This window comes from Oleiagrimonas sp. (assembly GCF_027858935.1).
In the GTDB taxonomy this organism is placed as follows: domain Bacteria; phylum Pseudomonadota; class Gammaproteobacteria; order Xanthomonadales; family Rhodanobacteraceae; genus Oleiagrimonas.
In genome coordinates, this window is record NZ_JAQIBU010000046.1 from 1 (window position 1) to 41458 (window position 41458).

Here is a 41458-nt window from a genome sequence, read left to right on the forward strand (position 1 = left end):
GCGCGAGCACGGCAGCGTGCTGACGCTGATGTTCAAGCACAGCTTCACCAACGGCATGACATGGAACGTGGACACGCGCGATGTCTGGCACACCGATTCGGCGCGCGGTTACGACGTCATATCGATCAGGCCTGACCTGATGCACGTCGGGCGTCGCGCCCGCGGCCAGATCAACAAGCGCCGTTACGACTATCTGGACACCAACTTGCAGATGCCGTTCAAGCTGTTCGGTTTTGGCCACAAGATGGTCGTGGGCATGACCGAAGGACGCGTCGACAACACCTTCGATCGCCTGCAGTTTTTCAATGCTCCCGCGACCGGTCCGACCTCGCTGGACATTGCCATCTACAACCCGGTCTACCACCAGGTGCCACCGCTCTGGCAGCTGCCGCTGGCCAACAGCCCGAAGTCACTGAATGACCGCAACACCCAGATCCACAGTTTCGGCGCCTATTTCGACGACATGATTACCTTCACACAGCAGTGGAAGGCGGCCGTCGGCTTGCGCTACTCGAGGCTGAGCCAGACTTACGACGAGACCTTCCCTGAAGTGCCCGGCCTGACCGCTAACAGCAGCAAGACCAACACCAAGTTCCTGCCGATGGCCGGCCTGGTCTACCAACCGGACCTGCATTGGAGCTATTACCTCAGCTACAGCACCTCGTTTGTCCCGCCACCGCCGCAGGCCATCAACGCGCAAGGCGTGAATGACTTCATCCCGACGTCGGCCAAGCAGTTTGAAATCGGCACCAAGACCAACTGGTTCGACAACCGGCTACGCACGACCTTGGCGTTCTATCAGATCAACGAAAAGGATACGCTGAGCCATTCGCATTGCGCGATCGGCACCTGCTATCAACAGGTCGGCAAGGCTCGATCGAAGGGCGCCGAACTGGAGGTCAACGCACAACCCATGCCGAACTGGCAGATCACCGCCGGCTATTCGTACACGGACGCGCGCATCACCAGTTCGACCAACCCGGCGGAGATCAACACCCGCCTTCCCGACGTGCCGGTGAACAGCGAGCATCTGTGGTCGCGTTACGATTTCGAATCCAGTGTCCTGCAGGGCGTCGGATTCGGCGTGGGCATCATCCACAACGGCCAGCGCGAGGGTGTCACTCCGAAAAAATTCAACGAGGTCATCCTCAAGCTGCCTGCCTATACTCGCGTGGATGCGGCGCTGTACTACGAAAAGGCGAGCTACAGCCTGACCTTCAAGGTGGAGAACATATTCGACACCACCTACTACCAGAGCGCGGGCTTCAACGGGGACATCAACCTGCTTCCGGGCAACCCCCGCTTGATCACGCTCTCGGCGCGGTTCTTCTTCGAATGATGACGTACCTCGCATCCAGGCGACCTGCCCGCGCGCGGGCAGGTCGGTCCCTCGCGCTTCTCGCCGCGCTTTTGGTCTCGGCAGGAGGGTTTATTCCATGGGCCTGGTCGGCTCCGCCGCCCACCGTCCTGTGGCAGTTGCCCGTCGCACACCGTCATCCAGCGCAAACGCCGGCGCAGAAACTCAGCGGTAAGCAGGAGGGGCGGGACCTGCCCACGCCGGACATCCTGCAACCGACGCTGGATCCGAGGTTGACGGTCTACCAGCCCCGCTACAGCGAGGCGCTGTCGGGCACGATCCGCATCGAGTCCTCTGACATCCTGCCCCGGTTGGTGCACTCGTGGATTCGAGCGTTCGCGCGTTTTTACCCGCACGTGCGGATCCAGTTCGGTCCACCGTACGAAGGTAGCCACGCCGCCCAGGACCTGATCGCGGGGAAGATCACCATCGCCATGGTTTCGCGCGAGCTCAAGCCCACCGATGTCAGCCAGTTCACCGCGCGCTATGGCTATGCGCCGACCAGCGTCCCGGTTTCGGGTGGCTCCTACCGTCAGTTCGGTTTTCTCGACGCGGTGACGGTGATCGTGAACCAGGCCAATCCCGTCAAGCAGTTGAGCAAACGCCAGCTTGACGCGATTTTTTCCTCGTCTCACCTGCGCGGCGATGTTCCGGTACGGCGATGGGGCCAACTCGGCGCCACCGGGGCCTGGAAGGACCGGCCCGTGCATGTCTATGCGATCAAGCCCTGGAATGGTTTCGAGGAGTTCTTTCGCCAGCGGGTGCTGGACGCCAGGGGCAAGCGTGGCCACTGGCGCCATGATATTCATCTAGCGCCGACGGTATTCCCGATCGCCGGCCAGGTCGCCGCCGATCCGGACGCCATCGCCTACACTGGGCTGGCTTTCGTCGATGCCCCGGTCAAGGTGATCGCCGTCGGCAACGGCGATACGGCCGTGTCCCCGACCTACGCTAACGTGGCGTCGGCGCGCTATCCGTTGAGCCGCCTGATCTACGCCAACGTCAACCGCAAGCCGGGCAGGCCGCTGCCGACTGACGTGGCCGAATTCCTGCGTTTCATCCTCAGCCGCCAGGGCCAGGCCGCGGTGCGCCATGAAGGCATCTTCCTGCCGCTGCGCGCCGGACAGGTGCAGGCAGCGAGACAGGTCGAGGGTCCGCCGGACAGGAGTAAGTCCTCATGATGCTCGCGAAGCTTGCACCGGGCTGCTGGCGGCGGATGTCGCGCGTGCTCGTGGTCCTCGCCGGACTCATGCTGGTGGCGCCGGTCATGGCCGACCCGTCGTTCCCATTCCACATGCTGCGCACGCTGACTGTTCCGGGCAACGGTCCCGCGCAGGCGGTGGCCTTTCTGCCCGGCGGGAACGTCGCATTCGTGGCCGCTGGCCATGAGGTATCGGCGTATGCCTCGGACAATCCAAGCCCTGAGGCATCCCAGGTCGTCGCGGGTACCGTCACCGGTTTAGCGGTTGCGCCGGGCGGCAGGTTCCTCTACGCCGTGACCCGGGCCCCCGCGAAAGTCCTGGTCATGGACCCGAGCACGCTCAAAGTCATCCATCGCCGTGCCCTGCATGGTGGTTCGCCCGATGCCGTCTTTGAGGATGCGGCCACGCATGCCCTGTATGTCGTCGACGGCGCCGCGCGCGAGATCATGCGCATATCGCCGAGCACGCTCGAGATCGAATCCAGGGTCCGTTTGCCGCGCACACTCGGGCAGGTCGTGCCCAACGCGCGCGGGCGCCTGTATGCAGTAGCGCCCGGACATGGCGGCGTCTATGCCATCGATGCACGCACCATGCGGCGACTCCCCAGCTACGCCACGCCGCACTGCACGCCCAGCGGCGCGCTGGCACTGGACACAGTGGGTCGCCGGTTGTTCGTCGGCTGCCGCTCCGGCACGGTGGCGATCCTGGACACCGACATGGGCTTCGTGTTCCGGCGCATCCAGGCGGGTTCCGCGCCAGGCACGCGCGCGGTGTTCGCCTTCCACCCCGCGTCCGGTTCGGGCTGGAAGGGCGGAATGTTCATGGTCGCGGCACGCCATCTCCAGGCGGTGAGAATGAACGCATTCGTGCGCTATGCCTACGGCGGGATGATGGCTCTGCCGGGCGTTGCGCGCTCCATCGCACTGTCGCCCGCCGACGGGCAGATATGGGTCGGCGTCGCCGCATCTGCCGCGCCGGATGCCGGTCCGGCACGCGTAGTGGTGTTTGGCAGCAACGGAGGTCGTCCATGAAGCGCAGTGGATTGTGGGTCCTCATCCTTGGGCTTGCGGGCGTGTGGACTTGCGCCGCCGCGCATGCCCCGGCTCGCATGTTGCCGCGCTCGGCCCTACACGGCATGAAGGTGACCCTGGTCGAGGGAAGCGCTGCGCGTGAAAAGGGCAGCGACGATGCTCTGGTCGCGCGGCACCTCGAGTCGATGGGATTTCGCGTCAAGCAGGTGCCGGATACCGCGCCGGTATCCGTGGCGGCGGGCAGCAACCTGGTGGTGATTTCGTCCACCGCGGATGTGTCCGTGCTGGGCGACAAGTACAGCCACCTTGGGGTCCCCGTGTTCACCTGGAATACCTGGGACTATCCGCACCTGGGACTGACCGGACCGGTCCTGCACAACGACTTCGAGATCATCGATCCGGTGCAGCATTATGCGCAGAGTTTCGCCATCCTGTATGCCTATGGCGCCAACCTGACGTCGTCGATCAGCCGGGCGGTAGGACTAAAGCCTCAGCTGTTCGGTACCCTTTACCTGGAGCCCGGCAGCGCAGGGTGGGGGCGGCCCGGGCCCGGCGGGACGGTGATCGCCGATTACGACGGCACGCCGCACAAGGCCGCGATCTTTACTTATGAACGCGACTCCACCTTGGCCAACGGCAAGCCGGCGCCCGCGCGGCGCGTGGCCTTCTACCTGCGCAGCGACAATTTCCATTTGCTGACCTCGACCTCCGGTCCGCCCAGCCACGATACGCACATGCGCCAGTGGGCGATCGGGCTGAAGCTATTCGACGCCTCGATTCGCTGGGCAGTTTCGCCACCGGCCCGGCCGACGGGCGTGACCCCGGGCTCGATCGAGGCCGCGCTTCGCCGTCAGGCAGCCGCACACAAGACGATCGTGTTCGTCGAGCGCGTACACGGCGGCGAGGGCCGGCCTTCGGATGAACACATGGTCGCGCACCTGCGCAGCCTTGGCTTCAACGTGCGCGTCACCGACCAGACCGAGCCGCAATCGGTTGCGCATGGCGCCGGACTGGTGATGATTTCGTCCACCTGCTCGAAGTACAAACTGGCCAACAAGTACGCCAATATCGACGTGCCGGTGCTCTCGTTGGAGGGCCTGCTTTCCGACGCGCTGCACTTCAGCGGGCGCAACCGCTACATCGACTACGGTGAACACGGCGAGGAGAAGGAAAGCGACGATCCCCCCGAAAGCTGGCTGAACATTGTCGGCGCCTGGAGCCCAATGGCCGCCGGCCTGGCAGACGGTCCGGTTCGCTTCACCCGCCATTCGGGCGTGCTGAAATGGGCCACGCCGTTCCCGGATGCGCAGGTCATCGCGACCATGACCGGCGAGCCCTGGGAGGCGGCGATCTTCGGTTATCCCAAGGGGTCGCTGATGGCCGACGGTTTCATTGCCCCGGCACGACGCGCGTTGCTGCCCATGGACAATCCAACCTATAACGACCTCACGCCGCAGGGCAAGGCGCTTTTCGATGCAGTGGTGTTATGGACGCTGGGCGGCTCGGCCAGGTAGCCGGGTCGCTCCTCCCGTGAAGCGCGCAGCGTTGAGCCATCGGCTGGCCCTACTTGCCATGTTCGGCTGCGGCCTGGCGACGCCTGTCGCGGCACGACCACATCCGTCGGCGTTGCGCTGCATGGGTGCCTCGACCATGCAGCATCTGGTCGCGGCATGGATGCAGGCTGCCCAGGCAGGATGGCCAGCCAACCACAGCAAGGTTCTGGGTGGATCGCGCTTTTCCGCCACGGGCGTACAAGCGGCGCTGCGCGGAAAGGTCAATTGCGTGACCTTCGCGCGCGAGCCGTTCCCAGCCGAGGTGCGCGGATATCAGCATCGCTTCGGCGCCGCACCGATCCTCATCCCGGTGGCTCAGGGCAGCGAAAGGACCCCGCACGGCACGTTCGCCCTGGCGGTGTTTGTGAACCGGTCCAACCCCCTGCGGCGTCTCACGATGCGGCAGTTGCGCCGGGTACTCGGTGCCGATCCCGTCTCTGGGTCGGCAGTGCGCACCTGGGGCGAGCTGGGTGGCAGTGGTGCGTGGCGTCAACGTCCTGTGCACGTCTATGGCATGCAGCCGATGCGCGCCACGGGCAACCCGCCGGGAATTGTGAATTTCCTGCAGATCAGGGTTTTACGCGGATGGCCTTGGCGCAAGGACCTGCGGGTGCGCACCGATACCCCCCGTGCAAGCGCGCTGACCCGGATCGTACGCGCGGTGGGGTCTGACCCGGATGGCATCGGCTACAGCGGCATCGGTTATGCCGATCCGAGCGTGGCAAAGCTGGCGATCGCCAAGCACGCGGACGGGCCATATTTTCTGCCCGCCCCAGGCAACGTGAAAACCGCGCGTTATCCGCTGGCGCGTCTCATCTACCTCGGTTTCACGCCAGACATCGATGGCCAAGCCAAGCGAGCCGCCTGTCGCTTGGTGTCGTTGGCCCTGGGTCCCACCGGCCGCAGGCTGGATGCGAGCGATGCCATGCGCTTTCTGCCGCTCACTGCCACCCAGACCCGGGTATCCAGGGGGCTGGCGCACCGCACCCTGGGTTGTGCACTGCATGTGCCGCCCGCCGGTCCCGCAGTCCGGCGGCCGCCGGGTACGACGAACTTGGACGCGTCCACCCTGACGATCATCGGCTACAACGACATGGCCGGCATGGTCCGGCTCTGGAATCGCGCCTTCGCGCGGCATCATGCTGGCGTGCGCTTCATCGTCCGGCTGCAAGGCACGCGGACTGCGCCCGGGGCACTGGCCGACGGGACCAGCCAGCTGGCGCCGATGGGCGCGCCGTTCTCCGCGCGCGAGCGGCGCGCATACCTTGCTCAGCAGCCGTCCGGACCGGTGGGCTTGCGAGTTGCACATGCCAGCAACGACCCGCGTGCGCGATCCTCCCCGATCGCCCTGTACGTGCATCCCGGCAATCCACTGCGACAGGTGACCCTGGACCAGCTCAGGCGGGTGTTCACCCGCGCCTCGGCGTCGAAAGGCCGCACCTGGTCCATGCTGGGCCTGGATGGACACTGGGCCACGCGCACGATCGACGTGTGCGGGCTGGCGCCGAACACCGCGCTGGGCCGCTACATGATCCGCCGTCTGCTGCATGGCGGCCGCTTCGCGCATGGCTACCTGGCGTTTTCCGAATCCGCCGGAGCCGTGCGCCAGGCGGCCACGGATCGCGACGCGCTGTGTTTCGGCGACCTCAACGACACGCGGACCACGGCAAGACGCCTTGCCATCGTCGCGGGGCCGGGCCGCACGGTCTACACCGGGACCCGCGCGCAGATTCGCTCTGGGGACTATCCGCTGGATCGCTTCCTGTATCTCTATGTTCGCAATGACGTGGCGGCCAGTCCCCGGGGCGGCCTGGTCTGCGCCTACCTGGATATGGTGCTCTCGGCCCGTGGGCAAGCGCTGCTGGCGACCGCTCCGCCCGGTTACATCCCCCTGGATCGACGCGAGTTGCGCCATCAGCGCACCCGGCTGCGTGGCCTCGGTTGCACCCGGATTCACGGAATGGTGTCCCCAACGGGTCGTTGACACACGGCGTGGAAGCATGACGGCGGCTTATGCCCGGCAGCGGCAATACCTAAGGAATGTCTGATCAAACGGCCGAAGTGTCTACGGTACCGAGGCAAGTCCAAAGCGTGGTGGTTTAAGTCCGCGATAGCGCTGCGCCAGAGGTGCCAACTGCGGATCCAAGGACGCGAAGGCATAAAATGCGTCGAGATCCACATCCAGACCCAGAATGTGTCGCAGTACGGTGGTTGCGTAGGCACGTGCGCGGGGTTGTTCACTGGCTGCACCTTGCAGGCTCACAATCAAGTGGGGTTTGGCGGGACTGCCGCGCTGAGAAACTTCGGCCAGCAACGCCGTCTTGCCCATGGCGAAGCAGCGGCGATAGGTCACGCCGTCCCAGGTGTCGATCCGATTGCCTGCTTGACGGGGTAGCGCCCAGACAGTCAGATCCAGGCGGAAAGGCGCACGCGTCTCAAGCTTCATGTTGATGTCGGTGCAGGAAGGACCGCAACGCCACGGCGTTGTTGTGTACCTCGTCCCTGGCGGCATACAACAAGGTGATGTGCTGGTGAAGGACGAGTTGCGCGCGCAACTCGCCGACCGCTTCAGGCGCTGCATCGAGCTCAGCAAAATAGCGTTTTTGAAACGCCTCCCATTGGGCTGGATCGTGATCGAACCAGTGACGCAGGGCATCGCTCGGCGCCACGTTTTTCAACCACAGATGGACTGCAGCTTCATCTTTGCTCAGACCACGCGGCCACAATCGATCCACCAGGATGCGCATGCCGTCTGCCTGAGCCGCCTTTGTGTAAATCCGCTTGAGCGTGATGTTGGACACGACTGCTTTACCCTTCCCGTTGCTCTGACGGGCTGCTGTAAGGTCACGCTTCGCAGACTCCGCCTCGGATCCTATGTACCGCATCGGGGGGTCTACCTCGTTCACTCGAGTTTTTCCAGGAAGCCCCACCTGGGGGAAGAAAAATGTCATGAAACAACGACGTCACGTGTTTTGATGACGTCCACAAGCGGTTTCGAGCATCAATGTCAGAACACGTGCGGCGCAAGAAAACCCATAGGCTGCTTGGTAATGGCGACACTGACAATGTAGGCGAATACCAGCATGGCGACGACCCAGGCGGCGCGCGCGACAAGACGCGAGCGCCGGTAGTGCAGCGCCACCATGCCGAACGCGACATAGGCCACCAGGCCAAGTACTTTGGCGGTCAACCAGCCGCTGTTGACGAACGGGTATTGGTGAATAAAGACGGCCAGGGTCAATCCACTTGCCAGCAGCAGCGTGTCCACGATATGCGGCATGATGCGCAGCCAACCCCACAGCGCTCGGCGCGTTCCGGTGAACAACCACAGTCCGCGACCGAAGAACAGGCTGAAACTCAGCGCGACGCAGGTGACGTGCAGCAGTTTGATCCAGCTATACACAGCATCTCCCGGTTTGTTCAGGCTCTTTCCGCGCGACAAATGTCGGTGTGCGGGGCGTCGCATGCCTTGATATGAGTCAAGGATACAAGCCGGTGTACTGCATAATCTGGAGTTCCGTTCATCCGAACCTATTTGGTTCTGCGATCATGCCTGTCGAACCCACCTCCCATCGGCAACGTCAACGTTGGATCATAACGGTTGCGCCGCACCGGCTGTTTTTCCTGGGGGGTGCGCTGCAGTTGGTCTGTGTGCTCGTATTCTGGCTGGATGTGTTGATCGGCTGGTATCTGCCTGTATGGGCGCCTCCGTCGCTCACGGTCGCGGCGCCGTTGGCTCACGTGTTCCTGATGTTGTACGGGCTATTCACGTTTTTCGTGTTCGGTTTTCTGTTCACGGTGTACCCGCGCTGGCTGCAGACTGCCATCGTGCCGAGATGGCGATACACGACCATAGCCATCATGCTGAGCAGTGCCATGGCTTGCTTCTACGTTGGTGTGTTCACCTCACGGCTGTTGGCGACCCTTGGTGTGGTGTTGTACGCGCTAGGCTGGGCCGGCGCCGTGCTGACGTTGCTGCAGGTGTGGCTCAGTTCGAGCAAGACCGACAAGCGGTTCGCGTTGTTCCCATTGACCTTTGTCATGTTCGGTCTGGTGGGTAACTGCGTCTATGCGGGCTGGTTGATCAGACCCGCGTCGACCCTGTTTGACCTCACCCTTGCAGTCGGACTGTGGCTGTATCTGGTGCCGCTGATTGTCGCGGTAAGTCATCGCATGATTCCATTTTTCAGCAGTTCTGTATTGAAGCCATACACCATCGTCAAACCGAGCTGGACGGTTCCCGCGATGCTGGTTTGTGTGCTTCTGCACGGGGCACTGGATGTGACCGGAAATGCACAATGGACCGTACTCGCAGATTCTCCGCTGGCCGGAATGGCCATATGGCACAGCTGGCGCTGGGGCCTGATGCGCAGCTTGCGGATCCCATTGCTGGGAATGCTTCACGTAAGTTTCTTCTGGCTGGGAATTTCCATGCTGCTGTATGCAGCGCAGAGCCTGCTCCGGCTGTCTGGAGCAGGCTTCGACCTTGGGCTGGCTCCGCTGCACGCCCTGGGTATCGGGTTTATTTCCGGCATGGTGATCGCGATGGCGTCGCGGGTAAGCCTTGGGCACTCCGGGCGTGCCCTGGTGGCTGATCGCGTGACGCTGTGGGCCTTTGCCATCCTGCAATTCGTTGCGGTTCTTCGGATATTGGCCGAAGTGCCGCCATTTGTGCACCATCGGGCGAGCATGTGGCTGATCTTGACGGCAGGCGCGGTGTGGCTGATCGCACTGGTGCCGTGGAGCATGCGGTTTGCTGGCGTCTATTTCGCGCCACGCGTGGATGGTGTCCCGGGCTGAACAAAAATTCTCAAGTCAGCTGCTGCTGCAGCTTTGCGCTGTCCAGCACATGGATGACGTCGCCACGCACGCGTATGAGGCCGCTGTTTTCCAGCTCTCGGAACAGTCGTGACAATGTTTCCGGCTGCATGGCCAGTTGCGAGGCGATCACCGCTTTCCGCGCCGGCAACTTGATGACGTGTACGTTGGCACCGGGCGTGATCTGGTGCAGAAGATAATGCACGAGGCGATAACGGGTGTTCTGGATGGTCAGCGACTCAATCTCGTCCAGATGGCGCTGGGTCCGCAGCACCATCTGCTGAAACAGCTTGCGGCAGGTGACGAACGATGTTTTCAGAATATCGAGATAAACCCTGCGATCCACACCCAAGATCGTACTTTCGACTACCGCCTCGGCGTTGACCGGGTAACGCGGTGGCTCCATGAACAGGATGCCCTCGGCAAAGCTTTGCTTCGGCATCACCAGCCCCATCACTTTCTGGTGTCCGTCACGGGACAGTCGATACAGTTTGATCTGGCCGCTCTCGAGCCACCAGAACTGATCCGCGCGATCCCCCTGCATGAAGAACGCTTCACCGGCAGCCAGCTTGCGTGTACGGCTGTGTTCTAGCAGCCGTCGACGTTGCTCGTCATCCAGCCCGTCAAACAGGTAATGGCCTTGCAGGTCGTGAGGACTTGTGTTCATTGATACATCCGCAATCGTACGGTCGTGAAGCGGCTGTCTGTCTAGTTCGCAAGTTGGAAGAACTGGTTTTTTCTTCATTGCGGCATGCTCCAGCAGACGCATGCCGCAAATACGCAAGGCGCCATGTCGCCGTTTCGGACCACGGTTGAGCAACAACTTAGCACGCCAACTGCTACGCACCGATTTACCGTCCAAAGTCTCCGCGCTGCTTGTACTTGCATCCATAAAAACCGAAAGCTACAGCTACGGTTGCGGTGTATTGATGTGTGTCCAGGGCCCGTGTCTCATGCGTAATCAGCAAGCAAACCAGCGATGAAAAATCGTTTCGCCGTGCCCCAAGTCCATTTCGAGGTCATCAGTTGGCAAGGGCGCCGCATTGTCTGTTGCCATGCGATGGACTGGATGCCGATATTCGCGCATGAAAATCACGATCCTCGCGTCCGCAGTGGCACACATCGGCCACATGGTCAGCGCGAGCTGTAAATTTCCGCCCGAGGTTTCAGCGGGGTCGCCGTCCAGGAGACCTCTCGATTTGCGATGAAAGACGAGCAACACCACCGCCTTGCAGACCCACATGGTCCGATGGGAAATGCGTATGCGTGAAGGCGTGCAATACCCTGCGACAACTTGTCAATGCCTGTTTCAACTATCCCTGATCCAGATCAGCCGGATTGCGCGGGTAGCACCTAGGATTTGCCGAGTTCCACTTTGGCAAACAGGAATGTCATGAGCCCAACTATCCTCACCTCAGGCCGTGCCGGCCCCCAGGATCGCATCAGCAAAGTTCTGATCTGGATTTTGCTGTTCGTCGTCGTAGCTTGCTGGCTCGGCATGGCAGCAGCCACCCGCAGCACGTACCAGCAGGCTGCTCCGCTACCTCAACAGATGGTCACCAACAGTGGCACCTCAGTGATGAGCTATGCCGATATTGTGGCTGGCAAGTCGGGCTTCCAGAAAGCAGATCTGATGGACTATGGAAGTCTTTACGGCATGGGATCCGCCTTTGGCGAGGACTACACAGCCGAGTACCTCGTGCAGCTGGCCAAGGAAGTCCGAAACAACCTGGCGCTTGCACGATACGGCAAGTCTTTCGATGCACTTAATGCTGATCAGCAGCCAAGTGTCACGAACGGTATGCGCGATGAGCTGCATGGTATCGACCTGAGCAAGGCGCAGGTGGTACTGCCCGACGCAGTGGCCAAGGCCATCGAATCGCTGCGCCCGCGCATAGCAACTTCGCTGCTCACCAATGACTTCAGCAAAGGCTATACGGGTGCGCGTGCACTGGACCCGACCAGCGCCGGTCAAACGGCAAACTTCCTGCTCTATTCGTCGTTGACAACGGTGGCGCGTCGTCCCGGAAAGGACTACTCGTGGACCAGCAATTGGCCGTCCGAACCGCTTGTCGGAAATGCCCCCACCAAGGCAACTTTCGTATGGACATGGGCTTCGTTCACCATGGTGTTTTTTGCCATCGGCGCGGTGCTGGTAATTTTCAGACTGTGGATCGAGCCGAAGGCGGACAACGAAACCTTCGAGCCAGTGCTGAACAAGTTCATGACGCCTACACCCAGCCAGAAGGCGCTATGGAAATACTTCCTGGTGGTCGCTGGTGTGCTGCTGGTGCAAATTCTTGCCGGCTCGATCATGGCGCACTACTACACTGATCGGGTCAGCTTTTACGGCATCGATGTGGGCAAGTGGCTACCGTTCGCGTTCCTGCGCAGTGTGCATTTGCAGGCACCGATCGTATGGATTGGCGTGAGTTGGATCGGTGCGGGCCTGTTCCTGGCGCCGATGATCGGTAAACGCGAGCCCAGCGGGCAGAAGCTGCTGGTCAACCTGATCTTCTGGGTTCTGGTGACAATCGTGGCCGGTGCGCTGATCGGCGATTACTTGGGCATCATGGGACTGGTCCACACAAACTGGTTCTGGTTTGGCAACCAGGGACTTTCGTACCTGGAGCTGGGGCGCTTCTGGCAGATCCTGTTCTTTGTGGGTCTGGCCGTGTGGTGCCTGGTGCTGCTGCGTGCGTTCCTGCCTACCCTCAAGACGCTGTTCAGGCAGAACGGCGGCTCGCTTTACGGGTTGTTCCGGATTGAGCACCTGTTGTGGATAAGCACGTTGACGGTCGCCTTGTTCTACGTGTTCGGCATGATCCCGCTGACCTCGCCCAACCCTTCGTTTTCTATCACCGACTTCTGGCGTTGGTGGGTGGTACACCTGTGGGTAGAGCTGGCGTTCGAGCTGTTCACCGCGGCTGTTACCGGCTACTTCCTGATGGCGCTTGGACTGGTGTCGCGGCAGATGGTCGAGCGTGCGGTACTGTTTGAATGGGTGCTGATTTTCATCGGCGGCGTGCTCGGCACAGGTCATCACCTGTATTGGGCCGGCGAGCCAGGGCTGTGGGTCGGCGTGGGCAGCATGTTCTCCTTCGTCGAGGTGCTGCCGCTGGTGCTACTGGTGCTCGAAGCGATCGACCAGCATCGTCATATCCGGCAGAAAAGGGACTTCCCGTACAAGCTCGCCTATCTGTACATCCTCGGTGCGGCGTTCTGGAACTTTGTCGGTGCCGGCGTGTTTGGCGGCGGCACGCTGAATGCACCGCTGGTCAATTATTACGAGCACGGTACCTTCCTTACCCTCAACCATGCGCACACTTCGATGTTTGGTGCCTTCGGTCTGCTGGCCATCGGTTTGCTCTACATGGTTTTACGCTATCTCAACGGCGATCGTCCGTGGAATGATCGAGCGGGTGTTTGGGCGTTTTGGCTGTACAACAGCGGTGTGGTGATGTGGATCGTGCTGAACTTCTATCCGATCGGCTGGCCTCAGCTCGAGGCGGTCTACACGCATGGCTACGCCTACGCGCGCAGCATGCAGTTCTACAACACCACCACGTTCTGGCAATGGATGCGCATGCCCGGCGATATCGTGTTCGCAGCAGGTGCCTTGTTGATGACCTGGGATTTCATCGTCAAATTGATTGCCCAACGTAAGTCGCCTGCGGTTGGAGTAACTGCGCTCGACGGAACTCCGACCCAAGCCGGTTCGAGTTCATGATTTCAGATCTATGATGAATCCACGAAACGCTTGTTCTTAACCTTCACGTACCTTTCAAGGAAGGAAACCCATGCCATGAGAAACCATCAAGATGGCAATCAACATTCGCTGAGCCCCCAGGATCCATCCAGACGGCATTTTGTCAGCGCTGCAGGAGCGGGCGTGGCGATGCTTGGCCTGGGCGGGCTGGCCGTACAAAATCGCGCCATGGCCGCAGGTCATGCCGGGGCCTTGCCACATGCCGGGAAGTCCGACATCAGCGGCGGACTGTTACGCGCTGACACCGTGATTGCGGATCCAACGCGGTTACCTCCACCCATTCATCGCCAGCATGCGATTCATCACACGATCGAGCTTGAGGCACGGGAAGTACATGCCAAGCTGGATGACGGCACTGAATTCGATTTCATGACCTGGGATGGTCAAGTGCCCGGCCCCATGATCAGGGTGCGGCAAGGCGATACCGTGACTCTCACCGTGAAAAGTGCCAACGGTAACGTTCGTCCCCACAGCCTGGATATACACGCCGTTATGGGTACTGGCGGTGGGTCAAATGCAACCATGGTCGGTCCGGGTCAAAGTCGCAGTGAGTTCTTCAAGTGCACGTATCCGGGTGCATTCATCTACCACTGTGCAGTACCCAATCTGGACGAACATATCAGTCGCGGGATGTTCGGCATGATTGTGGTCGAACCGTATGACGGCCTGCCCATCGTGAATAGTGAAATCTACATTGGGCAGCATGAGATCTACACCCGTGAACCATTCGCCACCAAGGGAACGGCTCACTTCGACTACTCCAGGATGGCGGCCGAAGATCCGACTTATGTGCTGTTCAATGGTGCGGTCAACGCACTTACCGCAGATCGATTCGGTCCTGTGAAAGGGAAGGTGGGCGAGACCATGCGTGTATTCATGGTCTGCGGCGGTCCCAACCTGGGCTCGAGCCTGCATCCAATTGGTAATGTCTGGAAAGAATGTTGGCCACAAGGAGCGCTTGCCAATCCTCCGTTGCACTATATCCAGACGCAACCGGTTGCTCCTGGCAGTTGCTTTGTCGGACATCTGGATTTGTTGGTACCGGAAACCATCAAGTTGGTCGATCACGCCCTCAGTCGCGTTGCGCGTAAAGGCTTGCTTGCTGAAATTGCTGTTACTGGAACAGACAGACCGGATATCTTTAAGGAGGTATCGCCCCCAGTCTGAAGCTGCCGAACCTGCACGCCCACTTTGAGCCCATCAGGATCGACTCCGGAGGCGATCAACAGTCCGCCGTCGAAGTTCGCATCGCATTCAGTCCCCTAACAACGCCAGCCCGACTTGGCGCAAGCCTTCGGGATCCAGCAATTCGAGCTCGCGCCCCTCGCTCCTGATGAGTTTTTGAGTACGGAAGCGCCCGAGCACGCGGCTCACTGTATCGGCGGCCAAACGCAGATAGTTGGCAATGTCGCTGCGCGACATACTCAGGTGCAAGCGAGTGCCCGAAAATCCGCGTGCTTCAAAGCGGTTTGCTAAATCCACCAGGAACGCAGCGACACGTTCATCCGCGCTATGGTCGGCGGCAAGCAGGCTGGCATTGCCGAGCTCCTTGCTCAGCATCCGGAACAAGTGCTGCTGAACCACCGGCAGGCGACAGGCCAGCGCACTCATGGCGGGGAAAGAAAATCGACAGAAAAAAGCGGTATCCAGAGCCACCGCGTCACAGGGGAAATGATCTGGATAAATCGCATTGAGCCCGATCACTTCGCCGGGCAGGTAGAAACCGAGTACCTGCTCGCGGCCGTCTCTGTCGAACATTCGGGTCTTTACTGTGCCGCTCCGAACCGCGAAGATCGCACGGAATGGATCGCTGGTACGGAAGATGTGCTCACCGGTGTGGTACGGCCCGACGTGTTCGACCAGGCATTGCAGCGCAGCCAATTCAGGCTTTTGATAGCCGGCTGAGAGGCACGCGCTGGAAAACGCGCAGGTGCCGCAGAAATGCGTCTCGTCGCCATCGTCGGCAATTGAGCCTGGTAGCTCGGACAAGCGGCCTGCCTGGTTCTTGGATTGCATGGTGATGAGGCTGCCGGATCTGGGCTGCAGGTGATCAGATTACCACGCATAGTGTGCTGCCTGTGCCTCGCACAAGCCGCCCCGCTAAGCAGGCGCCACGCCTTAGCGGGCCCGGCCAAGCTTGAACGTTGAACGACTGCTTATGGCCGAACTACGCAGTCGCATCATACGGGCTGGATCGATTATGGCGCCGACGTGCTGACAGTGACCTGCTCCCCAATTTCAGGTCAAACATCAGCCTAGTAGAGTCCGTTCCCAGCAAGGGGAACGGATATGAAGAAGCGATTCACCGAGGAACAGATCCTCGACTTCCTGAAGCAGGCCGAGGCCGGCGTGCCCGTCAAGAGCTGTGCCGACGGTACGGCTTCAGCGATGCCAGCTTCTACACCTGGCGCGAAAACTTCAGCGGCATGATAGTGCCCGACGCGCGTCGGCTGCGTGAGCTGGAATCGGAGAACGGGCGCTTGAAGAAGCTGTTGGCTGAGGTCCACTTGGACATCGAGTCGCTGAAGGTGGTCGCGCGGGGAAAACGGCAAGCCCGGCGGAACGACGGGCGATGGTGGCAAGGATGCGTGAGCACACACGCATATCCTTCGCGTAGTATCGCCTGTGCAGTTTTCCACTGGGACATTACAAAGTCGTTGATGTGTATGGTGGGCCCACCAGGACTCGAACCTGGAACCAAAGGATTATGAGTCCTCTGCTCTAACCATTGAGCTATGGGCCCGCGTGCAGCGGCAAAGTGTAGCGCGTTGCGGGTGGTCGGTCAGCGTGCAGCTGTGGCCGCCTCGGCGCGGCGCGCGCGCGCGTTGCGGCGGTTGTGGTGCAGCGCGTCAGTGCTGAGGATGGCCAGGGCCAGCCAGATGATGGAAAAGCCGACCCAGTGACTGGGCGGCATGGGCTCGTGGTTGATGGCCACGGCAATGATGAACTGCAGGCTGGGCGCGAGGTATTGCATCATGCCGACCACGCTCAGCGGCAGGCGACGCGTGGCGGCGGCGAAGAAGGTCAGCGGGGCGGCGGTGACGATGCCGGTGGAGGCCATCCACAGCATGCTGCGCGCGCCGTCGCTGGTGAAGTGGGTCTGCCCGCGACTGTGCAGCCAGGCCAGCGCGCCGATGGCCAGCGGGGCCAGCAGCAGGGTTTCCACGGCCAGACTGGCGACCGCCCCGGTACGACGGCCGGCGAAGCTCTTGGCCAGGCCGTACAGGCCAAAGCTGAAGGCCAGACCCAAGGCAATCCAGGGCGGCTTGCCGTCGCCCACGGCAATCACCAGCACGGCGATCAGGCCGATGCCCATGGCCAGCCACTGCATGCGTCGCAGCCGCTCGCGCAGGATCAGCACGCCCAGGAGCACGGTCAGCAACGGGTTGGTGAAATAGCCCAGCGAGGCCTGCTGCACCTGCTGGTGGTTGGCGGCGTAGACGTAGATCAGCCAGTTGGCGGCGATCAGTGCCGCGGCCATGGCCAGAAAGGCCAGCTGGCGGGGATGGCGTATGGCCTCGACGGCCTTGCCCAGCGTGCCGGTGAAGGCCAGGATCGCCAAGCAGATCAGCAGCGTCCACAGCGTGCGCTCGCCAACGATCTCAAGATCCGAGGCAAAGGCCAGTTGCTGGAAATACAGCGGCAGCAGACCCCAGATGCCATAGCAGGCCAGGCCAAACAGCAGGCCGCTGCGGCGTTGCGCAGCGTCGTGATGGGGCGTGGAAGGCGTGGGGGACACGAAGGCTCCGGAGACAGGGTGCAACGGTTTTTACGTATGGTACGGACAGCCGGTTGCGTGCGCTGCGATGCCATGGGTCATGCAAATGGAAAACGCCCGCGATGCGGGCGTTTCCGGGTTCATGCGCATCCGTGCGGCACGTGCCCGGCCCGGGGCCGGGACACGCTGGCGGTCACTCGTGGTCGAGGAACGAACGCAGTTGCTCGGAACGGCTCGGGTGACGCAGCTTGCGCAGCGCCTTGGCTTCGATCTGCCTGATACGCTCGCGGGTCACGTCGAACTGCTTGCCGACTTCCTCCAGCGTGTGGTCGGTGTTCATGTCGATGCCGAAGCGCATGCGCAGCACCTTGGCCTCGCGCGGGGTCAGGCCGGCGAGGATGTCGCGCACGTTCTCGATCAGGCCGGTCGCGGTCGCCGCGTCGACTGGCAGGTCGACGTTGACATCCTCGATGAAGTCGCCCAGATGCGAATCCTCGTCGTCGCCGATCGGGGTTTCCATCGAGATCGGCTCCTTGGCGATCTTGAGCACCTTGCGGACCTTGTCCTCGGGCATCTCCATGACCTTGGCCAGCTCTTCCGGCGTCGCCTCGCGGCCGAACTGCTGCAGCATCTGGCGGCTGATGCGGTTGAGCTTGTTGATGGTTTCGATCATGTGCACCGGGATGCGGATGGTGCGCGCCTGGTCGGCGATCGAACGCGTGATCGCCTGGCGGATCCACCACGTGGCATAGGTCGAGAACTTGTAGCCGCGGCGGTATTCGAACTTGTCCACCGCCTTCATCAGGCCGATGTTGCCTTCCTGGATCAGGTCCAGGAACTGCAGGCCGCGGTTGGTGTACTTCTTGGCGATGGAGATCACCAGGCGCAGGTTGGCCTCGACCATTTCCTTCTTGGCGCGGCGGGCCTTGGCCTCGCCGATGGACATGGCGCGGTTGATCTCCTTGATGTCGGCCAGCGGCAGGTACAGCGCGGTGGCGATGTCGGCCAGCTTCTGCTGCTCGGCGTCGATCTCCTCGAGGTGCTTCTTCAGCGCGGGGACCCACTTCTGGCGCTTGCGCGCGAGCTCGGCGCCCCATTCAACGCGGCCCTCGTTCTCCGGGAAGATCTTCAGGAACTCGCTGCGCGGCATCCGGCACTGCTTGACCATGATGTGCATCAGGGTCCGCTCGTGGCGGCGGATGGTGCTGACCACCTCGCGCATCTTGCGCACGAAGCCGTCGATCAGCACGGACGGCAGCTTCAGGGCCAGGAAGCCCTCGGCCATCTGGTCGCGGATCTTGGTGACTTTGCTGTCGTAGATGTCGTACTTGGCGGCGGCGCGCTCGAACTTTCCGTACAGCGTGCGCAGCGACTCGATGCGACGCTCGACCTCTTCCGGGTCGGGGCCGTTGTTGACGTTCTTCTTCTCGTCCTCGTCGTCGTCCTCGTCGTCGTCGCTGGACTCGGCCTTGCTGTGCTTGTCGTGGTTCTTGTCGTCGTCGCGCTTGTTGTTGGGGTTGGTCATGACGTCGTTGGGATCCTCGACGTCGTTGAAGCCTGCAAGGATCTCGGACAGGCGCTTCTTGCCGTCCTTGTGCAGGTCGTACTCCTCCACCAGCAGCTGGATCGCCCACGGGAAGCTGGCCAGCGCGGTCTGGACCTGGAGCAGGCCTTCCTCGATGCGCTTGGCGATCGCGATTTCACCCTCGCGGGTCAGCAACTCGACCGTGCCCATCTCGCGCATGTACATGCGCACGGGGTCGGTGGTGCGTCCCACTTCCGCGTTGGCCGCCGAGAACAGCGCCACGGCCTCTTCGGCGGCGGTGTCGTCGTCGTTGCCGGTGGCGGCATCGGGATTGATCATGTCGCTGTCGGGCGCGGACTCATGCACTTCGATGCCCATGCCGTTGATCATCGAGATGATGTCCTCGATCTGCTCCGAATCGACGACGTCTTCGGGCAGGTGATCGTTGACTTCGGCATAGGTCAGATAGCCCTGCTCACGACCCTTCGTGATGAGCTGCTTGATCTCTGACTGCTGCTGGTGCGACTTGTTGTTTTCCATAGACGTAACCGCGGGACCCGGAACCGTTCAGTGTATCAGATGGTGATGAATTGACCAGTGTTCAAGTGAAAAAATCCGATCGTCCGGCGAAGCAAAAAATATGCCTGACAAGGATTTGCGATCGCCGATACCGGCACGGCCACGACGATCGATCGGCCGTGTTCAACGGGCTTCGAGCCAGAAGGTCACGGGCCCGTCATTGGTCAGCCGTACTTCCATATGGGCACGAAAACGTCCGGTTTCCACCCCCGGGTGCGTGTCTCGGGCCAGTTCGACCAGGCGGTCGAACCATTGCCGGGCATGTTCCGGGCTGGCGGCACGGGTGAAACTGGCCCGCGTGCCCTTGGCGGTGTCGGCCGCCAGGGTGAACTGACTGACCAGCAGCAGGCCGCCGCCGGTATCGGACAGGGCTCGGTTCATGCGGCCCTCGGCGTCGGCAAACACCCGGTAGCCCAGCAGCCGTTCGAGCATGCGCCGGGCCTGCTTCTCGCCGTCTTCCGGCTGCACGGCGATGAAGGCCAGCAGTCCAGGGCCTATCGCGCCGACGGTCTCGCCGTCGACCACGACGCTGGCTTCGGTAACGCGTTGGATCAGGGCAATCATGGCGGACGGCATGCAGGCATCGGACAGCAGACACCGAGCCTGCAGCAGGCGAGCCCGCACCGCAAGCGCGCCACGAGGCCTCGCCGCTTCGCTACACTTTACGGATGCGATTCGACATGGTTCTGGTCTATGCCCTCCTGCGCGTGCTGGCGCTGCTGCCGCTGCGCGTGCTGCAGGGCATCGGCGCCGCAGTCGGCTGGGTGCTCTGGAAGACCGGGGCCGGCGCCGCAGCGACCACGCGCGTCAATGTTTCCGTGACGCGTCCGCAGCTGGACGCCGACGCGCAGGATGCGCTGACCGGTGAAGCGCTGCGTGCGACCGGGCGTTCGCTGACCGAGCTGGTGCGGGTCTGGGGCGGCGGCGCACGCCGCGCGTTGAAGCTGGTGCGCGAGGTGCGCGGAGAGGAGCACTTCCAGGCCGCATTGGCCTCCGGTCGCGGACTGATCATCGCCGCGCCGCACCTGGGCTGCTGGGAGCTGCTCAACTACTGGCTGTGCAGCCGTACCTCGATGGCCATCCTCTACCGACCGCCGCGCATGGCGGCGCTGGAGGGGCTGTTGCGCAAGGTGCGCGGCGACCTGGCGCCGGAGCAGGTGCGTGCCGAGGGCGCCGGCGTACGCACGCTGTTCAAGCGCCTGGCGGCGGGTGGCACGGTAGGTATCCTGCCCGACCAGAAGCCGCGCCAGGGCGAGGGTCGTTTCGCGCCGTTCTTCGGCCGTCGCGCCCTGACCATGGTGCTGCTGCCGCGGCTGGCCGCGCGCACCGGTGCCACGGTGCTGTTTGCCTTCGCCGAACGCCTGCCGCATGGCGGCGGCTACCGCATCCACCTGCTGCCGGCGCCCGATGGACTGGCCGATGCCGATCCCGATCGCGCCTGCGCGGCGCTTAATCGGGGCGTGGAGCAATGTGTGGAGCGCGCCTTTGCGCAGTACCAGTGGGGCTACAAGCGGTTCAGTCCACCGGCGGAGGGCGATCGCAATCCCTATTGGCAAAAGGACGCGAGCGCGCGTGAGACGAACGCCGGCTAGCTGCCGGTGATGCGTTTTTCGGCACGCCGCAGGAACACCTGCATCTCTTTTTGCGCTTGCTTGTCGCCGCGGGTCCCGGCAACGCGAATGCCCTGGCGCCAGGCTTCGGCGGCCGCCTCGGGCCGGTCCTGGGCCATGCACGCCTTGCCGAGCAGTTTCCACGCGGCCGAATAGGCCGGGTCGAAGCCCACGGCGGTCTGCAGGGATGCAACGGCCTCGGCGGCATGGCCCGCATCGAGCAGGGCGCTGCCAAGGCTGTAACGCAGCAGCGCACCGTCGCGTGGACCACCGACATGCGCGCGCAGGCTGGCGATGCGATCGCTCATGATGAAGGGGGGATGTGCTGGTATCGCCAGTAGTCGGGCGAGGGCAGCAGTCGGGTCGGCGCGCTGGGTTCGGCCGGCGTGTGGCCGCTGCGGATGGCGCCCAGGGTGCTGGCCTTCCACAGCACCAGCCAGTTGCCGCGGAACGGCTGCACCAGCAGTGCGTAGCGAAGGTCTGCGGCGCTGGGGCCGATCTCGCCCTTGCGGTAAGTGGCGACCAGTCCGTCCGGATGCCGCGCGGCGAAGGCCAGGATGGCGCGTTTGCTGTGCAGCTGAACCGGGGACGGACTCAGGCGCGCGCGGAAGGTGAACTGCCCTTCGGGATAGCCGACGGAGGCCACCGCGTGGCCGTGGGCCTGGGCGCGGGCCATCAGTGCGCTGGCCTGGCGCAGGTCATAGTTGTGCCACAGCGTCATGCTGAACAGCGCATTGGCGGCAAAGCTGCCGACCAGGCCGACCACGGCGATGCGGCGCATCTCGCCCCGACCGCGCAGCAGCAGGAATAGGCCCAGCAGCAGGTAGACCACCCCGAAATAGCGGCTGTAGACGGCAAGGTCCACCATCCAGTGATTGGCAAACACCGGGTGGCCGACCAGCTCCGGCAGCGCGAGCAGGAAACCGCCGAAGGCGAAGCTGCCAAGCGCCAGGAGCCCGCTGCCCAGCCAGGGCGTGGTCGCCAGGCGCGAGTTGCGCTCGCGCAAGGCCGCGATCGCGGCGGCCACCAGCATCACCGCGCCGGCGAATTCGGGCAACGGGTAGTACAGCTGCTTGCCGCTGATCAGCGAGAAACCCGCCAGCACCGGCAGCAGCCAGCACAGCAGCAGGCGCAGGCCCGGGTCAAACGGGCTGCGCAGCGAGGCCACGGCCACCCAGGCGCGCGGCCAGGCCGAGAACGGAAACAGCAGCACCGGCAGCCAGGCCAGATAGAACCAGAGCGGCTCGGCATGGGCGAACGAGTCGACCACGCGGCCCCCGGTCTGCCGGAACAGCACGTTGTTGGCGTAGGCATCGCCACCGATGTGGATGGCCGGCAGCAACCAGACCAGGAGGATCGCCAGACCGCCCGCCAGCGCCAGCAGGCCATAGCCGTACCAGCTGGCCTTTTCGCGACGTGCGTAGGTGCTCCACAGCGGCCCGAGCAGCCACGGCCACAGCGTATGCAGCAGCATCACCGGGCCCTTGGCCAGCAGGCCCATGCCGATCCAGAAACCGAACCACCACCAGCGCGGCGCCATGCGTCGGGCGTTGGGCACAAGGCTCAACAGGGCCGCGAGCACGCACACGGCCAGCATCACGTCGTACATGATCTGCAGGCTGAACAGGAACGCATAGACCAGGGCCGCCAGCATCCAGGGCGTCGCCTTGGCCACCCAGGGACGCTCCGGGAACAGGCGCTGCGCCAGGGTCATGGCCAGCACCAGGTTGGCTGCTCCGAAAGCGACCTCCAGCACGCGCGGCCAGACGTCGTTGACGCCAAACACGAACCAGCCGGCATGGATCAGCCAGTACAACAGCGGTGCCTTCTCGCTGTAGGGCGCGCCGTTGAACCAGGGCACGATCCAGTGGTGGGTGTGCCACATCTCCCAGGCCACGGCGAGCGGGCGGGTGGAGAAGTTCGGCATCGGGCCATGCGCGAAGATGGCCAGCAGGGCCAGCGCCAGCCATAGCGGCAGCCAGGGCCACAGGCCGCGCAGGTATTGAATACGGGAATAGAGCCGGGGTTGCATGGGATCGAATCGGTGAGGGAAAGGGAGGGCGCCGCGCATGCCGTCGTCAGCGGGACGGACCCCAGTAACCGATGCGCCGCCTGATCTTGAGCTTGCGCCACAGGTTCATCGGCTTGCGTTTGCGGTTGCGGCCGCCGGCAGCAATGAAGGCCTCCACGGCATCCAGCACGCGTTCGCTGGATTGGCCGTCCTGATAGGGATGGATGGCCTGGCCGTAGTCGCGGATGGCGGCCATCAGTTCAGGCGGACGCGAAAGCGCGCGTTCGATTGCCGGTTCAAAATCCGCCGGGGAGTCGATGTCGATCAGTTGCGGACCCGGGCGACGGTTCTTGTAGGTGACCACGGGCTTGCCGGTGAGCAGGAATTCATTGAGCGCCGAGGAGGTATCCGAACACATCATGTCCACCTGCGGAAACAAGTCCAGGATGTTGTCGTCCTCGGCAAAGCGCAGGTGTTCGTTCTGCAGCGCCTTGAAGCGGGCCACGGTCTCGGGATTCATCTTCGGATGGAAGGTGACGATCCAGCGCCAGCGGCCGTCGCGCGAGAGGCGTTTCACCTCGTCGTGCAGGTTCTCCGCAGCGCTCCACGATGGCGAGAAGGTGGAGTGGTACAGGATCACCGGCGGGTCGCGCAGCGGTGCCGGGTGGTCGGGCTGGAACACTTCCACGAACGGATCCAGTTTCGGCCAGCCGGTCTGCGCCACGCTGAAATGGCCCAGCGGGTCGGCCATCGCCGAGAAGGAGGCGGTGTCGCGCGGACCAGTGGTGCAGTACAGGTCGAAGAAGCCGCGGATATAGATGTGCCGGGGCTTGCCGGCATCGAAACCGTGGAACACTTCGGTCTTCACGCCGGGAAAGAAATGTGGCACGGCATTGGACGGCGTGAGCACCGCGCGCGGCTTCCAGGCCCGGACTTCCTCGGTGGTGCGCAGCCAGGACTCGCCTTCGACCAGATCCTCGCCGCCGGGGCCGTCAAAGAACCACGCCGCCTGGTCGCCGCGCGCGCGAATGGCGTCCTGCAGCGGACGCAGGATGGCCAGGGCATAGCGCTCGGAGCCGTATAGAAGGTAATGACGTGGCATGGCGATCAGCGATCCAGTTCGTGACGTTTGAGCAGGTCGGCGGCCATCTCCACCGAGTCGGGGTTCACGCACATCTCGTAGTAGCGCATGCGCTTGTAGACCGCGTACGAGGCGGCGGTCTGCGCGACCACGAAACCACGCCACCCGTCGAGTATGGCCAGACGCAGGACATAGTCCTTGATGAAACTGCTGAGAAACACCAGCGGACAGTCCCACATGCGTGGCGCGCGTTTCTTCTGGCGCCAGTCGCGCGCCTTGAGTTCGGCATAACGCAGCACCTTGAGCCCCTTGTGCACCAGCGTCGGGTTGTGCAGGTGCTCGAAGGGGGCCATGAACTGGACCTCGCGTCCGTCCCAGGCCAGCGACTCGTGCACGCGGACATCGCGCCAGCGGGCGCGGTCGCGGTGGTACAGGCGGGTCATGTGTTCGCCGACCATCGGCCGGTACCAGCGCATCGGTGCACCCATGAACAAGGTGCGCCTGCGCAACGTGCCGACGGCGGCATCGGAGGCCATCACTTCGGGCAGGCGCCGCTCCAGCTCGGCGGCCAGTTCCGGCGACAGGTACTCGTCGGCATCCAGGGCAAGGATCCACTTGTTCGCACACTGGGTGGTGGCGAAGTTGCGCTGCGGTCCGAAGCCCAGCCAGTCCTGATGCACCACGCGAGCGCCGTGGTCGCGGGCGATCATGCAGGTGGCGTCACTGCTGCCGCAGTCGACCACAAGCTTGTCGCCGGCGAACGGCACGCTGTCCAGGCAGCGGGCGATGTTCGCGGCCTCGTTGTGGGTCATCACGACCAGGGTCAGCGCGAGCTTGGGCATGCGGGCATTCTAGCCGAGATCGGCCCGGCTTCACGGCCGCCGGGCCCGGTAAAACCAGTGGTGCCGGCATTGCGGACGTTGAGGCGAACTGTGCTGGGCTTTTCAGGGCACAGCAGCTGATCGCGGCTTCACAGGAGGACGCTGTCACGTGCAATGGGGTTCACACGTTTCATGACATGATCCGTGTGAAACTTGTGACTCCCTTCTGAGTGCACCATGCATGGTTTAGGCAGCCTGCCAGGGGCCGGAAGAGCTTGGTATTGGAGGCCCGATATGCGAAGTGGTGCAGTCGAAGTGTGTGGGTTCAGGCCAAGGCAGCCTTTGACCCGCGCTGCCGCCGGCCCCTTTGCGCGGAGTCCGTCGAACCGGCTTGTATCCGCGTGGCACACACGAGGCGCAAGGCAGGCACTTCTGGACGTTCCGCGTGGTCCAATTGCACGACTATCATATGGACGTGATCGACTCCATCCACCTCTCAGGACATCCGGACCGCCATGAAACGAATCCTGGTAACCGGCGGCGCCGGTTTTCTCGGCTCGCACCTTTGCGAACGCCTGCTGGCCGACGGCCATGACGTGTTGTGCGTGGACAACTACTTCACCGGCAGCAAACGCAACATCGCGCACCTGATGGATCATCACTATTTCGAGGTGATGCGCCATGACGTGACCTTTCCGCTGTACGTGGAGACCGACCGCATCTTCAACCTGGCCTGCCCGGCCTCGCCGGTGCATTACCAGTTTGACCCGGTGCAGACCACCAAGACCTCGGTGCACGGTGCGATCAACATGTTGGGCCTGGCCAAGCGGGTCAAGGCGCGGATCCTGCAGGCGTCCACCAGCGAGGTCTACGGCGACCCGGAAGTGCACCCGCAGACCGAAGACTACTGGGGCAAGGTCAACCCGATCGGCATCCGCGCCTGCTACGACGAGGGCAAGCGCTGTGCCGAGACGCTGTTCTTCGACTACCACCGCCAGCACAAGCTGGACATCAAGGTGGTGCGCATCTTCAACACCTACGGCCCGCGCATGCATCCGAACGACGGACGCGTGGTCAGCAACTTCATCGTTCAGGCGTTGAAGGGCGAGGACATCACCATCTACGGCGACGGCAACCAGACGCGCAGCTTCTGTTATGTCGATGACCTGGTCGAAGCCATGCTGCGCATGATGGACACAGAAACCGGCTTCACCGGACCGGTCAACATCGGCAACCCGACCGAGTTCACCATGCTTGAGCTGGCCGAGAAAGTGCTGTCCATCGCAGGCGGACCCTCGAAGCTCACCTTCAAGCCGCTGCCCTCGGACGATCCGCGTCAGCGACAACCGGACATCGCCATCGCCCGCAACCGCCTGGGCTGGGAGCCCAGAGTCGGGCTCGAGGACGGCCTGCGTGAAACCGTGCGCTATTTTCGCAACCTGCTGCAAGGCTGATCGGACATGACAGAACCCGCCACGTTTTCTGTCGTCGTAACCAGTTACAACTACCGCGATTTCATCGAGACGGCGGTTGACGCCGCACTGGCGCAGACGCGCGCGCCCAAGCAGGTGATCGTGGTGGACGACGGTTCCACTGACGGTACCCCCGAGCTGCTGCGCAAGCGTTACGGCGAGGATCCGCGCGTGACCTTGCTGCTCTGCGAAAATGGCGGCCAGCTGACCGCCTTTCACCGCGGACTGGAAGCATGCTCCGGTGACGTGATCTGTTTCCTGGATGCCGACGATACCTGGGGTCCGGAGTATCTGGCGCGGATCGGCGAGTTGTACGACGCGCGATCGGACATCGATTTCGTGTTCTCGGACCTGCAGTTGTTCGGCGACGAAAACCACTGGATGGGCTATGCCGACCGTGCGCTGGATCTGGGCTATACCGCCATCAGCACCTACATGCTGGTGCACTGGTACGGTGCGCCGACCTCGGCGATCTCGTTGCGCGCGGTGTGGGCGCGACGGGTGCTGGACCTGCCGGAAAGCTTCCGTGCCAACTGGCGGCTGTCGGCGGACAACTGCCTGGTCTACGGCACCAGCGTGCTGGGCGGTCGCAAGTACTACCTGCCCACCCGGAGCGTTCGCTACCGCATCCATGGTCGAAATGGATGGTGGGGGCAGCGCACCCGCGTCAACGAGTACCACAACCGGATTCGTTCGCGTTGCCTGATCGAGCACTATGCACGCAGCATCGGGTTGAACGACAACTGCCTGGAAAGCACCAAGCACGAGTTCAAGACCAAACCCGAGGCGACCTGGCGCGAGGCCAAGCGTTACGCGATGCTGGTGCGCATGCGGCGCGGCAACTGGTGGAAGAATCTGGAACGCGCTGTCGCGATCCTGTGGCCGGCGTGGAAACACCGCAGCAAGGCTCCCAGGGAATACCGTGACCTTTCGAGTTCATAGGCAAAGGAGCGCGGGTTGCGTATCAGCGTCGTTGTCATCACCTACAACTGGCCCGAGGCTCTGGCCGCGGTACTGGACGGTTTGGCGCGCCAATGCGAATTGCCGTACGAGGTGATCATCACCGATGACGGCTCCGGGCCAGCCACGCGCGAGCTGGTGGTCGGGATCGCAAGCGATTTCCCGACCCGCCTGGTGCACCTGTGGCAAGCCGACGACGGTGCGCGCATGAGTCGAGCGCGCAACCGCGGTATCGCCGCTGCGCAGGGGGACTACATCGTGCTCATGGACGGCGATATGGTCCCGGACCGGCGCTTTGTCGCCGACCACCACGCTTTCGCGCAGCGCGGCTGCTTTGTGCAAGGCTCGCGCATGTTGCCCAACGAGGCTGCGAGCCGGCGCATGCTGGCCCGGAACAGGTTCCGGCCGCACTTCTTCAGCCGCGGACTGGAACGACGCCGGCACGCCTTGCGTGCCGGTTGGCTGGCGCATCTGGTGGCGCGGCCGAAAGTCAGTCGGCGCGGCATCAAGAGCTGCAACATGGGCTTCTGGCGCGAGGACCTGATCGCCATCAACGGTTTCAACGAGGCCATGATCGGCTGGGGCCGCGAGGACGCCGAGCTGGCCGTGCGCGCTTTCAACCACGGATTGCTGCGCCGCGACCTGCGTTTCGCCGGCATGGCCACCCACTTGTGGCATCGCAGTCGCAAGTACCGCGGCCGCGACGTCAATGACGACATTCTAGACGCCACCGTGACTCAGGGCCTGAGCCGCTGCGAACTGGGCATCGACACCCATCTGGCCGAATTCACCGTGCCGCCGCAGGACCTGCGCACCGACATCGGAGCGGTGTAGCGATCAGCTGCCGGATGGGCCCTTGTTCTTCACGCAGCCGGGCTTCAACGCGCGTGCCGGAACCAGCCACCAGTCGCGGCGATTGGCGTGGCCCACTTCGCTTGCACGATGGCGGTCCACGCAGGCGCCCATGGCCTGGCCGAGGATGAACAGCCGGCGGTGGACCGGGTCGGCACGCACCCACTGCGCGGCCTCGAGCAACTGTTGTGGCCATGGCTTGAGAAAACCGAACTCGGTCACGGGGCCCTGCGCCATCAGCAGGTTCTGTTCCTTCCATGCCACCAGGCCCAGGGTCGTGTCCGGTCCGGCCATGCTCCGCGCACGCTGCATCACATCCAGCCCCGAGCGCTCGCCGTTGAGCATGGGGTAGCCCCACAAGCCGTACAGGCTCCAGATGGCGCTCGCGAAGACCAGCCAGCCGAGTCCGGCACGACGAATGCCGAAGACCGCCGCCGCGGCCAGGCCGCACAGCCCGATCACCAGCAGCAGATCCCACAGGTGCGGATCCAGATGCTGTTCCAGATGCGCCGTCCATCGCGGGTGACTCCAGATCGCGAGCACGGACAGCAGCGTGATCAGTCCGCCCAGTCCCGCGGTCAGGGCAAAGAAGGCGCGGCGCGGACCGGCCTTGCGTCGCAGCCCCGCCAGCAGCGGCCCCAGCGCCAGCGCCACCATCGGCAGCGCCGGCAGGATGTACACGTCACGCTTGCCCGGACTGATGGAGAAGAACACCACCACCAGCAGCCACCAGGCCAGCGGCAGGAGGTAACGCGCATCGCGCCGTCGCAGACGTCGCCACCAGGCCGGCAGCGCCCACGGCAACAGCAGCGACAGCGGCAACCAGTCGCTGGCGATGATGCCGAGGAAGTACCACGGAGGCTGCAGATGCCCGGTGGGCGTGGCATAGCGGTGCACGGTCTGGCCGAACAGGATGTTCTGCACGTAGGCGGCGTGCTGTGGGTCGCCGTCGGCATGTGCGATCAGCAGCATCGGCACCAGCCAGGCCGCGATCGGCAACAGGAAGAACAGCGGTCCCAATGCCCAGCGCCAGCCGCCGGCAATCGCCGGGAGGTGCCGCCATCCGCGACGGCGCACGGCCAGGTAGGGCAACAGCATCAGCAGCGCCAGTACGCCCACGCCCTTGGTCGCCACGCCGACGCCGGCAAACAGGCAGCCGATGGCGAACCAGCGCCAGTCCGGCCCCAGCAGCAGATGGCGCAGCAGGCCGTAGTTGGCCAGCGTCACCCAGCCCACCAGCAACGGGTCGATCTGTGCGTCGCGGAACTGGTAGGTGAAGTGGATCGTCAGCAGCAGCAGCAGGGCCGCGAGCAAGCCGGCACGGTGGCTCCACAGACGGCGACCGAGGTCGTGTACCAGCGCCAGCACCATCAGTCCCGACAACAGCGAGGGCAGCAGGAAGGCCACCCGCCAACTGCGCGTGATCAGGTAGAACAGGCCCTGCAGCGCCATGAACAGTGGCGGTTTGTCCGGATACAGCTCGTGGCCGCGGTGCGGGAACAGCCACTGGCCGTGCGCGACCATCCAGTGCGCGACCAGGGCGAAGCGGGGCTCATCCGACGGCCACGGGTCACGCAGGCCGATGCCGATGCCCAGCAGCAGCAGTGCGAAAGCCAACAACACCACGAGCTCGAGCCGCGCATCGCGCAGCAGCAGGGGACGGGCACGGGAGAGCGGAATGGGCCGGGTCACGTATGCATCAGGCGGAAGCTTCCGCGCAGCATAGCGCGAGCGGCTCAGGCGGACTTTTCGATGACGGCGTGGAACATCCCGTCCAGGTTCGCGTCGCCGGGCAGCACCTGCCAGCCGGGACCAGCGGTCTGGCCCATTGGCAAGCGGAGCGGAACGGCGAGCGCATCGGCGTGCTGGTCCAGGAATGGTGTCACCACGGCCTCGTTCTCGGCACGCAGAATCGAGCAACTGACATACAGCAGGCGTCCCCCCGGGGCCAGCAGTGGCCACAGGGATTCCAGCAGCCGATGCTGGATCAGATTCAGTGCCGCAATGTCGGTGGCCCGTCGATGCAGGCGCACATCCGGACGCCGGCGCAATACGCCGGTGGCCGAGCACGGGGCATCGATCAGGATGCGGTCGAACGGCGAGCCGTCCCACCATGCCGCGGTGTCGGCGGCGTCCGCTTGGAGAACTCGCGCCTGCAGACCGAGCCGGGACAGGTTGTCGTGGATACGCGGAATGCGACCCGCTTCCAGCTCCACCGCAGTCAAGGCGATGTCGGCGCATTCCAGCGCATGGCAGGCCTTGCCGCCCGGTGCGGCGCAGGCGTCGAGCACGCGCTGTCCGTCCGCCAGGTCCAGCAGCATGGCGGACAGCTGCGCGGATCCGTCCTGGACGGCAAAGGCGCCGTCGGCGAAGCCCGGCAAGCGGGTCACATCGGTGCTCGCCTCCAGCACGATGGCATCGGGCAAGTCCGGGTGCGCATGGGCAGGGATGGCCGCTTCCAAAAGTGCTGCGAGCAGGCGCTCGCGGGAGCCGTGACGACGATTGGCCCGCAGCATCAGCGGTGCCTCGCCATTGGCGGCGGTCAGAATGTCTTCTGATCGATCCGGCCAGTCGTGCTGGGTGGCGTCGATCAGCCAGGCTGGTTGTGCCCAACGGGCCACCGGGTCGTGGTCGAGCTGCACGCGCAGGTCCGCAGCTTCGCGCTGCCAGCGGCGCAGTACTGCATTGACCAGGCCAGCCAGCCGCGGTCGTCCCAGTGCGCGTACCGCCTGCACGGTGGCGGCGACGGCGGCATAGGCGGGAAACCCGAGCACATCCAGCTGCACCAGACCGAGTACCAGCAGCGCATGCACGGCCGGTTCCTTGCGCCGCAGGGACTTGTCCATCAGCTGATCCAGCGCCGCGTCGTAGCGCAGCCACCAGCGGGCTCCGGCATGCACCAGGGCGCTGAGCAGGGCGCGGTCACGAGCGTCGCCGAGCGAGGGCGTCATGCGGCCCAGGATCTCGCGCGATGAGGCGCCACCCAGGGCCACATCCGCCAACGCGCGAGCGGCCAGAGCGCGGGTGTCGAGTGCAGGTGTGGCGGTCATGACCTGTCGGCTCAGCAAGCAGGTGCGCGAAGTTCGGGGCGCGCGTTGAGATAGTCGCCGATGGCGATCTGCCGCCCGCCCGGACGCTGCACCGAGAGCAGGCGCAGCACGCCATCGCCGCAGGCGATGGCGAGGCCTTCACGATCGCCGCCAAGGACGCTTCCTGGCGGCGCTCCGGGTGGTCGGTCGAGGGCCTGTGCCGACCAGATGCGCAGGCGTTCTCCGCCGATCTGCGCATCGGCCACGGGCCAGGGGTCGAAGGCGCGCACGATGCGTTCCAGCTCGCTCGCCGGACGCGTGAAATCCAGCCGGGCTTCGGACTTGTCCAGCTTGTGTGCATAAGTGACGCTGTCCCCAGCCTGCGCACGCGCGGGCGGGATCTCGCCGTGCTGGATCCGCTCCAGTCCCTCGGCGAGGACCTTGGCGCCCAGTACGGACAGACGATCATGCAGGCTGCCGCCGGTCTCGTGAGCGGTGATGGCAATGCGTTCCTCCATCAGCACCGGGCCGGTATCGAGGCCGGCTTCCATGCGCATCAGGTCGACGCCCGTCTCATGGTCGCCGGCGACGATGGCGCGCTGGATCGGAGCCGCGCCACGCCAGCGTGGCAGCAGGCTGGCATGCACGTTCCAGCAGCCCAGGGTCGGCAGGTCCAGTACCGCCTGCGGCAGAATCAGACCGTAGGCCACGACCACCAAAAGATCGGGGCGGTATCCGGCCAGCGTGGTCTGTGCATCGGGATCCTTCAGTGTGCGGGGTTGTTCGACTGCCACGCCGGCTTCGAGCGCGGCGTGCTTGACCGGGCTGGCGGCCAACTTGCGACCCCGACCAGCCGGTCGGTCGGGCTGGGTGTACACGGCGACCAGTTCGGCTCCGCAGTCGCGGCAGGCCGCAAGGCAGGGCACGGCAAACTCGGGGGTGCCGGCAAAGACCAGCCGCAGACGACGCGTCACTGGCAGCACCTGCTGGCGTTCAAACCATCCGTCCGTGTCAGTTTGCCCAGCATCCTGCATCCTCACTTCGGTCATGGATCGACATGGGGGTCCCTGCTCCGGCATGTGTTGCGGGCGAACAGATCGATGCCGGCGGAAGGCGCGTGCAGGCTGTAAACAAGGTGCTAGCTGGCCACGCGCCGCTGTTTTTCCATACGCTTGAGCAGCATGGATCTTTTCAGCGGCGACAGGTGGTCGACAAACACCTTGCCGTCCAGATGGTCCAGTTCATGCTGGATGCAAACCGCCATCAGCCCCTCGGCTTCGATCTCGAAGGTCTTGCCGTCGGCGTCCTGCGCTTGGGCCTTCACCCAGCTTGCGCGCTCGACGTTGGCGAACACGCCGGGGAAGGACAGGCAACCTTCCTGCTCGACCTGCGCGCCACGCTTTTCGATGATGCGGGGATTGACCAGGACCTTCGGCTGGTCATTGCCATCGGAAACATCCATCACGAACAGACGCAGGTGCTGATCCACCTGTGTGGCGGCCAGGCCCACGCCGCGCTCGGCATACATGGTCTCGTACATGTCCGCGACCAATTGGCGCAACGTGTCATCGAACACGGCGACGGTTTTGGCCTTGGTGCGAAGGCGCGGGTCTGGAAATTCGAGTACTGTCAATATGCTCATGATGAAACCTGTATCTTGATGCCAAATTGCGGGCGAATCGGCGAAATCCAAGCGCCTGCGTGGTTAGCATTCCCATTGTACGGTGCGAAGCGGCTCGCTGCGAATGCGCCGATTGTGCATTTGCGTAACCTTGCGAATCAGCTACACTCGCAAAAACCTTGGGGGAACGGGGGATTACCCGTCATGTTTAAGAAAACGCTTGTCCTTCTCGCCGGACTGCTCTTTACCGTTGCGGTTTATGCGGCCGGGGCTCAGATGCGGGCCGATCACCCCGACACCTATGTGGTGAAGAAGGGCGATACCCTGTGGGACATCTCTGCGCACTTCCTGCGCAAGCCTTGGCTGTGGCCGGAAATCTGGCAGGCCAACCCGCAGGTGCGCAACCCGCACCTGATCTATCCGGGCGATGTGTTGAACATGTCCTACGACGGCCAGCACGTGACCATACTCAAACCACGCATCCGCGAGCAAGGTCATCCGATCAGTGCAATCCCGCTGCACCAGCTGCAGATGTATCTCAGGGATCTGCGTGTGGTCAAAAGCGGCGTTCTGGGCAAAGCCCCGTACGTGGTCGGTTTTGAAGAGAACCAGCTGCGCGGCATCCCCGGGCAGTTCATCTACGTACGCGGCCTCAAGGCCAAGCCCGGTGACCGTGTGGCGATTGTTCGTCCCAGCCATATCTACCGCCAGTACAGCGATGCTCCCACGCGGATTGGAGATACCCTGGACAGCAACGTGGCCATGGTTGATGGACCCTGGAGCGAGGACATGCGCCACAACGGACATTCCGGCTTCGGCAAGATCATCGGTACCGAGGTTCGGGTGATCGGCAACGCCAAGGTGCTGCGCGGCGGTGATCCTGCCACGTTGCTGCTCGACTCCAGCACGCGCGAGATTCGCACGGGCGATCGCATACTTCCGGTCAACGATCATCCATACGACGCCAGCTATTTTCCGCACGCCCCCAAGAGCATGCCCCAGCACGCCCGCGTGGTTGCGTTCGCCGATGATCTTTATGCTGCAGGTCGCCGGGAGGTGGTGGCGCTCTCGATCGGTCGTGCCGATGGTGTCAACAATGGGCAGACCTACAGCATCTATGAGCCGGGGAAGACCATCCATGATGACGTCGCCAGCTCCAGCATGCGCCGCAGCTTCGGCGAGCACGTGAAGCTGCCCTCCGAATACGTCGGCCACGTCATGGTGTTCCGCACCTTTGACCATGTCAGTTATGGACTGATCATGGATGACATACGTCCGGTACGCATGGGCGACAAGCTGAAACTTCCCGAGTAGTTACGGACACCACCTGTCGGTGTTCGCCTACAAAACGGCGCGGCTTTGGCTGCGCCGTTTTGCATGGGGCATGGACCTACACTCTTCAGCATGGAGCACGCCCTCTGCCAACGCGCCTGGCTGACACTGCTGCGCACGCCCGGAATGGGCGCTCGGCACCTGCGCCAGCTGGTGCGTGATGCCGGCGGCGACATCGAGCTTGCCCTCGAGCAGGCTCGACATGGTCGATGGCCCGGGCTTGATGATCGCGCACGCGGATGGTTGCGTGCCCCGGACGCCAAACGCGTGGCTTCGGATCTGGACTGGCTGGCGCAGCCAAGGCACCGGTTGCTGTGCTTCACTGACGCGGACTACCCGCCGCAACTGGAACAGGCGCCGCATGCACCAGCGGCGATGTATGCAGTCGGCAATACGCAATTGCTGCTGCGCCCCCAGCTGGCCGTGGTCGGTGCGCGCAGTGCAAGCCCGGCCGGACGCACCAATGCCGGGGCCTTCGCACGTGCACTGTCGCGGCGAGGTGTGGTCATCACCAGCGGCCTGGCCGAAGGCATTGATGCAGCCGCACACGAGGCGGCCCTTGCCGAGGGCGGCGGCACCATAGCGGTGGTGGGTACCGGTCCCGACCGGGTCTATCCCCGACGCAACCGGGTGCTGTCAGCCGCCATAGCGGAGCAGGGTCTGGTGGTCAGTGAGTTCGCACCCGGAACCGGAGCCAGGGCACAGCATTTCCCGCGCCGCAACCGCATCATTTCCGGCCTGACACTGGGGACCCTTGTGGTCGAGGCCGGGGTGCGATCGGGCTCGCTGATCACGGCGCGTTTGGCAGGCGACTACGGGCGCGAGGTTTACGCGCTGCCCGGTTCCATCCACAATCCGCTGGCCCGCGGTTGCCATCGCCTGATACGGGAGGGTGCCCGACTGGTGGAAACCGTGGACGAAATCCTCCAGTCCCTGGTGCCATTGGCGCGTGCCCAGGGGCATGAACTGGCTGCACGGCTTGCGGCCGATGCCGGGGTGGATAGTCCATCCCCGACATCGCAGATCATGGAAGATCCGCAATCGAGGCGCTTGCTGGATGCGCTTGGTCATGATGTGGCGACCCTGGATGAGCTGCATGAACGCAGTGGTCTGGAGCCGGCCGAACTGTCCTCGATGCTGCTGATGCTGGAGTTGGAGGGCCGGGTGGCGGGCGTTGCCGGAGGGCGCTACCAGCGGCTGGATTGAGCCAGCGGGAAGGACGCCCTGAGCGATTTTGCTTGACAGGTCGGCGCGCCATGTGGTCCCACTAAATAATGCATGCGCGCGCCGAAGATCGGCGCGCCCCCTGAAATCGACACGGAAACCGTGCCTGTATGGCAAAGAACCTGCTCATCGTCGAGTCGCCCGCCAAGGCCAAGACGATCAACAAGTACCTCGGCAAGGACTTCAAGGTCCTGGCCTCCTACGGACATGTGCGTGACTTGATCCCGAAGGAGGGCGCAGTCGACACCGAGCACGGTTTCGCCATGAAGTACGACGTCATCGAGCGCAACCAGAAGCATGTCGATGCGATCTCCAAGGAAGCCAAGCTCGCCGATTCGATCTATCTGGCCACCGATCTGGATCGCGAGGGCGAGGCCATTTCCTGGCACATCAGCGAGATCCTTCGCGAGAAGGGCCTGCTCGAGGGCAAGATCATGCACCGGGTGGTGTTCAGTGAAATCACTCCGCGTGCCATCAAGGCAGCGGTGGAGCATCCGCGCGGACTGTCGCACGACCTAGTCGACGCCCAGCAAGCGCGTCGTGCGCTGGACTATCTGGTCGGCTTCAACCTGTCTCCTGTGCTGTGGCGCAAGGTGCAGCGTGGTCTGTCCGCCGGTCGTGTGCAAAGCCCGGCACTGCGCATGATTGTCGAGCGCGAGAAGGAAATCGAGGCTTTCGACCCCAAGGAGTACTGGACCATCGAAGCCGATCTGTCGCATGAGAATGTCGGTTTCCGCGCCAAGCTCACGCGTCTGGATGGCAAGAAGTTCGAGCAGTTCGACCTGACCGACGAGGTCACGGCCCATGCCGCGCGCAGGGCGCTGTTGACGGCCGCCGACGGAATCCTGACGGTGGACGAAGTCAACAGCCGCGAGCGCAAGCGTCGTCCGGCCGCGCCGTTCACGACCTCCACACTGCAGCAGGAAGCGGCGCGCAAGATCGGCTTTTCCACCAGCCGAACGATGCGTGTGGCCCAGGGGCTGTACGAGGGCGTGGCCATCGGCGAGGAGGGCAACGTCGGCCTGATCACCTACATGCGTACCGATGCCACGGCGCTCTCCGAGGATGCGGTCGGCGAGTTGCGCGAACTGATCCGCAAGGATTATGGCGACAAGGCATTGCCGGACGCCGTGCAGGTGTACAAGGGCAAGTCCAAGAATGCCCAGGAAGCGCATGAGGCGATCCGTCCGACCTCGGCCTTGCGCCGGCCGTCCGAGGTGGCCAGGTATCTTTCCGACGACCAGCGCAAGCTGTATGAGCTGATCTGGAAGCGTACCGTGGCCTGCCAGATGATCCACGCCACACTGAACACCGTATCGGTGGAATTCCCGGTGGGCGAGTCCAGTTTTCGTGCCACCGGCACCACCGTGGTCGATCCGGGCTTCCTGGCCGTGTACGAGGAAGGCCAGGACAGCAAGTCCGACGACGACGAGAAGCGCCGCCTGCCGCATCTGGTCAAGGGGGATCGCGTGCCGCTGGCCGACATCCTCGCCGACCAGCATTTCACCGAGCCGCCACCGCGTTATTCCGAGGCCAGCCTGGTCAAGACGCTGGAGGAGTTCGGCATTGGTCGCCCGTCCACCTATGCCTCGATCATCCAGGTGCTGCTGAACCGTGAGTACGTCTGGCTGGACAGCCGTCGCTTCAAGCCCTCCGACGTCGGTCGCACGGTCAGCAACTTCCTGACCGAGCACTTCACCCAGTACGTGGACTATGACTTCACCGCACGCCTGGAGGATGACCTGGACGCCGTCAGCCGCGGCGACCGGGCCTGGGTACCGCTTCTGGAGAATTTCTGGAAGCCGTTCAAGCAACAGGTCGACGAGAAGATCGAGACCGTCGACCGCGGCCAGGCGACCGGCGCGCGCGAGCTGGGCACGGACCCGAAGACCGGCAAGCCGGTGTCGGTGCGCTTGGGTCGCTACGGGCCGTTCGCGCAGATCGGCACGCGCGAGGACGAGGACAAACCGCAATTCGCCAGCCTGCGTCCAGGCCAGAGCATGCATACCATCGAGCTGGCCGAGGCGCTGGAGCTGTTCAAGCTGCCGCGAATACTGGGCGAGTCCGAGGACGGCGAGGAGGTCAGCGCAGGCATCGGCCGTTTTGGTCCCTTCGTCAAGCAGGGCAAGACCTACGCCTCGCTGCCCAAGGAGGAGGATCCGCATGCGGTCACATTCGAGCGCGCCAGGGAGTTGATCCGCGAAAAGCTGGAGATGCTGGCCAACCGTGTGATTCAGGAGTTTTCCACCGGGGTGCAGGTGCTCAACGGCCGCTATGGTCCGTACATCACCGATGGCGAGAAAAACGCCCGCGTTCCCAAGGATCGTGAGCCCGCCTCGTTGACCGAAGCCGAGTGCAATGAACTGCTGGCCGCGGCCCCGCTCCGCAAGCGTCGTGGCGCCGCCAAGAAGGCGACCAAGAAAGCGCCAGCGAAGAAAACCGCGAGCAAGAAGTCGGCAACGAAAAAGGCCGCAACGAAAAAGACCGCTGCCAGGAAGTCCTCCACCAAGAAGGCTGCAAGCAAGAAGACGCCAGCCAGGAAAGCCAGCAAAAAGACGGCGGACAAGACTTCAGGCAAGGTCGACGCGTCGACCACGGGACAGTGAGATTCACCGTTTCCGACCATGACCGAAGCCACTGCCAGTCCAGGGATCCAGCAGGCCGCCGCCGCACTCAAGTCCGGCAAGGTGGTGGCCTATCCTACCGAAGCTGTCTTCGGGCTTGGTTGCGATCCCGGCGACCGCGCCGCATTTGAACACCTGTTATCGCTCAAGCAGCGCCCGGCTACGCAGGGTGTCCTGCTGATCGCAGGCGATTTCGAACAGCTGGTGCCCTACATCGACATGGACAAATTGCCGGCCGACGCGCTGCAGCGGGTCCAGGCAAGCTGGCCCGGTCCCCATACCTGGATCCTGCCGCGCGCGGCTTCGGTACCGCCCTGGGTGACCGGGACCCATGCCGGGATTGCCTTGCGCATGACCGCCCACCTGCCTGCAGCACAACTGTGCCGCGCTTTCGGCGGCGCGCTCGTCTCGACCAGCGCCAATATCCATGGCCATCCACCTGCCCGTGACGCGGCCACGGCACGCGCCATGTTCGGTGATGAACTGGCGTTCGTCCTGGATGACCCGGTTGGCGGACTGGATAGGCCCACTTCGATCCGCGACGCCCTGACTGGCGCTATCATTCGCGAAGCAACGCCAACAACGGTGGACTCGACCCAGATCGGGTGAGCACCATGGAACGCAAGTCCCGGACATAGGGCGAGGGAGCGAGCACATGTCGACAAGCGAAGAAGCCAAAGGCGGGATTTCGCCCCTGCCGCAGCTGCCCTTGCTGCAGGCAGGCGAGCGTTCGCGCATTGTGGCCTGGTGCGCAGGTGCGCCGGTGCGCGCCGATGTATTTCTGGCGCATGTGCGGCAGGTGCACGGGCTTATTCCTCCGGGAACCTGTGTGGTCAATCTGTGCGAGGACCGTTACCACTTCCTGGTGGCGTTCTGCGCCATCGTACTTGCCGGCCAGGCCAATCTGCTGCCGCCTTCGCGTGCACCGCAGCCCGTGGCCGAGATCATGCTCGCGCATCCGGACTGCCATGTGCTGGCTGATGGCGAGGTGTCGCGGCCGATCGAGGGCATGATCCGCATGCCGGCCCTGCATGCCGCCATCGATGCCCTGTTTGAAATACCGGACATCCCTGCCGGACAGATCGCGGTGATCGGCTATACCTCCGGATCGACCGGCAAGCCGCAGGCCAACCACAAGACCTGGGGTTCCCTGCATGTCAGCAATGCCGGCAACCAACGCTGCCTCGAGCGTGTGCTGGGGCAGCCGTTCCATATCCTGGCCACGGTGCCGCCACAGCACATGTACGGTCTGGAAATGTCGGTGCTTTTGCCCATGCTTGGCACGTCCAGCGTGCATGCAGGGCGGCCCTTCTTTGCCGCGGATATTGCCGCCGAACTGGACACGTTGCCGCAACCGCGTGTGCTGGTGCTCACACCGGTGCATCTGCGTGCGCTCATGGCCGAGACGGTGCACTTGCCCGCGCTGGCGGCCATGGTTTCGGCCACGGCGCCGATGCCGGTGGAGCTTGCGCGTGCGGCCGAGGCGCGTTTCGATGCACCGCTGCTGGAGGTGTTCGGGTCCACCGAAACCTGTGTCTTTGCCAGTCGCCGCACCGCGCAGGAAGATGCCTGGACGCTTTATCCGGGCACGCACCTGCATCCGCAACCGGATGGCACACGCGTGGATGCACCGCAGCTGGATGGGCCGGTGACCCTGGCTGACGTGGTCGAACTGTCCGACGACACGCATTTTTTCCTGCGCGGCCGCAACACGGATCTGCTGGAGATTGCCGGCAAGCGGGCTTCACTCGGTGACCTCAACCAGCGTCTTTGCAGTATCGAGGGTGTCGAGGACGGTGTGATGTTCCAGCTCGATGCCACCGACGCCATGCAGGTGCGCCGGATCGCCGCCCTGTTCGTGGCGCCACGCTTGAGTGAGGCCGAGGTCATGGCACAGTTGCGCCAGATGCTCGACCCCGCGTTCCTGCCCCGGCCCTTGCGCAAGGTGAGCGTGTTGCCACGCAATGCGGCCGGGAAGTTGCCGCGTGGCACCCTGCTGGACGCGCTCCGGCACTGAGGCAGTGCTCCCGACGCGCCGGGGTTTTCGTTATGCTCTCAAGCTTCGGCAGGGCGCGCGACCTTCGGTCGCGTGTCCGGGCGTCATCTGATGGCGCCTGTACCTGACAGCATTGGAGTACACCCATGAAAGTCCTGGTCATCGGCGGCGGTGGGCGCGAGCATGCGCTGGCCTGGAAGCTCAAGCAGTCCAAGCGCGTCAGCGAGGTGATGGTCGCGCCTGGCAATGCCGGAACGGCTCTCGAGCCGGGACTGCGCAACGTGGCCGTGGACGTCAACGATATCGGCGCGCTGCTGCAGCTGGCCCGTGACCAGGCCGTGGATCTGACCGTGGTCGGACCCGAGGCACCGCTGGTGGCCGGGGTGGTCGACCGTTTCCGGGCTGCCGGCCTGCGCTGCTTCGGCCCGCGTGCGATTGCCGCGCAGCTGGAGGGCTCCAAAGCCTTCAGCAAGGACTTCCTGCAGCGTCACAATATCCCCACGGCGGGCTATGCCGTGTTCACGGAGCTGGATCGCGCCCTGACCTTCGTGCGCAAGCAGAAGATTCCGATCGTGATCAAGGCCGATGGCCTGGCCGCCGGCAAGGGCGTGGTGGTCGCGCTGACGCTGGCCGACGCCGAACAAGCGTTGCACGACATGCTTGGCGGCAAGGCTTTCGGCCAGGCTTCCGCGCGGGTGGTGATCGAGGAGTTCCTGGAAGGCGAGGAGGCCAGCTACATCGTCGTCAGCGACGGCCATGGTTTCCTGCCGATGGCATCCAGCCAGGATCACAAGCGCCGAGACGAGGGTGACCTGGGACCCAATACCGGCGGCATGGGCGCCTATTCCCCGGCGCCAGTGGTCACCGCCGAGGTCGAGCGGCGCATCCAGGAACAGGTCATCGAGCCGACTCTGCGCGGCATGGCCGCCGAAGGCGCGCCGTTCATCGGTTTCCTGTATGCCGGCCTGATGATCGATCGCGACGGTGCGCCGAAGGTGGTCGAGTTCAACGTGCGCTTCGGGGATCCGGAGACGCAGCCGATCATGCTGCGCCTGCAGTCGGATATGGTCGATCTGGTCGAGGCCGCGCTGGATGGCAAGCTGGAACGGGTGGACATGAAGTGGGACCCGCGCCCTGCGATCGCAGTGGTGCTGGCCTCGGGCGGCTATCCGGGCAAGGTCCGAAGCGGATTGCCAATCCAGGGTCATGACCAGGATTTCGGCAACGACGTGAAAGTGTTCCATGCCGGTACCCAACTGGATGATGATGGCCA

General features: G+C 63.7%; 35 protein-coding genes, 1 tRNA gene and 1 pseudogene. 19 read left to right on the forward strand and 18 right to left on the reverse strand.

What is annotated here, in order from left to right:
• The 5 genes from PF446_RS01625 to PF446_RS01645 form a co-directional block, all read left to right on the forward strand.
• A partial coding sequence (locus PF446_RS01625) for a TonB-dependent receptor (protein ID WP_298069040.1) occupies positions 1 to 1339 on the forward strand: 1339 nt, incomplete at its 5' end.
• Complete coding sequence (locus PF446_RS01630; protein WP_298069042.1) at positions 1336 to 2538, forward strand: substrate-binding domain-containing protein; 1203 nt, start codon at positions 1336 to 1338, stop codon at positions 2536 to 2538. The genes PF446_RS01625 and PF446_RS01630, both read left to right, overlap by 4 nt.
• On the forward strand, positions 2535 to 3590 hold the full coding sequence (locus PF446_RS01635) for a hypothetical protein (RefSeq protein ID WP_298069044.1): 1056 nt from the start codon (positions 2535 to 2537) through the stop codon (positions 3588 to 3590). The genes PF446_RS01630 and PF446_RS01635 overlap by 4 nt, the downstream gene beginning before the upstream one ends.
• Positions 3587 to 5104 (forward strand): hypothetical protein, encoded by a 1518-nt coding sequence (locus PF446_RS01640; protein ID WP_298069046.1) that lies wholly within the window; start codon positions 3587 to 3589, stop codon positions 5102 to 5104. The genes PF446_RS01635 and PF446_RS01640 overlap by 4 nt, the downstream gene beginning before the upstream one ends.
• Positions 5105 to 5120: 16 nt before the next feature.
• Complete coding sequence (locus tag PF446_RS01645) at positions 5121 to 7127, forward strand: substrate-binding domain-containing protein (RefSeq protein WP_298069048.1); 2007 nt, start codon at positions 5121 to 5123, stop codon at positions 7125 to 7127.
• A gap of 81 nt (positions 7128 to 7208) precedes the next feature.
• On the opposite strand, the gene PF446_RS01650 is transcribed toward PF446_RS01645, so the two are convergent.
• The 3 genes from PF446_RS01650 to PF446_RS01660 form a co-directional block, all read right to left on the reverse strand.
• Positions 7209 to 7589, reverse strand: a complete 381-nt coding sequence (locus PF446_RS01650) for an AlkA N-terminal domain-containing protein (protein ID WP_298069050.1) — start codon at positions 7587 to 7589, stop codon at positions 7209 to 7211.
• On the reverse strand, positions 7579 to 7944 hold the full coding sequence (locus tag PF446_RS01655; RefSeq protein WP_298069052.1) for a DUF488 family protein: 366 nt from the start codon (positions 7942 to 7944) through the stop codon (positions 7579 to 7581). Before PF446_RS01655 ends, PF446_RS01650 begins: the two co-directional genes overlap by 11 nt.
• A 206-nt stretch (positions 7945 to 8150) precedes the next feature.
• The gene (locus PF446_RS01660; RefSeq protein WP_298069054.1) at positions 8151 to 8546 is read right to left on the reverse strand and encodes a SirB2 family protein; all 396 of its coding nucleotides are present in this window, start codon (positions 8544 to 8546) and stop codon (positions 8151 to 8153) included.
• 47 nt (positions 8547 to 8593) lie between these two features.
• Here PF446_RS01660 and PF446_RS01665 point away from each other — a divergent pair, with 47 nt between their 5' ends.
• On the forward strand, positions 8594 to 9943 hold the full coding sequence (locus PF446_RS01665) for an NnrS family protein (RefSeq protein ID WP_298069056.1): 1350 nt from the start codon (positions 8594 to 8596) through the stop codon (positions 9941 to 9943).
• A 10-nt stretch (positions 9944 to 9953) separates the two neighbouring features.
• Here the strand turns inward: PF446_RS01665 and PF446_RS01670 are convergent, their stop codons facing one another.
• Positions 9954 to 10730, reverse strand: coding sequence for a Crp/Fnr family transcriptional regulator (locus PF446_RS01670; protein ID WP_298069058.1), 777 nt, complete (start codon positions 10728 to 10730; stop codon positions 9954 to 9956).
• A gap of 192 nt (positions 10731 to 10922) precedes the next feature.
• Positions 10923 to 11204, reverse strand: a complete 282-nt coding sequence (locus PF446_RS01675; RefSeq protein WP_298069060.1) for a hypothetical protein — start codon at positions 11202 to 11204, stop codon at positions 10923 to 10925.
• Between the two features lie 150 nt (positions 11205 to 11354).
• Between PF446_RS01675 and PF446_RS01680 the strand changes: the two genes are divergently transcribed.
• Positions 11355 to 13691 carry a cbb3-type cytochrome c oxidase subunit I gene (locus tag PF446_RS01680; protein WP_298069062.1) on the forward strand — a complete coding sequence of 779 codons (2337 nt, stop codon included), beginning with the start codon at positions 11355 to 11357 and terminating at the stop codon, positions 13689 to 13691.
• 75 nt (positions 13692 to 13766) lie between these two features.
• Positions 13767 to 14897 carry a copper-containing nitrite reductase gene (nirK, locus tag PF446_RS01685; RefSeq protein ID WP_298069064.1) on the forward strand — a complete coding sequence of 377 codons (1131 nt, stop codon included), beginning with the start codon at positions 13767 to 13769 and terminating at the stop codon, positions 14895 to 14897.
• 87 nt (positions 14898 to 14984) lie between these two features.
• On the opposite strand, the gene PF446_RS01690 is transcribed toward nirK, so the two are convergent.
• Positions 14985 to 15746 carry a helix-turn-helix domain-containing protein gene (locus PF446_RS01690; protein ID WP_298069066.1) on the reverse strand — a complete coding sequence of 254 codons (762 nt, stop codon included), beginning with the start codon at positions 15744 to 15746 and terminating at the stop codon, positions 14985 to 14987.
• A 273-nt stretch (positions 15747 to 16019) separates the two neighbouring features.
• On the opposite strand from PF446_RS01690, the pseudogene PF446_RS01695 reads away from it, so the two are divergent.
• A pseudogene (locus PF446_RS01695) lies at positions 16020 to 16231 on the forward strand (transposase); the annotation flags it as partial.
• A 166-nt stretch (positions 16232 to 16397) separates the two neighbouring features.
• Here the strand turns inward: PF446_RS01695 and PF446_RS01700 are convergent.
• From PF446_RS01700 to dtd, 4 genes are all read right to left on the reverse strand, one after another.
• Positions 16398 to 16473 (reverse strand) — tRNA-Ile (locus PF446_RS01700).
• A 39-nt stretch (positions 16474 to 16512) separates the two neighbouring features.
• On the reverse strand, positions 16513 to 17469 hold the full coding sequence (rarD, locus tag PF446_RS01705) for an EamA family transporter RarD (protein WP_298069068.1): 957 nt from the start codon (positions 17467 to 17469) through the stop codon (positions 16513 to 16515).
• A gap of 172 nt (positions 17470 to 17641) precedes the next feature.
• Positions 17642 to 19513, reverse strand: a complete 1872-nt coding sequence (rpoD, locus tag PF446_RS01710) for an RNA polymerase sigma factor RpoD (protein ID WP_298069070.1) — start codon at positions 19511 to 19513, stop codon at positions 17642 to 17644.
• A gap of 162 nt (positions 19514 to 19675) precedes the next feature.
• Positions 19676 to 20116 (reverse strand): D-aminoacyl-tRNA deacylase, encoded by a 441-nt coding sequence (gene dtd / locus PF446_RS01715; protein ID WP_298069072.1) that lies wholly within the window; start codon positions 20114 to 20116, stop codon positions 19676 to 19678.
• 104 nt (positions 20117 to 20220) lie between these two features.
• Between dtd and PF446_RS01720 the strand changes: the two genes are divergently transcribed.
• Positions 20221 to 21144: a lipid A biosynthesis acyltransferase gene (locus PF446_RS01720; RefSeq protein WP_298069074.1), complete on the forward strand. Its 924-nt coding sequence runs from the start codon at positions 20221 to 20223 to the stop codon at positions 21142 to 21144.
• On the opposite strand, the gene PF446_RS01725 is transcribed toward PF446_RS01720, so the two are convergent.
• The 4 genes from PF446_RS01725 to PF446_RS01740 are packed head-to-tail and all read right to left on the reverse strand — an operon-like array spanning position 21141 to position 25096.
• Positions 21141 to 21470, reverse strand: a complete 330-nt coding sequence (locus PF446_RS01725; RefSeq protein ID WP_298069077.1) for a tetratricopeptide repeat protein — start codon at positions 21468 to 21470, stop codon at positions 21141 to 21143. The two genes, PF446_RS01720 and PF446_RS01725, sit on opposite strands and share 4 nt — an antisense overlap.
• Positions 21467 to 23194: a glycosyltransferase family 39 protein gene (locus tag PF446_RS01730; RefSeq protein ID WP_298069080.1), complete on the reverse strand. Its 1728-nt coding sequence runs from the start codon at positions 23192 to 23194 to the stop codon at positions 21467 to 21469. The genes PF446_RS01725 and PF446_RS01730 overlap by 4 nt, the downstream gene beginning before the upstream one ends.
• Positions 23195 to 23240: 46 nt before the next feature.
• The gene (locus PF446_RS01735) at positions 23241 to 24275 is read right to left on the reverse strand and encodes a CDP-glycerol glycerophosphotransferase family protein (protein WP_298069082.1); all 1035 of its coding nucleotides are present in this window, start codon (positions 24273 to 24275) and stop codon (positions 23241 to 23243) included.
• A gap of 5 nt (positions 24276 to 24280) precedes the next feature.
• The gene (locus tag PF446_RS01740) at positions 24281 to 25096 is read right to left on the reverse strand and encodes a glycosyltransferase family 2 protein (protein WP_298069084.1); all 816 of its coding nucleotides are present in this window, start codon (positions 25094 to 25096) and stop codon (positions 24281 to 24283) included.
• Between the two features lie 494 nt (positions 25097 to 25590).
• Here PF446_RS01740 and PF446_RS01745 point away from each other — a divergent pair, with 494 nt between their 5' ends.
• The 3 genes from PF446_RS01745 to PF446_RS01755 are packed head-to-tail and all read left to right on the forward strand — an operon-like array spanning position 25591 to position 28341.
• Positions 25591 to 26529, forward strand: a complete 939-nt coding sequence (locus PF446_RS01745) for a UDP-glucuronic acid decarboxylase family protein (RefSeq protein WP_298069086.1) — start codon at positions 25591 to 25593, stop codon at positions 26527 to 26529.
• A gap of 6 nt (positions 26530 to 26535) precedes the next feature.
• Positions 26536 to 27489, forward strand: a complete 954-nt coding sequence (locus PF446_RS01750; RefSeq protein ID WP_298069088.1) for a glycosyltransferase family 2 protein — start codon at positions 26536 to 26538, stop codon at positions 27487 to 27489.
• Between the two features lie 15 nt (positions 27490 to 27504).
• A complete protein-coding gene (locus tag PF446_RS01755; RefSeq protein WP_298069090.1) occupies positions 27505 to 28341 on the forward strand; it encodes a glycosyltransferase family 2 protein in 837 nt (278 codons plus the stop codon).
• A gap of 3 nt (positions 28342 to 28344) precedes the next feature.
• Here the strand turns inward: PF446_RS01755 and PF446_RS01760 are convergent, their stop codons facing one another.
• The 4 genes from PF446_RS01760 to def form a co-directional block, all read right to left on the reverse strand.
• The gene (locus tag PF446_RS01760; protein ID WP_298069092.1) at positions 28345 to 30051 is read right to left on the reverse strand and encodes a glycosyltransferase family 39 protein; all 1707 of its coding nucleotides are present in this window, start codon (positions 30049 to 30051) and stop codon (positions 28345 to 28347) included.
• Positions 30052 to 30095: 44 nt separating this feature from the next.
• Positions 30096 to 31409 carry a 16S rRNA (cytosine(967)-C(5))-methyltransferase RsmB gene (rsmB, locus tag PF446_RS01765; protein WP_298069094.1) on the reverse strand — a complete coding sequence of 438 codons (1314 nt, stop codon included), beginning with the start codon at positions 31407 to 31409 and terminating at the stop codon, positions 30096 to 30098.
• Between the two features lie 11 nt (positions 31410 to 31420).
• The gene (fmt, locus tag PF446_RS01770; protein ID WP_298069095.1) at positions 31421 to 32362 is read right to left on the reverse strand and encodes a methionyl-tRNA formyltransferase; all 942 of its coding nucleotides are present in this window, start codon (positions 32360 to 32362) and stop codon (positions 31421 to 31423) included.
• Positions 32363 to 32526: 164 nt separating this feature from the next.
• On the reverse strand, positions 32527 to 33030 hold the full coding sequence (def, locus tag PF446_RS01775; protein WP_298069097.1) for a peptide deformylase: 504 nt from the start codon (positions 33028 to 33030) through the stop codon (positions 32527 to 32529).
• Positions 33031 to 33213: 183 nt separating this feature from the next.
• Between def and PF446_RS01780 the strand changes: the two genes are divergently transcribed.
• The 6 genes from PF446_RS01780 to purD all read left to right on the forward strand — a co-directional run.
• Positions 33214 to 34323 carry a LysM peptidoglycan-binding domain-containing protein gene (locus tag PF446_RS01780; protein ID WP_298069099.1) on the forward strand — a complete coding sequence of 370 codons (1110 nt, stop codon included), beginning with the start codon at positions 33214 to 33216 and terminating at the stop codon, positions 34321 to 34323.
• A gap of 90 nt (positions 34324 to 34413) precedes the next feature.
• On the forward strand, positions 34414 to 35547 hold the full coding sequence (gene dprA / locus PF446_RS01785; protein ID WP_298069101.1) for a DNA-processing protein DprA: 1134 nt from the start codon (positions 34414 to 34416) through the stop codon (positions 35545 to 35547).
• Between the two features lie 128 nt (positions 35548 to 35675).
• On the forward strand, positions 35676 to 38171 hold the full coding sequence (locus tag PF446_RS01790) for a DNA topoisomerase I (protein ID WP_298069102.1): 2496 nt from the start codon (positions 35676 to 35678) through the stop codon (positions 38169 to 38171).
• Between the two features lie 18 nt (positions 38172 to 38189).
• Complete coding sequence (locus PF446_RS01795) at positions 38190 to 38798, forward strand: Sua5/YciO/YrdC/YwlC family protein (protein ID WP_298069104.1); 609 nt, start codon at positions 38190 to 38192, stop codon at positions 38796 to 38798.
• Positions 38799 to 38844: 46 nt separating this feature from the next.
• A complete protein-coding gene (locus PF446_RS01800) occupies positions 38845 to 40206 on the forward strand; it encodes an AMP-binding protein (protein ID WP_298069105.1) in 1362 nt (453 codons plus the stop codon).
• Between the two features lie 125 nt (positions 40207 to 40331).
• On the forward strand, positions 40332 to 41458 hold a 1127-nt coding region (gene purD, locus PF446_RS01805; RefSeq protein WP_298069107.1), incomplete at its 3' end, for a phosphoribosylamine--glycine ligase.

Bases quoted from the DNA above. Each gene is read 5' to 3' on its own strand.
- PF446_RS01780 (WP_298069099.1), top strand. From the start codon at position 33,214: ATGTTTAAGAAAACGCTTGTCCTTCTCGCCGGACTGCTCTTTACCGTT.
- PF446_RS01730 (WP_298069080.1), bottom strand. From the start codon at position 23,194: ATGCAACCCCGGCTCTATTCCCGTATTCAATACCTGCGCGGCCTGTGG.
- dprA (WP_298069101.1), top strand. From the start codon at position 34,414: ATGGAGCACGCCCTCTGCCAACGCGCCTGGCTGACACTGCTGCGCACG.
- PF446_RS01640 (WP_298069046.1), top strand. From the start codon at position 3,587: ATGAAGCGCAGTGGATTGTGGGTCCTCATCCTTGGGCTTGCGGGCGTG.
- rpoD (WP_298069070.1), bottom strand. From the start codon at position 19,513: ATGGAAAACAACAAGTCGCACCAGCAGCAGTCAGAGATCAAGCAGCTC.
- PF446_RS01650 (WP_298069050.1), bottom strand. From the start codon at position 7,589: ATGAAGCTTGAGACGCGTGCGCCTTTCCGCCTGGATCTGACTGTCTGG.
- PF446_RS01750 (WP_298069088.1), top strand. From the start codon at position 26,536: ATGACAGAACCCGCCACGTTTTCTGTCGTCGTAACCAGTTACAACTAC.
- PF446_RS01725 (WP_298069077.1), bottom strand. From the start codon at position 21,470: ATGAGCGATCGCATCGCCAGCCTGCGCGCGCATGTCGGTGGTCCACGC.
- PF446_RS01795 (WP_298069104.1), top strand. From the start codon at position 38,190: ATGACCGAAGCCACTGCCAGTCCAGGGATCCAGCAGGCCGCCGCCGCA.
- PF446_RS01670 (WP_298069058.1), bottom strand. From the start codon at position 10,730: ATGCGTCTGCTGGAGCATGCCGCAATGAAGAAAAAACCAGTTCTTCCA.
- def (WP_298069097.1), bottom strand. From the start codon at position 33,030: ATGAGCATATTGACAGTACTCGAATTTCCAGACCCGCGCCTTCGCACC.
- rsmB (WP_298069094.1), bottom strand. From the start codon at position 31,409: ATGACCGCCACACCTGCACTCGACACCCGCGCTCTGGCCGCTCGCGCG.
- PF446_RS01630 (WP_298069042.1), top strand. From the start codon at position 1,336: ATGATGACGTACCTCGCATCCAGGCGACCTGCCCGCGCGCGGGCAGGT.
- PF446_RS01740 (WP_298069084.1), bottom strand. From the start codon at position 25,096: ATGCCCAAGCTCGCGCTGACCCTGGTCGTGATGACCCACAACGAGGCC.
- dtd (WP_298069072.1), bottom strand. From the start codon at position 20,116: ATGATTGCCCTGATCCAACGCGTTACCGAAGCCAGCGTCGTGGTCGAC.
- PF446_RS01720 (WP_298069074.1), top strand. From the start codon at position 20,221: ATGCGATTCGACATGGTTCTGGTCTATGCCCTCCTGCGCGTGCTGGCG.
- PF446_RS01745 (WP_298069086.1), top strand. From the start codon at position 25,591: ATGAAACGAATCCTGGTAACCGGCGGCGCCGGTTTTCTCGGCTCGCAC.
- PF446_RS01690 (WP_298069066.1), bottom strand. From the start codon at position 15,746: ATGCAATCCAAGAACCAGGCAGGCCGCTTGTCCGAGCTACCAGGCTCA.
- PF446_RS01735 (WP_298069082.1), bottom strand. From the start codon at position 24,275: ATGCCACGTCATTACCTTCTATACGGCTCCGAGCGCTATGCCCTGGCC.
- nirK (WP_298069064.1), top strand. From the start codon at position 13,767: ATGAGAAACCATCAAGATGGCAATCAACATTCGCTGAGCCCCCAGGAT.
- PF446_RS01635 (WP_298069044.1), top strand. From the start codon at position 2,535: ATGATGCTCGCGAAGCTTGCACCGGGCTGCTGGCGGCGGATGTCGCGC.
- PF446_RS01675 (WP_298069060.1), bottom strand. From the start codon at position 11,204: ATGTGGGTCTGCAAGGCGGTGGTGTTGCTCGTCTTTCATCGCAAATCG.
- PF446_RS01680 (WP_298069062.1), top strand. From the start codon at position 11,355: ATGAGCCCAACTATCCTCACCTCAGGCCGTGCCGGCCCCCAGGATCGC.
- PF446_RS01800 (WP_298069105.1), top strand. From the start codon at position 38,845: ATGTCGACAAGCGAAGAAGCCAAAGGCGGGATTTCGCCCCTGCCGCAG.
- PF446_RS01790 (WP_298069102.1), top strand. From the start codon at position 35,676: ATGGCAAAGAACCTGCTCATCGTCGAGTCGCCCGCCAAGGCCAAGACG.